This window comes from Flavobacterium sp. BFFFF1 (genome assembly GCF_002256285.1).
In the GTDB taxonomy this organism is placed as follows: Bacteria; Bacteroidota; Bacteroidia; order Flavobacteriales; family Flavobacteriaceae; genus Flavobacterium.
Genome location: NZ_NKJE01000002.1, coordinates 119,674 through 170,167, shown reverse-complemented (window position 1 = coordinate 170,167; position 50,494 = coordinate 119,674). Strand labels below are relative to the sequence as shown.

The 50,494-nt window shown below is 44.6% G+C and carries 49 protein-coding genes and 1 pseudogene; 18 read left to right on the top strand and 32 right to left on the bottom strand.

Annotation, left to right across the window (positions count from 1 at the left end; genetic code table 11):
- The 3 genes from bshC to CFE23_RS01865 form a co-directional block, all read left to right on the top strand.
- Positions 1 to 609 (top strand): bacillithiol biosynthesis BshC (gene bshC, locus CFE23_RS01875; RefSeq protein ID WP_291083181.1); only part of this gene is annotated, 609 nt, incomplete at its 5' end.
- A gap of 152 nt (positions 610 to 761) precedes the next feature.
- Positions 762 to 3,398: a T9SS type A sorting domain-containing protein gene (locus CFE23_RS01870; protein ID WP_291083178.1), complete on the top strand. Its 2,637-nt coding sequence runs from the start codon at positions 762 to 764 to the stop codon at positions 3,396 to 3,398.
- A 123-nt stretch (positions 3,399 to 3,521) separates the two neighbouring features.
- On the top strand, positions 3,522 to 3,941 hold the full coding sequence (locus tag CFE23_RS01865; RefSeq protein WP_291083175.1) for a nucleoside-diphosphate kinase: 420 nt from the start codon (positions 3,522 to 3,524) through the stop codon (positions 3,939 to 3,941).
- A gap of 87 nt (positions 3,942 to 4,028) precedes the next feature.
- Here CFE23_RS01865 and CFE23_RS01860 read toward each other — a convergent pair whose 3' ends face one another.
- Both CFE23_RS01860 and CFE23_RS01855 read right to left on the bottom strand, forming a co-directional pair.
- Entirely contained in the window at positions 4,029 to 4,325 is a 297-nt protein-coding gene (locus CFE23_RS01860) for a DUF721 domain-containing protein (RefSeq protein WP_291083172.1), read from the bottom strand.
- A complete protein-coding gene (locus tag CFE23_RS01855; protein ID WP_291083169.1) occupies positions 4,325 to 4,744 on the bottom strand; it encodes a hypothetical protein in 420 nt (139 codons plus the stop codon). Before CFE23_RS01855 ends, CFE23_RS01860 begins: the two co-directional genes overlap by 1 nt.
- 90 nt (positions 4,745 to 4,834) lie before the next feature.
- Between CFE23_RS01855 and CFE23_RS01850 the strand changes: the two genes are divergently transcribed.
- On the top strand, positions 4,835 to 5,902 hold the full coding sequence (locus CFE23_RS01850) for a serine hydrolase (protein WP_291083166.1): 1,068 nt from the start codon (positions 4,835 to 4,837) through the stop codon (positions 5,900 to 5,902).
- An 83-nt stretch (positions 5,903 to 5,985) separates the two neighbouring features.
- Here CFE23_RS01850 and CFE23_RS01845 read toward each other — a convergent pair whose 3' ends face one another.
- The 10 genes from CFE23_RS01845 to CFE23_RS01800 form a co-directional block, all read right to left on the bottom strand.
- Positions 5,986 to 7,239, bottom strand: a complete 1,254-nt coding sequence (locus CFE23_RS01845; protein ID WP_291083163.1) for a hypothetical protein — start codon at positions 7,237 to 7,239, stop codon at positions 5,986 to 5,988.
- A gap of 91 nt (positions 7,240 to 7,330) precedes the next feature.
- A complete protein-coding gene (gene ftsY / locus CFE23_RS01840; protein WP_291083160.1) occupies positions 7,331 to 8,284 on the bottom strand; it encodes a signal recognition particle-docking protein FtsY in 954 nt (317 codons plus the stop codon).
- Positions 8,285 to 8,612: 328 nt separating this feature from the next.
- Positions 8,613 to 8,765, bottom strand: a complete 153-nt coding sequence (locus tag CFE23_RS01835; protein WP_108370604.1) for a DUF4295 domain-containing protein — start codon at positions 8,763 to 8,765, stop codon at positions 8,613 to 8,615.
- 42 nt (positions 8,766 to 8,807) lie between these two features.
- On the bottom strand, positions 8,808 to 8,990 hold the full coding sequence (gene rpmG / locus CFE23_RS01830; protein ID WP_008253902.1) for a 50S ribosomal protein L33: 183 nt from the start codon (positions 8,988 to 8,990) through the stop codon (positions 8,808 to 8,810).
- Positions 8,991 to 9,016: 26 nt separating this feature from the next.
- Complete coding sequence (gene rpmB / locus CFE23_RS01825; RefSeq protein ID WP_291083157.1) at positions 9,017 to 9,253, bottom strand: 50S ribosomal protein L28; 237 nt, start codon at positions 9,251 to 9,253, stop codon at positions 9,017 to 9,019.
- A gap of 146 nt (positions 9,254 to 9,399) precedes the next feature.
- Entirely contained in the window at positions 9,400 to 10,665 is a 1,266-nt protein-coding gene (locus CFE23_RS01820; protein ID WP_291083154.1) for a CinA family nicotinamide mononucleotide deamidase-related protein, read from the bottom strand.
- A 266-nt stretch (positions 10,666 to 10,931) separates the two neighbouring features.
- Entirely contained in the window at positions 10,932 to 11,276 is a 345-nt protein-coding gene (locus CFE23_RS01815; RefSeq protein WP_291083151.1) for a histidine kinase, read from the bottom strand.
- Positions 11,276 to 11,887 carry a fumarylacetoacetate hydrolase family protein gene (locus CFE23_RS01810; protein ID WP_291083148.1) on the bottom strand — a complete coding sequence of 204 codons (612 nt, stop codon included), beginning with the start codon at positions 11,885 to 11,887 and terminating at the stop codon, positions 11,276 to 11,278. The genes CFE23_RS01815 and CFE23_RS01810 overlap by 1 nt, the downstream gene beginning before the upstream one ends.
- A 50-nt stretch (positions 11,888 to 11,937) precedes the next feature.
- A complete protein-coding gene (locus CFE23_RS01805; protein ID WP_291083145.1) occupies positions 11,938 to 12,312 on the bottom strand; it encodes a four helix bundle protein in 375 nt (124 codons plus the stop codon).
- A 65-nt stretch (positions 12,313 to 12,377) separates the two neighbouring features.
- Positions 12,378 to 13,154 (bottom strand): 3'-5' exonuclease, encoded by a 777-nt coding sequence (locus CFE23_RS01800; protein WP_291083141.1) that lies wholly within the window; start codon positions 13,152 to 13,154, stop codon positions 12,378 to 12,380.
- 668 nt (positions 13,155 to 13,822) lie between these two features.
- Here CFE23_RS01800 and CFE23_RS01795 point away from each other — a divergent pair.
- Entirely contained in the window at positions 13,823 to 14,197 is a 375-nt protein-coding gene (locus CFE23_RS01795; RefSeq protein WP_291083138.1) for a helix-turn-helix transcriptional regulator, read from the top strand.
- 80 nt (positions 14,198 to 14,277) lie between these two features.
- Here the strand turns inward: CFE23_RS01795 and CFE23_RS01790 are convergent, their stop codons facing one another.
- The 7 genes and pseudogenes from CFE23_RS01790 to CFE23_RS01760 all read right to left on the bottom strand — a co-directional run bounded on the left by CFE23_RS01790 (position 14,278) and on the right by CFE23_RS01760 (position 22,503).
- Positions 14,278 to 15,588 (bottom strand): dihydrolipoamide acetyltransferase family protein, encoded by a 1,311-nt coding sequence (locus CFE23_RS01790; RefSeq protein ID WP_291083135.1) that lies wholly within the window; start codon positions 15,586 to 15,588, stop codon positions 14,278 to 14,280.
- A 107-nt stretch (positions 15,589 to 15,695) separates the two neighbouring features.
- Complete coding sequence (locus tag CFE23_RS01785; protein ID WP_291083132.1) at positions 15,696 to 16,841, bottom strand: glycosyltransferase family 2 protein; 1,146 nt, start codon at positions 16,839 to 16,841, stop codon at positions 15,696 to 15,698.
- A 193-nt stretch (positions 16,842 to 17,034) separates the two neighbouring features.
- A complete protein-coding gene (locus CFE23_RS01780; protein WP_291083129.1) occupies positions 17,035 to 17,832 on the bottom strand; it encodes a DUF2490 domain-containing protein in 798 nt (265 codons plus the stop codon).
- A gap of 156 nt (positions 17,833 to 17,988) precedes the next feature.
- Positions 17,989 to 20,250, bottom strand: a complete 2,262-nt coding sequence (locus tag CFE23_RS01775; RefSeq protein WP_291083337.1) for a von Willebrand factor type A domain-containing protein — start codon at positions 20,248 to 20,250, stop codon at positions 17,989 to 17,991.
- A gap of 45 nt (positions 20,251 to 20,295) precedes the next feature.
- Positions 20,296 to 20,619: pseudogene (locus tag CFE23_RS01770) on the bottom strand (carboxypeptidase-like regulatory domain-containing protein); the annotation flags it as partial.
- Between the two features lie 434 nt (positions 20,620 to 21,053).
- Positions 21,054 to 21,554, bottom strand: a complete 501-nt coding sequence (locus tag CFE23_RS01765) for a sigma-70 family RNA polymerase sigma factor (RefSeq protein ID WP_291083126.1) — start codon at positions 21,552 to 21,554, stop codon at positions 21,054 to 21,056.
- Between the two features lie 118 nt (positions 21,555 to 21,672).
- Positions 21,673 to 22,503: a hypothetical protein gene (locus tag CFE23_RS01760; RefSeq protein WP_291083123.1), complete on the bottom strand. Its 831-nt coding sequence runs from the start codon at positions 22,501 to 22,503 to the stop codon at positions 21,673 to 21,675.
- Positions 22,504 to 22,655: 152 nt separating this feature from the next.
- Here CFE23_RS01760 and CFE23_RS01755 point away from each other — a divergent pair, with 152 nt between their 5' ends.
- Complete coding sequence (locus tag CFE23_RS01755; protein ID WP_291083120.1) at positions 22,656 to 23,534, top strand: PPK2 family polyphosphate kinase; 879 nt, start codon at positions 22,656 to 22,658, stop codon at positions 23,532 to 23,534.
- Between the two features lie 52 nt (positions 23,535 to 23,586).
- Here the strand turns inward: CFE23_RS01755 and CFE23_RS01750 are convergent, their stop codons facing one another.
- The gene (locus CFE23_RS01750) at positions 23,587 to 24,135 is read right to left on the bottom strand and encodes a hypothetical protein (protein ID WP_291083117.1); all 549 of its coding nucleotides are present in this window, start codon (positions 24,133 to 24,135) and stop codon (positions 23,587 to 23,589) included.
- A gap of 225 nt (positions 24,136 to 24,360) precedes the next feature.
- On the opposite strand from CFE23_RS01750, the gene CFE23_RS01745 reads away from it, so the two are divergent.
- From CFE23_RS01745 to CFE23_RS01725, 5 genes are all read left to right on the top strand, one after another.
- Positions 24,361 to 25,758 carry an MATE family efflux transporter gene (locus tag CFE23_RS01745; protein WP_291083114.1) on the top strand — a complete coding sequence of 466 codons (1,398 nt, stop codon included), beginning with the start codon at positions 24,361 to 24,363 and terminating at the stop codon, positions 25,756 to 25,758.
- 43 nt (positions 25,759 to 25,801) lie between these two features.
- Positions 25,802 to 26,032: a hypothetical protein gene (locus CFE23_RS01740; protein WP_291083111.1), complete on the top strand. Its 231-nt coding sequence runs from the start codon at positions 25,802 to 25,804 to the stop codon at positions 26,030 to 26,032.
- Between the two features lie 124 nt (positions 26,033 to 26,156).
- Positions 26,157 to 27,614 carry a hypothetical protein gene (locus CFE23_RS01735; RefSeq protein WP_291083108.1) on the top strand — a complete coding sequence of 486 codons (1,458 nt, stop codon included), beginning with the start codon at positions 26,157 to 26,159 and terminating at the stop codon, positions 27,612 to 27,614.
- Positions 27,607 to 28,257 carry an ATP-binding cassette domain-containing protein gene (locus CFE23_RS01730; RefSeq protein ID WP_291083105.1) on the top strand — a complete coding sequence of 217 codons (651 nt, stop codon included), beginning with the start codon at positions 27,607 to 27,609 and terminating at the stop codon, positions 28,255 to 28,257. Before CFE23_RS01735 ends, CFE23_RS01730 begins: the two co-directional genes overlap by 8 nt.
- The gene (locus CFE23_RS01725) at positions 28,257 to 29,411 is read left to right on the top strand and encodes a hypothetical protein (protein WP_291083102.1); all 1,155 of its coding nucleotides are present in this window, start codon (positions 28,257 to 28,259) and stop codon (positions 29,409 to 29,411) included. Before CFE23_RS01730 ends, CFE23_RS01725 begins: the two co-directional genes overlap by 1 nt.
- Here CFE23_RS01725 and meaB read toward each other — a convergent pair.
- Complete coding sequence (meaB, locus tag CFE23_RS01720; RefSeq protein WP_291083099.1) at positions 29,408 to 30,496, bottom strand: methylmalonyl Co-A mutase-associated GTPase MeaB; 1,089 nt, start codon at positions 30,494 to 30,496, stop codon at positions 29,408 to 29,410. The two genes, CFE23_RS01725 and meaB, sit on opposite strands and share 4 nt — an antisense overlap.
- A 78-nt stretch (positions 30,497 to 30,574) precedes the next feature.
- Here meaB and CFE23_RS01715 point away from each other — a divergent pair, with 78 nt between their 5' ends.
- The 4 genes from CFE23_RS01715 (at position 30,575) to CFE23_RS01700 (ending at position 34,407) form a co-directional block, all read left to right on the top strand.
- Positions 30,575 to 31,486, top strand: coding sequence for an AEC family transporter (locus tag CFE23_RS01715; protein ID WP_291083097.1), 912 nt, complete (start codon positions 30,575 to 30,577; stop codon positions 31,484 to 31,486).
- Positions 31,487 to 31,718: 232 nt separating this feature from the next.
- Positions 31,719 to 32,357, top strand: a complete 639-nt coding sequence (locus CFE23_RS01710; RefSeq protein WP_291083094.1) for a peroxiredoxin — start codon at positions 31,719 to 31,721, stop codon at positions 32,355 to 32,357.
- Between the two features lie 45 nt (positions 32,358 to 32,402).
- Complete coding sequence (locus CFE23_RS01705; protein ID WP_291083092.1) at positions 32,403 to 33,809, top strand: FAD-linked oxidase C-terminal domain-containing protein; 1,407 nt, start codon at positions 32,403 to 32,405, stop codon at positions 33,807 to 33,809.
- A 97-nt stretch (positions 33,810 to 33,906) separates the two neighbouring features.
- Positions 33,907 to 34,407 (top strand): hypothetical protein, encoded by a 501-nt coding sequence (locus tag CFE23_RS01700; RefSeq protein ID WP_291083089.1) that lies wholly within the window; start codon positions 33,907 to 33,909, stop codon positions 34,405 to 34,407.
- 215 nt (positions 34,408 to 34,622) lie between these two features.
- On the opposite strand, the gene CFE23_RS01695 is transcribed toward CFE23_RS01700, so the two are convergent.
- From CFE23_RS01695 to CFE23_RS01665, 7 genes are all read right to left on the bottom strand, one after another.
- Positions 34,623 to 35,195 carry a hypothetical protein gene (locus CFE23_RS01695; RefSeq protein WP_291083087.1) on the bottom strand — a complete coding sequence of 191 codons (573 nt, stop codon included), beginning with the start codon at positions 35,193 to 35,195 and terminating at the stop codon, positions 34,623 to 34,625.
- Positions 35,196 to 35,275: 80 nt separating this feature from the next.
- Entirely contained in the window at positions 35,276 to 35,866 is a 591-nt protein-coding gene (locus CFE23_RS01690; RefSeq protein WP_291083085.1) for an outer membrane beta-barrel protein, read from the bottom strand.
- A gap of 72 nt (positions 35,867 to 35,938) precedes the next feature.
- Positions 35,939 to 39,292: a preprotein translocase subunit SecA gene (gene secA / locus CFE23_RS01685; protein WP_291083081.1), complete on the bottom strand. Its 3,354-nt coding sequence runs from the start codon at positions 39,290 to 39,292 to the stop codon at positions 35,939 to 35,941.
- A 90-nt stretch (positions 39,293 to 39,382) separates the two neighbouring features.
- Complete coding sequence (locus CFE23_RS01680) at positions 39,383 to 39,604, bottom strand: DUF2795 domain-containing protein (RefSeq protein WP_022828503.1); 222 nt, start codon at positions 39,602 to 39,604, stop codon at positions 39,383 to 39,385.
- A gap of 143 nt (positions 39,605 to 39,747) precedes the next feature.
- Positions 39,748 to 40,317 carry a cob(I)yrinic acid a,c-diamide adenosyltransferase gene (locus tag CFE23_RS01675; protein ID WP_291083078.1) on the bottom strand — a complete coding sequence of 190 codons (570 nt, stop codon included), beginning with the start codon at positions 40,315 to 40,317 and terminating at the stop codon, positions 39,748 to 39,750.
- A gap of 69 nt (positions 40,318 to 40,386) precedes the next feature.
- Entirely contained in the window at positions 40,387 to 40,770 is a 384-nt protein-coding gene (locus CFE23_RS01670; protein ID WP_291083075.1) for a DUF3887 domain-containing protein, read from the bottom strand.
- Between the two features lie 17 nt (positions 40,771 to 40,787).
- Entirely contained in the window at positions 40,788 to 41,486 is a 699-nt protein-coding gene (locus tag CFE23_RS01665; protein ID WP_291083072.1) for an ABC transporter ATP-binding protein, read from the bottom strand.
- Positions 41,487 to 41,640: 154 nt separating this feature from the next.
- Between CFE23_RS01665 and CFE23_RS01660 the strand changes: the two genes are divergently transcribed.
- The gene (locus CFE23_RS01660) at positions 41,641 to 42,312 is read left to right on the top strand and encodes a hypothetical protein (protein ID WP_291083069.1); all 672 of its coding nucleotides are present in this window, start codon (positions 41,641 to 41,643) and stop codon (positions 42,310 to 42,312) included.
- An 80-nt stretch (positions 42,313 to 42,392) separates the two neighbouring features.
- Here the strand turns inward: CFE23_RS01660 and CFE23_RS01655 are convergent, their stop codons facing one another.
- The 3 genes from CFE23_RS01655 to CFE23_RS01645 all read right to left on the bottom strand — a co-directional run bounded on the left by CFE23_RS01655 (position 42,393) and on the right by CFE23_RS01645 (position 46,868).
- Positions 42,393 to 43,172, bottom strand: coding sequence for a class I SAM-dependent methyltransferase (locus CFE23_RS01655; protein WP_291083067.1), 780 nt, complete (start codon positions 43,170 to 43,172; stop codon positions 42,393 to 42,395).
- Positions 43,173 to 43,222: 50 nt separating this feature from the next.
- Positions 43,223 to 45,088 (bottom strand): ABC-F family ATP-binding cassette domain-containing protein, encoded by a 1,866-nt coding sequence (locus tag CFE23_RS01650; protein WP_291083064.1) that lies wholly within the window; start codon positions 45,086 to 45,088, stop codon positions 43,223 to 43,225.
- A 145-nt stretch (positions 45,089 to 45,233) separates the two neighbouring features.
- The gene (locus CFE23_RS01645; protein ID WP_291083061.1) at positions 45,234 to 46,868 is read right to left on the bottom strand and encodes an ABC-F family ATP-binding cassette domain-containing protein; all 1,635 of its coding nucleotides are present in this window, start codon (positions 46,866 to 46,868) and stop codon (positions 45,234 to 45,236) included.
- A gap of 134 nt (positions 46,869 to 47,002) precedes the next feature.
- On the opposite strand from CFE23_RS01645, the gene CFE23_RS01640 reads away from it, so the two are divergent.
- Together CFE23_RS01640 and CFE23_RS01635 are read left to right on the top strand one after the other, a co-directional pair.
- Positions 47,003 to 47,197 carry a hypothetical protein gene (locus CFE23_RS01640; protein WP_291083058.1) on the top strand — a complete coding sequence of 65 codons (195 nt, stop codon included), beginning with the start codon at positions 47,003 to 47,005 and terminating at the stop codon, positions 47,195 to 47,197.
- 420 nt (positions 47,198 to 47,617) lie between these two features.
- Positions 47,618 to 49,216: an ice-binding family protein gene (locus CFE23_RS01635; protein WP_291083055.1), complete on the top strand. Its 1,599-nt coding sequence runs from the start codon at positions 47,618 to 47,620 to the stop codon at positions 49,214 to 49,216.
- A 79-nt stretch (positions 49,217 to 49,295) separates the two neighbouring features.
- Here the strand turns inward: CFE23_RS01635 and CFE23_RS01630 are convergent, their stop codons facing one another.
- Positions 49,296 to 50,252 (bottom strand): hypothetical protein, encoded by a 957-nt coding sequence (locus CFE23_RS01630; protein WP_291083051.1) that lies wholly within the window; start codon positions 50,250 to 50,252, stop codon positions 49,296 to 49,298.
- Positions 50,253 to 50,494 lie beyond the last annotated feature (242 nt).

Genomic DNA, 50,494 nt, shown 5'->3' with positions numbered 1-50,494 from the left:
CCCCTTTACCAGGAAGTGATTTTACCCAACTTATGCTATATCGGTGGTGGTGGTGAGATTGCTTATTGGCTCGAACTAAAATCGTTTTTTGAAGCGGTCGGCGTTACCTTCCCGATTTTACTTATCCGAAATTCGGTGTTGTTAGCCACAGCAAAACAATCAGGAAAAGCTGATAAATTGCAGTTAACCTGGAAAGATTTATTTATGAAACAGCAGGCATTGGAAAATAAGAAAATCCATGAATTATCTGAATTTCCGATAGATTTTACACAACAAAAAGAATTTCTCGCAGCACAATTTGTCCACCTTGAGTCCATCGCAGAGTCCACGGATAAATCGTTCATGGGAGCTGTAAAAGCCCAGGCTGCTAAACAAACAAAAGGATTGGAAAATCTTGAAAAGCGTTTGCTAAAAGCGCAGAAAAAAGCATACCAAGACGAGTTAGACCGTATCAAGACACTACAAAACGAACTTTTCCCTTTCGGCGGGCTGCAGGAGCGAACCGCGAATTTCGCAGAATTTTATCTCGAATATGGCAATATTCTGATTAAAACACTGATGTCCAGACTTGAGCCATTGGAACAACGATTCGAGGTCATCATTTTTTAGGTTGGCATTGCTAATTTCATTTTTTATTGTCGTTAACTAAAAAAGTTATCAATACGCAAACGTTTTCGTATGTGTTTTTCTTTTTTATGGAGTATCCCCGTGTTAAATTTTAATTAAATTTAACGGATACTTTAACAAAACACAGCAAAAAAATGAAAAAAACTTTACTATTCCTTATTGCGATTTTGGCCTTCTCTTTAGGCAATGCGCAAAGCATCTCCATCGTCGGAGAAGCCGTTGGTGGATGGCCAGACAATGATCCAAACACGCCGGATACCCACATTATGTCTACCACAGACAACATTACGTATACGCTGTCGAATCTCTCAGTAACCACTGCGGTTCCGGGCGGAGGGTTAAAATTCAGGCAGGACGGTGCCTGGGCAATCAATTGGGGGAGTGCCGCCTTTCCATCTGGTATCGGAGCACTTAGTGGCGCAAATATCGTCACGGTCGCGGGTACCTACGATGTAACTTTTAACCGTGAAACGGGTGCGTATTCATTTACAAACGTTATTTCATTTCCAAACATCGGAATGATAGGGACAGCTGTAACTGCCGACGGATTTAATGGTCCTGACGTCGATATGGTGACGTTTGACGGAATCAATTATTCGGTAACGAATTACAACTTCCTTGGCGGAGAAATGAAATTTCGCCAGGATGATGCCTGGGAAATAAGTTGGGGAGGCAGTACATTTCCAGCGGGAACGGCCACGTTGAACAGCGGCAACATCTTTGTCCCAGAAGGCACCTATACTGTTAACTTCAATATCATAACTGGGGCTTATAGCTTTACGTTCCCCAGTGTAGGAATCATTGGTACTGCAGTTTCTGCCAATGGATTTAACGATCCTGACACCGATCTTTCAACGACCGACGGCATTCACTATGTCCTATACAACCATACCTTTACGGAGGGAGAGGCTAAGTTCCGGCAGGGCGACGCCTGGGAGGTAAACTGGGGAAGTGCAGACTTTCCAAGCGGAACCGGAACACAGGGAGGAGCAAACATTATGGTGACCGCTGGAGATTACAGTGTTCATTTCAACCGTGAAACTGGGGAATATTCTTTTGATGCACCAGTAATATTTACAAATATTGGCGTGCTGGGTACCGCTGTCAATTCCGATGGTTTCGCGGGTCCTGACACAAACATGTCCACAACAGATGGCGTTATTTATACCCTTTCGAATTACGTTTTCACTGATGGGGAACTAAAATTCCGCCAGGATGATGCGTGGGATATCAATTGGGGAGTAGATCTTTTTGGAAATACGTTCCCAGCAGGCACTGCCGTTTCTGGGGGATCCAACATCCCTGTGGTTGCAGGAACTTATACTTTGACGTTTAACATTCAGACCTTAGCGTATACCTTTGTAGGAACGCCGTTGTATCCAAGTATTGGAATCTTAGGTAGTGCCGTTTCCGCCGAAGGTTTTTCCGGTCCGGACACAAACCTTTCCACCACAGATGGAGAGACCTATACCCTTTCAAATTATACCTTTACTTCGGGAGAAGCGAAATTCCGTCAGGATGATGCCTGGACGATCAACTGGGGAAGCCCTGATTTTCCTTCCGGAACAGCTACACAGGGAGGAAATAATATTGTAGTTCCTGCCGGTACATACAATGTAACATTCAACAGATCTACGGGAGCTTATGCATTTGCAATCGTCGGCGAATTCCCTATGGTTGGTGTTTTAGGTACTGCCGTAGATGGAAATGGCTTTGACGGTCCTGACACAGATATGGCAACGACAGATGGGATCTTGTATACACTCGAAGGCTTTACTTTTACAGATGGAGAGGCAAAGTTCCGTCAGGATAATGCCTGGGACATCAATTGGGGAAATGCCGCATTCCCTTCCGGAACGGCGACTTTAGGAGGCGCGAATATTATTGTTGATGCAGGGACTTACGATGTAACATTCAACCGGATCACCGGTGACTATAACTTTATAAACCTCACAGCGTTTCAAAGTATTGGAATCCTTGGAGATGCCCTTACAGCAGACGGTTTTGCCGGCCCGGATGTTGACATGCAAACAACAGACGGAATCACATACACCCTTTGGGCATATACATTTACAGCGGGGGAGGCCAAATTCCGTCAGGGTGACGCATGGGATGTTAACTGGGGAAGTGCAGATTTCCCTGTAGGGACCGGAACACAGGGAGGAGCAAATATTCCAGTGACGCCCGGAACATACAACGTCACATTTAATATACTTACCGGTGCCTATTCATTTGACTTTGTGAGCATAGGCGTTTTAGGAACTGCCTTAAACGGATTTGATGTAGCGGATACCGATTTATCTACTACTGATGGTATTACTTATACACTTGAAAATATTACATTAACTGACGGCTTAATTAAATTCAGGCAGAATGACAGTTGGACGGTAAATTGGGGTGGAACGGAATTCCCAGGAGGCGTGTACACGCTCGATGGTCCGGACATACCAGTTGCGGCGGGTACTTACAATATCTCGTTTAACAGGCCAAGTGGAGAAGGGATGTTTACCGAAGTAGTTTTAGGCGTAAATAATCCATCACAGATAAAATTCACAGTGTCCCCGAATCCTTCTTCTACAACATGGAATTTCTCGGGCAACACTAACCTGACAGCAATTGAAATTATCGATGCAACAGGAAAAACAATTGTTCGTAAAAACCTCGCTGCAAATGAAACTTCAATTGACGGGTCGACACTTTCCGCAGGATTGTATTTTGCAAAAATTACCGCTGACAGCGGATCACAAACGATAAAGATTATTAAGAATTAGTAATTTAGAATTTGGGTTAATTTGAAAATCCCCGACTGGATACAGTTGGGGATTTTTTTTGGTTGTGATTTGATTTTCATATATGGTTTAAAAAAACTAATTTTGCACCAAATTTAAAAAACAATGGCAACAAACAGAACTTTTACAATGATTAAGCCTGATGCAGTAGCAAACGGCCATATTGGGAATATCCTGAAAATGATTACGGATGGTGGTTTTAAAATCGTCGCACTAAAACTGACACAATTGACTGTCGCTGATGCAAAGGCATTTTATGCCGTACACGCAGCACGTCCATTCTATGGCGAACTGGTGGAATTTATGTCAAGAGGTCCGATTGTAGCTGCAATTCTTGAAAAAGAAAATGCTGTGGAAGATTTCAGGACGTTGATTGGAGCTACAAATCCAGCTGAGGCTGCTGAAGGTACGATCAGAAAAGCTTATGCCACTTCAATTGGTGAAAACGCAGTCCATGGTTCTGACAGCGATGAAAATGCTGCTATCGAAAGTGCATTTCACTTTGCCGGAAGAGAAGAATTTTAATCTGGACAACACATCCACTTTACAAATCGATATCAAATCCCGTCTTTAAAAGCGGGATTTTTTATTTTTTGACGGTATAAAATGAATTTACCTGAGAATGACTTCCCGAACTACTTCCCTACCCATCTCTTCATTGAGCATCTTCATAATTTTTTCCTTGCCGTAAGCCAGTTCTTCACGAAGGACGGAAGAACTCAGTGACACATATAAAGTACTGCCCTTCAGGACAACTTCTTTAGTATAATTTTTGACACCATTCCCCATTAAAGAAGCCCAGGCGTTGCTTACTGAAATGGCGTCTATGCCTGGCTGAAGCTTATTCTGGATAATGATTTCCTTAAGGATATCGCCAATTACACTATCGTTGCTGATTCTCTTCGCCATTATTTTATAGAAAATTTCATCGGCCGTTTGTAATGATATTCCATTCCCTGTTCATTTTTCAACGCCAGCTCTTCATCTGAAAGGCTTATAATCTCATCTCTCCATTTTCCGTATGGTGTAGTATACACGAGATAGAAATGATCTTTTTGCTTTTGTAAGACAATTTCTTCCTTCTGATTGTTCACCGTATAATGCCCGTTAAATTGGGGCATTACTTTTTTTCGAAACCCTTTTCCATTCTTTAGTTCGAAATAATCAATTGTTTCATTTATTTTGAATTCCTTCGTTTCTCCCTTCATGGAAATGGTTTCGGAGATTTCCCAATAGCCATTTATATTTTTCAGGGAACTTTCTGTTACTGATTGCTCACAACCTGCAATCAGACCAATTGCGATAAAGAAAAAGAAGTGTTTTTTCATAATTTAAAAAAAATAAAAGTACTAAATAACGGGCAATAATTCCGGACTTAACAACATAAATTCCTAATTTAGATTGCTAAATTCTCTCACATGAAAAAGTCGATTATCATCTTGATTTCCATTTTATCATTTTCCTGTTCTGATGAAAAAAACACACAGGACGTGCCGGTGGAAAACATGTATTTTCCAGCAATCGGCAGTGATGCCTGGGACACTAAAACAATCTCCAGCCTGAACTGGCATGCTGATGCGGTGCAGCCTTTGTTAGACTACCTTGACACCAAGCATACTAAAAGCTTCATTATTCTGATCAATGGCAGAATCGCAATGGAAAACTATTTTAACGGACACTCCGCCTCAACACCCTGGTACTGGGCAAGCGCGGGAAAAACACTAACGTCGACCATGACCGGCATTGCAGAACAGCAGGGATTTTTAAGCGTCAACGACAAGGTTTCCGAATATTTGGGTGTAGGTTGGACAAGTGAAACTCCAGCCAAGGAAAGCCTCATCACCAATCGGCATTTGCTCACCATGACATCTGGCCTCGACGACGCGCTAGGCGATGACGTATCTTCAGCAAACCTGCAATACAAAGCAGATGCCGGAATGCGTTGGGCTTATCATAACGTGTATGTTAAGCTCCAGGATGTTGTGGCATCGGCTACTGGACAAAGTTGGAGTGCATACTTTAATGCGCAGCTGCGGGACAAAATTGGCATGACCGGAACATGGTTGTCGTCCGGTGAAGATTTAAGTGTGTATTGGAGCAACACCAGAAGCATGGCACGTTTCGGGTTGCTGATGCTGAATCACGGAAAATGGGAGCAAATCCAAATTCTAAATGAAAATTATTTCAACGCGGCCACCACAACCTCACAGGATATCAACATGGCCTACGGATATTTATGGTGGCTGAATGGCAAAACAAGCTACCATTTGCCGCAAAGCCAGCTCACGTTTCAGGGCAGTATCATTCCGTCAGCGCCGGGCGACATGTTTATGGCCTTAGGAAAGAATGACCAAAAAATATATATCGTTCAATCCAAAAAAATGGTCGTCATCCGTATGGGCGACGCTGCAGACAATGTAAATCTGGCATTATCAGATTTTGACGAAGTGCTTTGGGAGAAAATTAGTGCATTGACCGGTAATTAATAGCAAACATCAATGCGAAAAAAAGGTCCGTAAAACGGACATCAATGCTTCTCCTGCAGATTAGATTACAACAGCGAAACCGATTAGTTTAAGCGATACCTTAGCGTTAAGCCCAAAACAGTCAATTCTGAAGCATTTATCCCCACCCCTTCATTAAAAAAATTCTTTGGATAAATATCATAATCAACGTTTAGGGATATCTTTTGGTTAAACATATAGCCAACCCCTAATTTTGCATCAAATGCAGTTTCGGTATTGCCTTCAAAGCCAGAGATGTTCGCTATGCCCTGGGGGGTATACCTGTCTCTGGAGTATTTAATCGTACCATTGGCAAGGCAAACTCCGAATGCACCACTTAGAAAAATCCTGTTTTTCTCATTGACTATGAAATAATACCGCATACCTACATTAATATCAATTGGTGTTCCCTGCATTTCGATGTAATCTTTGATATACGTTACCGTGCTTCCCGTGGAAATGTCCTCTGAATAAACTTTGAAATCTATTTTCTCGACAACTGAATTTAAAAATAACTCTATGCGCTTGTTATTGAACGGCAGCAACACCGAAACTTCACCTCCAAAAATAAATGTGGAACCACTTCCCTTTTCGAAAACATTCTCGGTAGAAACCACCTTTAAAGTTGTCAGCCCGAGTCCTCCAATGATAGAATACTTCACTTCGCTTTTCCTTACCTTTTCTGAATAGACCTTACTTTCCACATTCATACAGGAATTGTATTTCTGAATGATGCCTGCAAGGGCCTGCTCCTGATAGGGCAGGGTTGTAAAATCCTGCAAGGAAAGTTTATCACATTTAAGCGCATCGAATAACTGATTCCGGTATAACGTGTTTCGTTTTTCGTGGAAGTCATTATCACTGTAAACCCTGTAGAACAATTGGCTGAAGCTGCCCGAATTATTCATCGAAAAAAAATATTTCGGTTCACTGAGGTAAACAATGGAACAAAGCGTCGCGGGTCCCTCGACCAACACTTTCAGAAAGAGTGTTTTCTTCTCGAAGCTTGGATTACCGTTAGTAGAGTTGTTTTCCTTGTGAATCTCTGTTCTCTTATTGTCAATATTAACTGTTTGCCGGATGTATTTGATATCCCGCCCAATGCAAAAAGATTTTACATCCTTAATTTCCAGCGTAACGAAATCAGCCTGGTCAGTTGCTTTAAAATGAATGGATGACGGCGAATTGTACCAATATTCATTCTCAATAAGCCCAGTTCTCGTTGTGCCGGTGTTATCGATATAATAGCCAGCTTCATAACTATTTTGTGCATTGCAAATTGTAGTAAAAAAAACCGCGAGGTAAAATATTGTTCTCATAATAATTGCTTTGGCGCAAAGAATATAAATTAATTTCAAATAACATAAAAAAAAACCGCATTAAGCAGTTTTTTTTTATTCATCCCAAAGATTACTTAAAAAACGAATCCACAAATTCAAATTTATTGAATACCTGCAGGTGCTCGATACCTTCACCCACGCCTATATATTTTACCGGAATGCGAAATTGATCCGAAATACCAATAACAACACCACCTTTTGCCGTACCGTCGAGTTTGGTGACCGCTAATGCCGTCACTTCCGTTGCCGCAGTGAATTGTTTGGCCTGTTCAAACGCATTCTGGCCTGTAGAACCATCAAGCACCAGCAATACTTCGTGCGGCGCGTCCGGAATGACCTTCTGCATCACCCGTTTTACCTTCGTTAGCTCGGACATGAGGTTCACTTTGTTGTGAAGACGGCCCGCCGTATCGATAATCACCACGTCAGCGTTCTGTGCTACTGCTGACTGAAGCGTATCGAATGCTACTGAAGCAGGGTCACTACCCATTTGTTGCTTTACCAAGGGTACGCCTACCCTATCCGCCCAAATCTGCAATTGGTCGATTGCAGCGGCGCGAAACGTATCAGCGGCACCAAGAACTACCTTATATCCTGCCTTTTTGAATTGGTGCGACAGTTTACCGATGGTGGTCGTCTTCCCTACACCATTCACGCCCACAACCATAATTACATGCGGCTTGCTGCCAGATGGTATCACAAACTCGGAAGCTTCTCCCAGATTGGTCTCGGACAGTAAGCCGGCGATTTCCTCACGAAGGATTCTATTGAGTTCGTCTGTACCCAGGTATTTATCTTCTGCGACACGTTTCTCGATGCGGGTAATGATTTTAAGTGTGGTATCCACTCCTACATCAGACGCGACAAGCACTTCCTCAAGATTATCGAGGACTTCGTCGTCGACCTTTGATTTACCCGCGACGGCCTTAGTCAGTTTTGAAAAGAAAGAGGTCTTTGATTTTTCGAGCCCTTCATCGAGGGTTTGTTTCTTTTCGGAGGAGAATATTTTTTTGAAAAAAGACATTGTAATTAGATAATTTAATAATTAGAAAATGAGATCATTGTATCATAGATATCAGAAATGACAGCACGTAGTTGTAACTTGACAATTTTCTGATTTTCTAATCCCCGCATTATCTCATTGCCTAGCCCGGATGGAAACGGAAAGCCCGGAGTCGTGAAGGCGCAGTTTTTGAAAATTACCGTGGCGACCAGAGGAAGCCGGCGGGGATTTTACAAAAACCGCCTGAAAGACGAGGACTTGCAGTGTACAGCCGGAACAGCTGAGCAAATATAAAATAAAAAAGCTACTTCCGGTGAGAAAGTAGCTGTTGTATATCATGTAATAATGATTATTTCTTTTTCAGAAATTCATCAACGGCTTCAGGAGCCATGATCGCTTCAACAAAAGTGTAAGCACCCGTTTTAGGAGACTTTACCATTTTGATAGCTTTAGACAATCTTTTTGATTGCGTCTGTAATGTTGCTACGGTTTTCTTTGCCATGACGAATAAGTGTATTATTTGAGATTTTAATAAAACCTCTAATTATTTAATTTCTTTATGTACGGTTACACGTTTCAGGATTGGGTTGAATTTTTTGATCTCCAACCTGTCCGGAGTGTTTTTCTTGTTTTTTGTCGTAATGTATCTTGAAGTACCTGGAACACCTGAAGTCTTGTGCTCAGTACATTCTAAGATTACCTGGATTCTGTTGCCTTTCTTTGCCATCGTGGTATATATTTATCGGGTGGGGATTATTTAATAAATCCTTCTGCCTGTGCTTTTTTCAAAACAGCAGTCAATCCGTTTTTGTTAATTGTTTTAATTGTAGAAGCAGCTACTCTCAAAGTTATCCACCTGTCTTCTTCAGCTAGGTAAAAACGTTTTTTCACTAAGTTCACAGAGAATTTTCTCTTCGTTTTATTCATAGCGTGGGAAACGTTATTTCCTACCATCGCTCTTTTGCCTGTAAGGTCACAAACTCTTGACATGATGCTTATCTTTTATCGTTATTCAAAATCAGGGTGCAAAGAAAGTAAAAATAAACCGATGCGCAAAATAATTATTCCACATTTTTATCTTTTTTTTAAATGATGGAAAAGAATGCCAATTTTACCCAAAAAACCATCATTCTAATTTACCTGCCGGCATTTCCTAAAATCGCTGCCTGCAACAATTCAAACGATTTATTGACTGCACGATCAATCACTTTCTCGCGAGGCTGACCGAAGTTAAACTCATACGAAACCACTGTATCATCCGGCAATGCGAACGCAATATAAACTACCCCCAAATTCTTGTCTGTTTTGTCTCTCGTAGGTCCCGCATTACCCGTCGTGGCTATCGCGTAGTCGGTATTCATTACACGCTTTACATTTAAAGCCATCTGTTCTGCCACTTCTTTGCTTACGACCGAAAACTGGCTGATGAGATGCTCCTCGATTGATAAAACATCGATTTTAACCTGCTCGCTGTAAGCGACGATGCTGCCCCGAAAGTAAGCCGAAGCACCCGGTACTGATGCCAGCATCTGGGCAATTTTCCCACCAGTGCAACTTTCAGCTGTGGAAACGGTGCATTTATTTTCTGTTAAAAGCTTCCCGAGCATCACTTCGATGGTTTCGTCTTCCTCGAACCCCACAATGATGTCTCCAATAATTTCAGTTAAACTACTGACATTTTGAGCAATGGCGGTTTCCAGCATTTCTTTATCTGTCCCGCGCGCAGAAAGCCTCAAACGTACTCTTCCAGGACTCGGCAAATAGGCCAGTTTAATGAATTCAGGCAGGTTGTTCTCCCAGTCTGCGATCTTATCAGCCACCATGCTTTCCCCCATCCCGTAGGTCATGATCGTTTTATGAATGATGTAGGGACGCCTGAATTCCATGACAATTTTCGGGATGATTTCATTTTCAATCAGTCTTTTCATCTCATAGGGTACACCTGGCATCGACACAAAAATGGTACTGCCCTTTTTTATCCAGATTCCGGGTGCTGTTCCATATTGATTGAACAACACGGTAGCTTTCGAAGGCACCAGCGCCTGGTCGATATTGGTCTGCAATAATGGGTTGGTGTTTCCAGTAAAATTGTGGATAAGCCTCGTGACGTGCTCAAGCACTCCCTGATCAATAACGAGCTCATCATCAAAGTATTCACAAAGGGTCTTCTTGGTGATGTCATCTTTCGTCGGGCCCAGGCCACCTGTAATCAGGACGATATCGCAACGGTCCTGAAATTCCCTGAAGGTATCCAGGATGTGTTGTTTATTATCCGAAATCGAGCGCATTTCTGCTACTTCAATTCCAATTTTATCGAGCGCTTTAGCTATAAACCCGGAGTTCGTATCAACGATTTGCCCGATAAGGATCTCGTCGCCGATGGTGATGATGGTGGCTTTCATATGTGAAATTAGAAAGTTGTAAGGTTAGAAAGTTTCAAAGTAGCAAAGTTAGAAAGTTTGCATTTCGAAATCGAATATTCATTGTTCATTATTCAACATTTTGAAGGTAGAACCGGTAATTAGCGAAGGAAGAATCTTTAACCATTCATTAACCCGATTTTTGAGGCAGATCGCCAGATTTACCTACAAAAAACTCTGCGACTCTATTACCGTCCGACTTCGTAACTTTGCCACTCTGAAACTTTGCAACTCTTCCACCTTAAACCTCAAAGACTAAAATCCTTCCTGATTTCCTTCACCGCCTTTTCCACGCGGTCTTCGAGGTCTTTGAAAGTATCTTTAATTTCCTTGCGTTTGCCTTCCCTTTTTGTCCAGTCCTCTACAACGAGAATTTCCTCAAAAGCGACAGTCATGCCAAGCAAGTCCAGCGTAGGCTTGATCTTATGAGCGAAACTGTACGCCTGTTTGTAATTTTTTTCTTCAATTCCTTCCTTGACAAACTGCAGGTCCGAAGGGACTTCTGAAACGAAGAGCGAAACGATCTGCAGGACGAAATCGGTGTCGTTTTCCGAAATCGCATAGACCTTTGCTAAGTTATAATTTAGGGCCATTATTTTACCTGTATTCTGAATAGTTTGTGTTGTTCAAGAAAACCCTCCAAAATGTCTCCGGGCTGAACAGCAGCAACGCCTTCAGGGGTTCCGGTGAAAATGACATCGCCTATTTTGAGCGTAAAAAACTGCGAGACGTACGATATCAATTCGTCAATTTTCCACAGCATGTGTGAACTATTCCCTTTTTGAACCGATTTTCCATTATTGGTTAATTCAAATGTAAGGTTTTCTGTGGATTCAAATTGTGTTTTTGGCAAAAATTCTCCAATCACCGCAGACCCATCAAAGGCCTTGGCCTTTTCCCATGGCAACCCTTTGTCTTTCAGCTTTTGCTGGAGATCACGCGCGGTAAAATCAATGCCCACACTGATTTCGTCATAGTATTTATGTGCAAATTTAGGCTCAATATATTTCCCAACCTTATTGATCCTGACGAGAATTTCAATCTCATGGTGGATGTCCTCAGAGAATTCCGGAATGACAAACGGGTGTTGTTTCAGCAAAATGGCAGAATCCGGCTTCATGAACACCACAGGCTCCTGCGGCCGTTCATTTTGAAGTTCCTCGATGTGTTTGGCGTAATTGCGGCCGATGCAGATGAGTTTCATTTTTTTTGAGTTACTGAGTTACTGAGTTACTGAGTTACTGAGTTACTGAGTTACTGAGTTGCTGAGTTATGGCCTGCAGAAATTTTCCTGTAGAATGACACTATCATAGCTTCCAGTTCACGGCTATCCTCATAGAGGTTCTTAAATTCTGTTTCATTTATGTAATTAATATTTTTTGCTATCTCAATCTGCGTTTGGAACTCAGATAAAGAGCCGGCAGCAATACTGATAAATCTTGAAAATTCTTTATTCGATGCACGTGCTGAACCCTCTGCAATATTTGAAGGAATTGAAACACTGCATCTTCTTAATTGCGAAGTCAGCCCAAAAATTTCCTCTTTCGGAAATGACTTCGTCGTCACGTAAGTTTTAGTTACTAAAATCATGGCTTTCTGCCAAATCTGCAATTCTTTAAAATTTTTCATAAGGCGTATAAAATAGTGTATGGCTTTTTTTTATTAAGAAACTCAGCAACTCAGTACCTCAGCAACTAATTCAACTTATTATTCAACTTCCTGAGCTTAATGGCCGTCAGGACTTTTTTCGTGTAAAGGGGGAAATCCGCATTTTGGATCCAGCTGAAATAACCCGGCTCCGTCTCCAGGATTTTCGCCACTTTAGCACCTTTGTGCTTGCCGAAAGTAAAGATTTCCTCATCGTCCTTATCAAAAGCGATCATGCCTGCAAAATCGGCGATCTTTTTACGGGTGGTAAACTCAGACAGCGATTTCATGTCGTTTTCCAATTCCGGATAACGGTCTAGCTGGGCTTTCAGGATTTCATACGTAGCCGTGGTATCGGCTTCGGCCGAGTGGGCATTTTCGAGTGCCTTTCCGCAATAGAATTTGAGTGCCGCACTGAGCGTACGCTCTTCCATCTTGTGGAAAATCGTCTGTACATCGACTGACACGCGGCTTTTCATATCAAAGTCAAGACCGGCACGAAGCAGTTCCTCGGCCAACAACGGAATGTCAAAACGATCCGAGTTATAGCCTGCGAGATCCGCATCTTTAATCAGGTTATAGACCTGGTGCGACAATTCCTCAAACGTAGGCTCGTTTGCGACCTTCTCATTGCTGATGCCATGCACCGCAGTGGATTGCGGCGGAATGGGCATTTCAGGATTCACGAGCCAGGTCTTGCTTTCGCGGTTGCCGTTTGGAAAGACCTTTAGTATGGATATTTCGACGATACGGTCTTTACAAATGTCGATTCCTGTGGTTTCGAGGTCGAAGAAACAGATGGGCCGGTGTAATTTGAGTTCCATTTTTGTTGAATTGAGATGCAAAGATAGGTTTTAGAATGAATAATGGATAATTAATAATTAACAATGACAGCAGTACTTTAATGTTGGTTCGTCTCAAAAAGACCTCACTTTTTGTGCGGGCTTTGGTTCTTATTTCATTTTTCATTGTCTTGACTAATGATAATCTTTCCCGTATGAAACAGTCAGAAAACAGATGCCTACAGATACAATTTCAGCCCATTTCCGGTCACGCGCATGGTCTCATTCCTGGATACATCCCGCAAATCAGCGGGATACCCAAAATATCAAGCAATTAATAAAACCCATCCGGGTCAAAACCCTTCCCATCACCCGCCAATTCACCGGAGAAGCGCGCCGGAAGGCCACAATTGCCTGAAATACCAGTGGAAATCCTTGAAAAAGGAAGACACTGCGCACTAAAAGTACTGTATAGCGTATTTATATAGCGGTATTACGAAATCGGTACGCTGTATTTCGTAACGGCACTGTTTTATTGCGTAACGGCGATTTATTATTGCGTAACGGCGATGTGCTATTGCGTAACGGCGACGCTCTATTTCGTAAACGGTACGTGCTATTACGTAAAGCGTACGTTATATTGCGTATAAATGATGCTATATTACGTATTTTTAGTATATTGCCTATTTAATTAGCTTAAAATCAATCGTATGTTCAGAAAAAAAAGAGGCAATCTCACGCCACGCCAAAGCAGCATCATCTTAGACCTGCACCCGATACTGAAAGCCAGGGACATCAGGTTCCCGACCGCTTTTCTGATCAAGGCAGGAATCAACAACCGTACCGTGACCAATATGATGAACGGGACCGCAGTGCAGCTCAACTTCAGGCAGCTTACCAACTTGTGCCTGAGCCTGAATTGTACCCCAAACGACCTTTTTACCGTACGCGACATGCAGCTCCCGGAAAACCATGCGCTTCATGCGCTGCCCGTATCCGGAGCCGACGATGACCTGCCCACCGTAGCAGAGTGGCTCGCCGGGAAAAGCGTCGAGGAAGTGAAGACCATCCTGAGGGGAAAATAAAGGCGGGCGACCGGATAAAGAAAAACCCTTTCCTGTTTTGAGGCGGGAAAGGGTTTGCATGCTATTTCGGTTAAAACTGATTAAAAATCCCTGTTCACATCAAATGCTTCAAGGTAATCCGCTACTTTTTTTACAAAGCTTCCTCCTAAAGCGCCGTCAACGACGCGGTGGTCATAAGAGTGTGACAGGAACATTTTCTGGCGGATGCCGATGAAGTCGCCTTCCGGCGTTTCGATAACGGCCGGCACTTTACGAATCGCTCCCAGGGCTAAAATTCCGACCTGCGGCTGGTTGATGATCGGTGTCCCGAACACGCTTCCGAAAGTCCCCACGTTCGTAACCGTATAGGTTCCGCCCTGTGTATCGTCCGGTTTGAGTTTTCCGGCTTTCGCACGGTTGCCCAAATCGTTTACGGCTTTCGCCATGCCGACGAGATTCAACTGGTCCGCATTTTTGATTACCGGAACGATCAGGTTGCCGTTTGGCAATGCCGCGGCCATACCCAGGTTGATGTTTTTCTTTTTGATGATGTAATCGCCATCCACGGAAATGTTCATGCCCGGGAAATCTTTCAACGCTTTGGCTACCGCTTCCATAAAAATCGGGGTGAACGTAAGCTTCTCACCTTCCCGCTTCTCAAACGCCGTTTTCACTTTGTCGCGCCATTTGACGATGTTGGTCACGTCCACCTCAATAAATGACTGCACGTGGGCCGACGTTTGTACCGATGCCACCATGTAGCCCGATATCAGCTTGCGCATGCGGTCCATTTCGATAATTTCGTCGCCTCCATTTACCGATACCGGTGCTGATTGTGCAGCAGGTGCTGGGTCCTGGGTTTTAGGTGTTGGTGTTGGTGCTACGGCAGGAGTTTTGGCCATAGACTTCCGACTTTCGACATATTTCAGGATATCATCTTTGGTGACACGGCCATCTTTACCGTGTCCGGCGATGGCTTCCAGTTCGGCGACAGATATTCCTTCTTCTTTGGCGATGTTTTTTACCAAAGGCGAATAAAATTTGTCGGACCCTGAAAAATCCTGCGGAGCGGCTGCGGCTTCTTTCGCAGTTTCAACGGTTTTTTCGACAGCTTCGACAGCTGCATCTTTTATGATGGCCGCTTCAGAAGGCGCGTCGACGGCCACACCACCCGATACTTCGATGATGGCGATGGTTTGCCCGACTTTTACCAAATCGTCTTTCTGGAATAATTTTTCCACCAGGACACCGCTGACCTCCGAAGGGACTTCAGAGTCTACCTTGTCTGTTGCGATTTCCAACACGGCTTCGTCGGCTTCAATCGTGTCGCCCATTTCCTTTAACCAATTTGTAATCGTCGCTTCCGCAACACTTTCTCCCATTTTTGGAAGTTTCAGTTCAAATCTTGCCATATTATTAACCTGAAAGGTGATTTTAGTTTTCTGCCTGCAAAATTAATGTTTTTTTTGAGTTCCAACTATGAATTATGTAAATTTCATTTCAGCCCAAATGGGTCGGATTAACAAATTAAGATTACTTCTCCCCGGTCGACACTGCTGTCGCTACCAATCAAATAATCAGTATTTTGCGCCAAGATACGAAAGACGATCTTGTCACTTTTAACAAGTTCAAATGCTTCAATGATTGATTTAAAATCCATTTCGCTGTTGTCAAAAATGAGGCAGGCGGACTCCTTTTCCGCAATCGTTTGCGCCGATGACAGGTACGCAATGCGGCATATCGGAACCTGCAATTTTGCCTGGATCATCTCCTTCAGGTTTTCGTTTTCTGACAACAGATAATAGGATTGCGGCCTGGATTTCAGTTTTTTCCGTCCCTCGAACATTTTGACAAATGAGAAAAAAACAATACCTGCTTTCATAAATGCAGAAAACAACAGGGAGCCTCCAAAGTGCTTTTTATAAAAGAAATTCATCGCCTCGCGAAAGCGCTTCATATATTTTTCGTCTTTAACCGTGCTTTCTCCTTTATAATGGATGACCGATGTTTCGTGGAAATAGAAATTGTCTTTCCCCTTTTTCAGCACGGTGTAGGACAAATCAATGTCATCTGAATACATAAAGCAGTGCTCATCGAAACCACCCACTTCAAGATATAACTCCCGTTTCATCAGCATAAAGGCACCAACCAGTATTTCAACTTTGCCCGTTTGTTCCGCTGACAAATGCGATGCGTAGTATTTCCCGAATATTCCAGGGAAAATTTTATAGAGCCCAGTGATTTTAGTGAATGCCGTAAAAGGATAAGGAATGCCGCGCTTGCTTTCCGGAAGGAAATTTCCCCTGCCGTCGATCAGCTTGACGCCTACAATCCCGAGGTTAGTTTTTTTTACGGCGAATGCCAGCGCTTTCGTAAAGGTATCTTCGGCCACTACGGTATCGGGATTCAGGATGCAGATGTATTCGCCTTTTGCCGCCGCTACCCCTATGTTGTTGCCTTTCGGAAATCCGGAATTCTCTTTGTTTTCAATTAATGTGACGGTGGGGAAATGCGTTTTAATCATGTCGCAACTGTCATCGGACGAGTTGTTATCCACCACAATAATCTCGGCGTCGATGCCCTGCAGCGCTTGTTGCACGCTGCATACGCAAAGCTGAAGAAAATAGCGTACGTTATAGTTCAGGATGACGACAGATAGCTGCATGGTTGTAAAAGTTGTAAAGTGGTAAAGTTACGAAGTTACATAGTTTCAGAGTAGCAAAGTTTCAGAGTTTCGAAGTCGCTAAGTTATGAAGTATGTTGGACTCGTTTGTAATGGACTATAGAGCGGGTTTCCCATTTCTGGACTTTTACCCTTTTACGCTGCAACTTAGTAACTCAGACACTCTGAAACTTTGCTACTCTACAACTTTGTCACTTTTCTTACTCAAATCAAAACTAAAAAGTGTATTGACCATCACGCCATTATTGTACTGGAAAACATTGTTGCCGTCAATCTCCCGTCCAAACTGCAGGATTTGGCTGATGTAACCGGCTTCAAGGCTGAAATTGCTATTAACCCGATACCCAAAAAGCAGGCCCAGGCGGTTTTGATCAAAAACATTTTCGGGCACATTCTTCCCGAAATTCACCATCAGTTCGTTGAAAAAAACCAGATAAGGGGTTTTGTCTACAACCCATTGTCCTTTCAGCGGCATTTGCAATCGGAACATGTACCTGAACCGGTTGCGAAACGGAAACTGGTCTTCCTTATCCAGATCGCCACTGGTGTATCGCCCAATCCAGCGCTGTTCGAGCATAAAACGGTGTGAAAGGCTCACGATACCGAGCTTGTCCGTAAGGGTCACCATTTCAAAAGCGCGGTGCTCATTGTAACTTTTGCCGTAACGGTTGATTGGGAGGTCTCCGTAAGCAAATGTCTTTGCCCAGGCATATCCGACACGGAACTGCAACCTTGGCTGTATTTGATAACTTCCGGAAATCCGCGATAAACTCTGCTGCCAATCGGTAATGATATGATTTCGGCGCCATTGGTATTCACTGACCATGCCCCACTTTTCACTGAGCTTGAAAGTTCCTGAAAACCCGTACCACCCCACTTCATTGTGGTCACTGATCCTTGTGTTTTGAGCAAAGCCATTAAACGTGAACATCAACAACACAACGGATAAAACAAGAAGATTTTTTTTACACATGTAATATTTTTCAGCGGTGCGAAGGTATTAAAATTCCGGCAGGCTTCAAATCATTTCCAATTTGCTGACAAAAAAACCCGACAGGATGCCGGGTTTGATCATCTCTAAAATTACAGTGGTACTTGCTATCGCTTTTTCACTACGGAATACCGGTGGTTATTTAACCGTTTCAGCAAGCCTAATGAATTCCGCACGATAGCCATCTGGATCATTTGACAACCCCTGTCTGGCCATTTTTACAATGTCGGCGGTCGACTTTTCAGAAACCAGTTTAGAGTCCCGCAACTTGAGCCCGAACCAGGCGACCGCGGTACAGAATTTAAAGTCTCCAGACGCATTTTTCAGCGGCACTGCTTTATTCTCAATGATTTGAATCATCTCGGTGCTGGTATCGCCATCCGGCTTTTTATAGCGAAACTTCACTGTCGCCAGTTCGTCATTATAGTTGCCTGACGTGCTTGCTGTCTGGGTGTATTTCAACGCAGGCTGTGCAGTAAAGTAATCGCTTTTTACGCCCTCAGGAACAATTTCGTACAACGCCGTGACAGTATGCCCTGAGCCCAATTCGCCGGCATCAATCGCATCATCGGCGAAGTCCTCAGTACGCAGTTTCCTCGTTTCGTATCCAATAAGGCGATACGCCTGTACATGTTTCGGATTGAACTCGATTTGGATTTTTACGTCCTTCGCAATGGTGAACATCGAGCCTTTGAACTCTTTACCCAAAAACCGGTTCGCTTCCTGGATGTTGTCAATGTAGGCGTGGTTTCCATTTCCTTTATCGGCAAGGATTTGCAGCTTGTCGTCCTTGTAATTGCCCATACCGTATCCCAGACAGGTGAGGAACACACCCGATTTGCGTTGCTCCTCAATCAGTGTCTGCATGTCGGTATTGGACGACGCACCGACGTTAAAGTCGCCGTCTGTTGCCAGGATTACCCTGTTGTTCCCATTCTTTACAAAGTGCTCCCGTGCTAATTTGTATGCCAATTCAATTCCGGCGCCACCTGCTGTACTCCCGCCAGCGCTAAGTTTGTCGAGTGCGGCGAAAATATCGGCTTTTTTATCCCCTGAAGTGGGCGGCAACACCATCCCCGCAGCCCCCGCATACACTACAATGGCTACTTTGTCATTTTCCCGCAGTTCGTTTACGAGTATTTTCATCGATTCTACCAATAACGGCAGCTTGTTCGGTTCATTCATGGAACCCGAGACATCGATCAGGAACACGAGGTTCGATGGGGGCAGGCTGTTTTGAGGAATGATTTTTCCCTGCAGGCCGATCCGGACCAGCTTGTGTTCTTTGTTCCACGGGCAATCGCTGTACTCGGTATTGATTGAAAATGGATGCTTATCCTTAGGCTGCGGGTATTCATATTTAAAGAAATTCATCATTTCCTCGATGCGTACCGCATCTTTGGGCACCGATTGCCCGTTGTTCAGGAAACGCCTGATGTTTGTGTAGGACGCATGATCAACATCGATAGAGAACGTGGATAATGGCTCGCTGATCGGGTTTTCGAATTTATTCTCCTCGAAGGCTTCGTAACTGTCGCCAGAAACTGAAATCGTTCCTTTCTCGGGAAATGTATGCTCCGGCCTTTCTGATAATTTGCCTTTAGCGCCTTTCCTGAGTTTGCGTTTAAACTCCCGGGCTTCCTTACGGGATAATTTCCCTGCGCCGGCTTTTGTTGTGATGATGATGACGCCGTTTGAACCCCGGCTGCCGTATAACGCAGTGGCAGCTCCGTCTTTCAGTATCTTAAAATTTTCAATGTCGTTGCTGTCCAGCTGCTGCAACGCATTTTCCATCGGTACGCCATCAACGACGATTAACGGCTGGGCCATTCCGTTAATGGAACCAATACCTCGAAGTACGATTTCTGGCATGCCACCGGGCGTTCCTGAGCCCGTTGAGATATTCACTCCGGCAATTTGTCCCTGTAGGTTTTGGATGGCGTTGGAGTTTGCGCGGTCTTCAATAGGCGTACTTGGAATCTGGCCGGGAACGTTTCGTGCTACGATACGTCCATTCGGTAATTTCTCGTACTGACTTGTTTGTAATTCATCGGGAACACCATTATAATCGATGTCGTATGTTCCTGCATTAGTCCGGACAGCCACACCAGGTTTGCTGTTAGGCTCAGTGTCGACGGGATCTGGAACGCCGTCCTTATCGGAATCAGGCTGGGAATTGCTTTTGTTGTAGACATTACCGCGGTAATAGTTGAAATCATTCGCTATGTCGTCGACCACAACATAACCCGTACTGTTTCCTCCACCGGAAACCGTTCCTGAAGTCCAGGTTGTAGTGCCGTTATTTGCACTTTGCTTATCGCCGTCCCGGATTTTGCCTTTTCGCGACTTTGCCCTTTTCCCGATTTCCTGAACCGAAACCGAAGCGATCGCAGAAGTCATCTTTTTTCTTGCCACAGTATTGTAACCGGTGTTAATTACTACCTCATCCAGCATATTTTCCTCGAGGGTGATGTCCAGCCTGTTATTATCCGAAACGATAGCCGTCTGGGGTTTCGTTCCCATAAAGTTGTATACCAATTGATCCCCTGTTTTAGCAACGATTTGATAATTACCATCAAAATCGCTTTGAACGGTTTTATTAGTCCCCTTAATGGCGACGGTAACCATGGGCAATGGCAGCCCATCTGTACCTATGACGGTTCCGGTGATTTTCTTCTCTACGGGACTTTTGCCGTGTATCACAGCTCCTGGATTGTTTGACGCCACAGCGTTGTCACCAGCTTGCGACGCAGAAGGTTCGTTTACCATCCTTTGTACGCTAGCAGCCGGTTTTTGATTGGTTTTTGGACTGTTGGCAATTCCAGTGTTTTTTGAGGCAGCTTTAGGCAGCATCACATCGGACGGTTTCCGTTCTTTTCCGTCAGTGGCTGCGGCCTTTTCCGGTTTTGCCTGCAACGAATCGTTTTTGTCGTCCTCTACAACTACATTGTTTTGCGGCCTGCTAACCGAAGGAACGTCTGATTTTGTGCCGTCGAAAATTTGGTACCCTATCGTAAAAAATAACAGCAGCGACGCCGCCACGGCCAGTTTTTTCCACAACACAATGGTCTTTTTGTCCTCTTTTTTGTCCAGTTTCTGCTCTACTTTTGACCATACTTTTTCCATGGCCGGGAAATCTTTCGTTTCTGCCTTATTTGAGGCTTCCTGAAATTGTTTGAATAATTTATCCTGATTGTCCATGATTATTTCGCTTTTTGATAATACAATTGATTTACCAACTCCCTTAGTTTCACCTTTGAGGCGTTCAGTTGGGATTTTGACGTGCCTTCCGATATACTGAGCATTTCTGCAATTTCCTTGTGGGCGTACCCTTCAATCACAAAAAGGTTGAAAATGGTGCGGCAGCCTTCGGGAATCAGCGTCAGGAGCTGCAACAGGTCCTCTTCTTCGAGGTCGGTGACTTCAGCTGCTGCTGGCTGTGACAGCGCTTTTACATCGTCGATATACATGTTGAAGTTTACATTCTTGCGGATGCTCAACAGGCATTGGTTGACAGTTATGGTGCGGCACCAGCCTTCGAAGGCCTTCGATTCCTTGAGCTGGTCGATTTTTGTGAAGATCGTATAGAATGCGTCGGCGAGTGCCTCTTCTACCTCTTCCTCTTTCTTCAGGTACCGTTTGCAGGTGCGGTACAATTTTGGAGCCATAAGCTCATACACCTGCCGCTGGGCGTCTCGGTGCATTTTTTTGCAGGCGGAAATTAAGTTTTCATTTATCACGATGGTTGGTCTTTACGACTAAAGAGAAAGATTCGGAAGGAAAGGTTGGGAACGTTTCTAAAAAAGATTTCGGCGTATCGTTTCAATACGCTGGTTTTGGAATGTTTAATGCATATATCACGGATTGTAAAGTATCGGAATCGCTGTCTTCACAGAGCAGGAATGTGATTTCAGTTTTATTTTCATGGAAGTAAGTGAGTCCTTCGAATTTATGCTGACGGGAAATCAATATTGTTTTTTCGATTTCAAAGGTTTCGGAATTCATAATGCCCAAAAGGCTTCCCAGGATTTCTCCATCAAGGTAAGTGGATGTCGTGTTTTCGGCGGCAGCGAGAAAGTAGATCGAGTTTCCCACCATGACAGCATCGGTAAATGAGGCCGGAACACCCTCAATTTCAGGAAGCGCGATCGGGATGAATTCAGGATTTGGATCGCTTTCGCTTTCGAACCTGAAAATCCCATTTTTGCCCGCTGCACCATTGCCGCGCTGGAACATCAGCCAGGCTTCCCCGATACTGATCACGCCTTCTATATTAAAGTCGGTTTCCGGAATTTCAGCTATACTGCGCAAACGGGAGTACCATGCAGACAGATCCCGGATTTCGGTTTGCTTTGATTGCAGGTCGTAAACCAGGCATCTGTTTCTCGCTGGTGTAGAGCCCGAACCGAACGCGTGCAGTTTTTGTGCTTTGAACACCAGCGATTCAAAATCGGGCTTTATGAATTTGGGGATGTTTTGGGACGCGCCGTGCCACAGGGCAATCCGCTTGCTTCGTTTGGTATGGACATCAAAACAGTGCAGAAACCCGCTGCTGTCGGAAATCAGGTACAGCATGCCCGCATGGAACACGAGGCCGGAGGCCGCACCGATATCGGGAATTTCTAACTGCTGCTTGAGCGTAAATGGGACCATGGCGTTCTAGCCCGGATGGGAGCAGCATCCTTTTTTCCTGTTTTTATTACAGGAAAAAAGATATCGCGGACAGCCGGAAATTGCTACAAATAAAAATTATACATAAAAGTTTCATCACTCTAAATATATACATTTATGGGAAAAGTATCATCATGGAAAAAATTAATGCCGACGATTACCGCATAAGCGCAAAAATATCCCTGAAAGACCGCCCTACTAAAGTCGACCTTCAGGCCACCGAAGCCCAGATTGAAAAGAAACTGGCCAAAGTCAGGGGAAAGCTCAGTGCGATGCAGGATGTGATGTATGCGTATAAAAAATACGCCGTCCTGACTTGCTTTCAGGGCATGGACACGTCGGGTAAGGACAGCCTGATCCGGGAAGTTTTTCGTGACTTTAACCCCAGGGGTGTTGTGGTACAAACCTTTAAAACACCTAATAGCGCAGAACTCGAGCATGATTACCTCTGGAGGCATTATGTGGCGCTTCCCGAACGGGGAAAATTTGCGGTTTTTAACCGGTCGCATTATGAAAATGTGCTGATCAGCCGGGTGCACCCTGAGTATGTGCTGCATGAAAACATTCCCGGCATTGAAGCGATTGAAGACATTCCGAAGAACTTCTGGAAAAAGCGACTGGAGGAAATCAACCATTTTGAAGAACATTTGGTCAATAACGGAACGATTGTACTTAAATTTTTCCTGCATCTTAGCAAGGAAGAACAACGCGAACGGCTGTTGCGTCGGCTCGAAGAGGAAAAGCACAACTGGAAGTTTTCCCCGGACGATTTGAAGGAACGAGAGTGCTGGGAGGCCTATCAGGAATTTTATGAAGAAGCCATCAATGCTACCTCAGGTCAAGAAACGCCCTGGTTTATTGTTCCCGCCGACGACAAAGCGACTGCAAGATTAATCGTCGTGAAAATCATCCGCCAGGAAATGAAAAAATACCATGACATCAAAGAGCCTGAACTCAGCGAGGAAATTCAGGAACGCATCCGGTTTTACAAAAAACAGCTTGAGGAGAAATAAAAAAACGCGCCTCAAAAAGGTGCGTTTCTTATACTTGTCTTAGTTTGTGATACTATAACCTGAAACCGTATGCAATGCGGAGTGCCAACTGCCCAACGCCTTTGTTGTTATTTACATCACGGAACTTGTCGTAATACTCATAACGCACGCTGAAATCGATATGCTCTGTGGCATATCCGATACTTGGCGCCAGGATTAAAGAAGTTTCATTGTAATCTGCTGTCACGGGAATTGCCGCTCCCACTTCGCCCTGAACATAAAAACTATCTCCAAAGATGAATCCTTTGAAACCTGCTTTTACCGGGATAAATCCGAGATCATCTCTATCGCCGTCCAGAAACAGGTGCGTATATCCTGTGGTCAGCGTGATCGAGTTCCTTTTTGATAAATCGTACTGAAGTCTAGCGTCAGCTCCGACTGCAGCCCCGAACGGGTCTTCGAATACATAGCCACCGCTCAATCCGAAACCGAGGCGGAATCCCTGGTCATAGTTGCCAGGATTGTCAGAAGCTGCCTGAGGTGTAGTCTGTGCCGTTGCGCTGTGGATCGCCAGCGCGAATAAAGCCGCTGTAAACAATCCTTTAAAATTTACTGTTTTCATGATGTTTAATTTTTAAAAGTTTGATTTTGAGTTTACGTTATTTGTATAGTATTATTCCTATCAAAACAACATGGCAAATATAGACCGAGTGTTTTTCGGACGGGTTACAGAATTACGTTGTATTGTTATAAAGTATCCAAGCGGGCATTTCCACATGTAAAATAATTCACAGCAGCATCTTTGGTCGTCGCTTTTCGGCTACCTTTGCCGGAAATTTTTTTTACGATGTTATCCGATTATACGAAAGAGTTCCGCTACAACATGAAACTTGCCTACCCGGTAATCTTGGGGATGGTAGGCCATACGATGATCCAGATTGTCGACAACATCATGGTCGGAAAACTGGGCAGTACAGAATTGGCCGCGGTCTCTCTGGGCAACAGTATGATTTTCGTTGCGATGTCACTTGGCATTGGTTTTTCGACGGCCATTACACCCATCGTCGCAGAGGGAGATGTGGAGCAAGATACGCTTAAGGTCAGGTCTGCCTTTCATCACGGCCTTTTCCTGACTACGATTTTGGGGATCCTGCTTTTTGTCACCGTGGTCGTAGCGAAACCCGTCATGGAATTGCTCCACCAGCCGGCAGAAGTGATCGCACTCGCAAAACCCTACCTGGACTGGGTCGCGTTTTCGTTGATTCCGCTGATCATTTACCAGGGCTATAAGCAGTTTGCCGATGGCCTTTCGATGACAAAATACTCCATGTATGCTATCGTAATGGCGAATATCGTACACGTTGGGATCAATTACTGCCTGATTTATGGCATCTGGATTTTTCCAAAAATGGGCATTACCGGTGCAGCCTTGGGAACGGTGATATCAAGAATCATGATGGTGATTTTCATGCATACCATCCTCTCAAGGCAGGAAAAACTAAAGCCTTATTTTAGTGGTTTTAGCTTCAGCCAAATCAAAAAAACCATGCTTCGTAAGATTATTGGCCTGGGGCTGCCGTCCGCCATGCAGATGATGTTTGAAGTAGTGCTGTTCACGGCGGCGATCTGGCTTTGCGGGAACATTGGGAAGACAAGCCAGGCCGCCAACCAGATTGCGTTGAGCCTTGCTTCGTTAACCTTCATGTTTGCCATGGGACTCAGTGTCGTCTCGATGATACGCGTCAGCAACCAGCGTGGGCTGCAGGACTATAAAAAACTGATTGTGGTGGCGCGCTCGATTTTCCTGCTGTCGATTATAATCGAAATTGTTTTTGCACTTTTGTTCATCATCTTTAATGAAAGCCTGCCGTATTTGTTCCTGAATATGGAAAACACCTTGCAGCTTTCAGACAATTCAGAAGTCATCGCGATTGCCTCCAAACTATTGCTTGTCGCGGCGGTATTCCAGATTTCAGATGGTATACAGGTGGTAGTACTTGGGGCCTTAAGGGGATTACAGGACGTAAAAATTCCAATGTACATCACTTTTGTCGCCTATTGGATTGTCGGTTTTCCCATCTCGTATTATCTTGGTGAAAAAACAGACCTGAAAGCGACGGGCGTATGGATCGGACTGCTGGCCGGACTAACAGTTGCAGCAATATTTTTGTATATTCGCTTCCACTATCTCACGAAAAATATGAATAAGGAACAGGCCATGAAAACTGCGTTGCCGGATTCCTGAATTTTAAACGTAATGCCTTTAATTTAAATAGATCAATTTACTTATGGACTTGCCTAAATTTGTTCTTGCAGACAACTCTGATTTCCCAGACGATATTTTCATCATCCACCTCGATTATCCGCGCTTTATCATCAACCTTAAAGATGACGAAGTGGAAATTATGGAAGAGGCGGAAGATCTTGACGAGGCCGAACTGAACGCCGAAATGGAAAGCCTGATCACACAGGCAAACGAGTTTTATGACCGCGAAATGGAACGTTACGAAAAAGAGTAACCGCATTTCCTTCAACAAATTGCCGGTGTTCCCGGCTTTTTATTTGTCAATAACTTTCGACAAGTGCATGGAGGCGATTCAGGAAAAAAATTATGTTTGTAAATAAATCAAAACCAATTATAACATGAAGAAAATTATTTATTCGTTTTTATTGTGCTCCGCTGCCCTGTTGGTTTCCTGTGGCAAAGATGACAGTGATGAGGCCATCTTAAATTATACGACAGACCAGACACTGGGCATCGTAAAAATTAACCTGGAACAATTGGATGGCAAATTGCCTAAGAAAGAAATGATGAACGATCAGTCAGGCAATTTTTCCAAAGAAGAGAAAGAAAAAATGGCGCTGCTGATGAATGCCAAAGACAACGGTATCGACATCGCCAAACCGGTTTACCTGGTCGCAGACCAGGAGAATAATGGCTTCGTGTTTTCTATGTTTTGCTGGCTGGACAACAGCTCGAAATTCGAATCTAATTTTTCTAAAATCACCGGTTCTAAAATCCGTATCGACAAAACGAAAAATCTGGTGTACGCCAATAATCAACTTGTAGGCAGCGTCAAGGATGAGATGCTTGTCATGAGCCGATTTATGTCAAATCCTTATGGCGGTTCCGTGCGTCCCGCTGGCGACGCCATGCCAGAGAAATTCTTTACGGATCTTTGGAACAGAAAATCACTCGCTAATGAAGGAAAAGTGGAGCAGATCACGAAATCGCTTGGCAATAAATCAGATGCAAGCATGTGGTTAAACCTGCACGGCATCATCTCAGTGGCTTCAAGAGGCTATATCGAAAGCCTTGCCATCAACAAATTATTGATTGATGCCGGAATTGGTTTTGATATGAATTTTGGCGAAGGGGACATCACGTTTAATTCAAACACATTCTTCAATAAAGACTTACAAAAAGAAATTACGAAATATTATAATGGCAAATCCGCTGACTACAGCATCGTAAAAAGCATCGACCTCGATAAAGCAAAAAGTTATGCTGTGGGTTATATGAGCTTTGAATTCATGCAATCCATGATGAAACAGGCGGGATTTGAAGCTATCGCCAATAATTATCTCGCCGATAGGAATATCACTATGGCAGACATCACGGCAGGTCTTAACGGATCTTATGCCTACGCTTCTTTGATGGAGGATAACACTGCAACGGACGAAATGGATCCTTATGCGTATAAAATGCCAAAAACAATTTTCGCTTTAGGAATTAATGGATCGAAAGCAGATAAATTGATCAACCTGATCAATTCAGAACCTATGTTGAACACCTATGCCAAAATGTATCATGACAAAAACGTCATGGTATTTGGCACAGACGAAAATGACCTTGCGCTTCTCAAAGCAGGTAAATCCGCGGCCAATACCACACTTCAGAAAAAGTCCGATGTGGTGGGATACAGCTGGGCAGGTGGCGATGACGTCAATGTCGCGCTAAATTCGCAAAACAGAAAAGTAAAAGTGGTGAACATGGAGTCAACTTATAAAGTAAAGGACGGGAATTTCACTTCTGAAACCACTGTGAAACTGGACAAAAAAGATAAAAACGCGATACACTACCTATTGGGATATGAATAGCATCACGCTTGAAGGGATTGCTCCGAAATATTTTACACCGAAGACGATGGCTACGGCAGCCACGATCTGGAATAAAAAAACAACTTTCGAAAAGGGGAATTACTACCTGGTAATTGCCCCTTCCGGAAGTGGTAAGTCAACGTTGGCTACGGCGATGCTGGGCAATCATTTTGAATACGATGGCAGCATCCGTTTTGGCGATGTGGAACTGAAGTCGCAGTCGATTGAAAAGGTCGTTGGATTCAGAAAAAATGGCATACAGCTGCTTTTTCAGGACGTCCGGCTCATTCCGGATCTGACCATCCGTGAAAACATCATGCTGCGCACTTTCGGTAAAAAAAATGCCGCGTATGAATCCACAATAGAATCCTACGCCAATACACTGGGCATTGTCTCCCTGCTGGAGAAAAAAGCCCGAAACTGTTCCTATGGTGAAAGACAGCGCTCCGCGATCCTGCGAAGCCTGATTAATCCCACGGATTTCCTCGTTTTTGACGAATGCTTCAGCCATCTCGACCTGAACAACAAGAAAATTGCGTACGACCTGATTATGGAAGTAGCGGCACAAAGTGGCAGCGCTGTCATCTTTTTTGAGCTGAACGAATTTCCGTTCCAGCATGATTGTCATATTTTAAACTTATAATGAAAAATTTCTCAAAATCGGTTTTCCTATACCTTGGACTGATGCTGGCATTTGCATTGGTATTAAGCTGCATCCAACTGTATGTCAACGCAAATGCGCTGTTCGGCAGGAAAAGCAGCGACGCCAATTATTGGATCACGATGTCCAAGGCGATTACACCGGATAACATTGGCCGGAAAGAGCTGATTGGATTCAACGACAGCGACATCAAAGACCTGAAGACCTGGAAGGAGGTCAAAGATATATTTCCTGTGGTTTCAAATGATTTTAAGGTATCGGCAGATGGAGGCGATTTTATCCCTTTTTATACCGATATGTACCTTGAGGCGGTCGACAAGGACGCGATTGACGTGGCAGACCTTTCTGAATTTAAGGTACGCGACAACGTCCTTCCGATAATCATCTCCCGTGAATACCTGAATTTGTACAACTATGGTTTCGCTTTAAACCAGGGGTTGCCGCAAATCACCGAAGATTTTGCCAAAAAGATTGAGGTCAATATCAACCTTACACTTAAGAAAGAAAAACTGAAATACACCGGAAAATTAGTGGGCTTTTCGGACAGGATCCATTCTGTTTTAGTGCCCAAGGAATTCCTCGATTCCATCAACAGCACGCAGGATTTCAACAAGGCGCATAAAAACATTTACACCCGTGTATTGGTAAAAGTAAATGACGCGTCAGACCAAAACCTGATTTCGAGAATGAAGAGCAAAGGCTATGAATCCAATCAGGAGTCGCTTCGTTCCGCAAAAATAAAAGGCAAATTGTTCTTGGTTTTACAGACGATTGCTTTCATTGGCGGTTTTATTTTCCTACTTTGTATATTCATCATCATCAATTTCATCAAGATGCAGTTCCTGGAACAGCAGGAAGCGGTTTCCATAAAATATGCATTGGGCTACTCGCCAAGGAAAATGGTAAGTGCTATCAGTAGGTTCTTTAGCATCAATGTTGGTATTGTACTGTTGATCTGCCTTGGATTGCTGTCGGTGGGACAATATTATCTTGGAACGTCTGACATCTCGAATGGCCTGCTTCCGATTTACATTTCTGTTTATCTATGGCCCTTGGTGATCATTATTCCACTTGCGGTTTACGTAGTCGTGAACTTGTTAATTTACAAATGGCTTATAAAATCCTGGAGGTTTTAATCCTTAAAATATCGTTGCAATAACAAACGGGCCGCTGCAAATGGAGATACCACTTCATCCTGCACGGCTTTTTTGTTTTCTTCGAGCAACCTGCTTACTTCAGGATGGTTGTAAAAATGTTGCTTGAGTTGGGAATCGATTGTTTCCATCATCCAATACTGGTTCTGTTCCAGGCGTTTTTGCCTGAAGAACCCATTAGATCCCGTGAGTTCGAGATACGCCATGATGGTTTCCCAAACTGCTGCGATGCCCTCTTTCGTCACAGCGCTGCAGGTTGCTACCGCTGGCTGCCAGCCCGAATCTTTCGCGGGAAAAAGGTGTAACGCCCTTCCAAACTCGGTTTTCGCAAGCCGTGCCCTTTTGATGTTGTCGCCATCGGCTTTATTGATCACAATCGCATCGGCCATCTCCATGATACCGCGTTTAATGCCCTGAAGCTCGTCGCCGGCTCCGGAAATCTTGAGCAACAGAAAAAAATCGGTCATGCTGTGGACTGCCGTTTCACTTTGTCCCACCCCTACGGTTTCAATAATGATGATTTCAAAGCCTGCCGCTTCACAAAGTACAATGGCTTCGCGGGTTTTTTGTGCGACACCACCCAGTGCTTCGCCCGATGCTGAAGGCCTGATATAAGCATTCTGGTCTTTGACTAATTCTTCCATTCGGGTTTTGTCCCCAAGGATACTGCCATGCGACAGCGTACTGCTTGGATCAACCGCCAACACGGCCACTTTTTTCCCAAGGCTGGTGAGGTGCGTGCCAAAAGCTTCAATGAAAGTACTTTTACCCACGCCGGGAACGCCTGTAATACCAATGCGGATTGACTTTCCGGCATGTGGCAGGCAGGCATTGATGACGTCGTTCGCTTTATCGCTATGAGCGGGATTTGTACTTTCTATTAATGTGATGGCACGGCTTAAGGCGGTTTTATTGCCTGAAAGTATCCCTGAAACAAGTTCCGCAGCAGTAGGTTGGATTTTTCGCGACTGACGGATCTGCTCCGCCGCAACAGGACTCACGGTTTCCGGGGGTTGAATACCATCCCTTTCGTGTAATGCTGTGGTCTTTTTATCCGAATGCGCCAAGATTTGCAATTTGATGAGTAAAAGTAAGCAAATCAAAAAGAGTTTCAAAAAATTCGGGGAAACCTGTACTTTTATCCCATGGAAAACATCCTGCTGATTTTTATCTGCCTCCTGCTTGGCGTCGCTTTACAGCGGGTCAAAGCATTTCCAACTCAGGGTTATAAAGCCTTCAACCAATTCATCATTTATATCTCTTTGCCGGCCCTGGCGTTGTACTATATCCCAAAGATTGCGTTAAACAGCAGCCTTTTTTATCCGCTCGCAGTAGCGTGGATCGGTTTCCTGTTTTCGTATCTTTTTTTCAGCATATTGGGAAAACGGCTGGGGTGGCCGAGAAGGCTTACGGGCTGCCTGATTATCGTTGCAGGTCTGGGCAATACCTCATTTGTCGGTTTTCCAATTATCCAGGCGCTTTATGGTGAAGAAGGTTTAAAATCTGCCATCATTGTGGACCAACCCGGATCGTTCGTTGTCATGGCTACGTTGGGGATAATCACTGCTACGGTATATTCCGGGAGCAAGCCTGATATACGCGAAATATCGTTTAAAATCATCAGCTTCCCTCCTTTCGTTGCATTTGTCCTGGCGGCACTTTTTAATATTATGCAACTCGATTTCCCGAATATTTTCCAGCTCGTATTTCAAAAATTGGGAAACACGGTGACGCCGATTGCTTTGGTATCGGTCGGGCTGCAGTTAAAGATTGATTTTAAAAGCAAACACTGGAGACTGCTGTCATTGGGCCTGTTTTTTAAGTTGTTTCTGACGCCGCTGTTGTTCTTTATATTGTACCGGATTGTTTTCGGAGCGACAGGCATTCCGATTGACGTTTCTATTATGGAAGCCGCTATGGCGCCAATGATTACCGGTGCGATCCTCGCGTCAAATTTTGGGCTGAAGCCGAAACTGAGCAGCATGATGATAGGGATTGGAATCCCCGTGTCATTCCTTTCGTTGTTGTTTTGGCATTGGATGTTGTCGGTAGCCTGAATTCGCGTTAGGGGTAGCAGCGGAAATCCTTTTTCATCGAGCGTATTCGACATGACAGCCTTCGTTCCTGAAAAAGATTGCAGCGCATAACCCGGGCCGGAGGCAACGCCATAAATAAAAACCAACACTACATCGTTTTCGGTATCGACTTTATTTCATTTTAACTTTTGTAATGACTTTCATTGCGAATATTTCAATAATTTTAAAGTCATAACCCAATAAAATTATACCCATGGCTACTTTAAGATTAGGCGATATGGCTCCCGATTTCACGGCGCAGACCACGGAAGGGCCGTTGCAGTTTCACGATTGGCTCGGCGATTCCTGGGGTGTATTGTTTTCGCATCCCGCTGACTTCACCCCTGTTTGTACTACGGAGCTTGGTACCGTTGCCCATTACCTGCCCGAGTTTACGAAAAGAAATACGAAAGTGATCGCCTTGAGCATCGATGGGCTTTCCTCGCACTACGAATGGATCAAAGACATCAATGAGACCCAGCACACCACGGTGAACTTTCCCATTATTGCTGATGAGGATAAGAAAATCGCGCTCCTGTATGACATGCTGCATCCCAATGCCAGCGAAAATTTCACGGTTAGGTCGGTTTTTGTGATCGGGCCAGACAAAAAAGTAAAGCTGACGCTGACGTATCCCGCATCGACCGGAAGGAACTTCGACGAGCTGCTGCGTGTGATTGACAGCCTGCAGCTCACCGCACAATACAGTGTCGCCACACCGGCAAACTGGAAAGACGGTGAACGTGTTGTGATTACGCCAGCCGTCAAGGATGAGGATATTGCTGCAAAATTTCCAAAGGGCTTTGAACGCATAAAACCTTACCTCCGCATGACACCGCAACCGAATAAATAGTATTTTTGAAGCGCCCCTGAAACGGGCGTTTTTTGAAATTACTACATGGAAAATAAATTAAATACAGCAGTGATTGCCCGACTCCAGGAAATTGTCGGGCAATCATTTGTTTTTTACGATGAAGCGACGCGCCGGGATTATGGCCATGATGAGACCGAGGATTATGTATTTCCTCCCGGTGCAGTCGTTAAACCTTCGTGTGCAGACGAAATTGCAGCGATCCTGCGCCTTGCAAACGAGCACCAGATTCCGGTCGTTCCTGTTGGAGGCCGGACAGGTCTTAGCGGCGGCGCTTTAAGTATTGATGGCGGCATTGCGTTGGCTATGGAACGTTTTAACAAGATCCTGAAAATTGACGAACAGAATCTGCAGGTGATTACGGAGCCGGGCGTGATCACTCAAGTCCTGCGTGAAGCGGCCGCCGCAAAGGGACTTTTCTATCCTGTAGACCCGAGCAGTCAGGGAAGTTGCTTTATTGGTGGAAATATTGCTGAAAATTCAGGGGGTGCGCGTGCTGTAAAATATGGTGTTACTAAAGATTATGTCTTAAACCTCGAAATCGTATTGCCCACAGGCGAAATTATCTGGACGGGTGCCAACACGCTTAAGAATTCCACCGGTTACAACCTGACACAGTTAATGGTGGGCAGCGAGGGCACGCTGGGCATTGTGACCAAGATTGTCTTAAAATTGATTCCGCTGCCGTCGAACAACGTATTGATGCTTGTCCCTTTTTACAATGCCGAAGAAGCTTGTGAGGCCGTTTCGGCGATATTCCGGGCGGGCATTACGCCCAGTGCCTTGGAATTTATGGAGCGCGATGCGATTGACTGGGCCCTGCGGTTTGTTGAAGGCCTAAGTGTCGTTGTAGAAGACAATGTGCAGGCTCATTTACTCATAGAAGTGGATGGAAATCATCCCGACATATTGTTTGCTGAAGCGGAAAAAATAATGGGTGTGGTGGAAAAGTTCCAAATCGACGAAGTCTTATTTGCCGACAGCGAAGACCAGAAGAACGCGTTGTGGAAAATGCGTCGCAGCATCGCTGAGGCCGTCAAATCAAATTCGGTATACAAGGAGGAGGACACCGTCGTTCCGCGTTATGAGCTTCCTAAATTGCTTCATGGGATTAAGGCTATCGGAAATAAATATGGCTTTAAGTCGGTATGTTATGGCCATGCCGGCGATGGAAACCTTCATGTGAATATCATAAAAAGCAATATGTCAGACGAACATTGGAAAACGGAAGTTCCAAAAGGCATCCGTGAGATATTCGAGCTGACCGTTTCATTAAAAGGCACTCTTTCCGGTGAACACGGCATCGGCTATGTGCAAAAAAACTACATGGATATTGCATTCAGCGAAACGCACCTGAACCTGATGCGGCATATTAAAAGTGTATTCGATCCCAATCACATCTTAAATCCCGGTAAGATTTTTCCAGACAGCTAAAACAAGCCAGCCCAAAATATACGTCGTTTTGCGTATTGTGGTGCGAAAAGCACAGGAGTATTTTTACAAAAAATTATTAACTAATCAATTTTTAAACATGAAAAAATTACTCTTAAGTGTGGCAGCCGTTTTGGCTTTCGGATTTGCAAGTGCGCAAGATTCAGATGGTGGATTCCAGGCAGGAATTCACGCAGGTATCCCAATGGGCGATGCCGGTGATGTTTATTCTGCAAATTTCGGTGCAGATTTAGCTTACATGTTCCCGATGGGAGATTCTTTCCAACTGGGTGTTACAACTGGCTACTCTTATTATTCCGGCAAATCCAATGATACTGGATTCGGTAAAGTAAAAGTGAACGGTGCTTTTATTCCCGTTGCGGCGGCAGCTCACTATTCTTTGAACACCAATTGGTTTTTAGGTGCTGACCTGGGTTATGCCGTTTACAGTGGAGATGGAGATGGAGATGGTGGCGTATACTATCAGCCAAAAGTAGGTTATCAGACCGAAACAATGGAATTATTCCTTGGCTACAAAGGGATTTCTGCTTCTGGAGGTGCTGTATCCTCTGTTGGCGTGGGAGCTGCCTACAAATTCTAGTATTTGTTTTAGTTTGTAAAAAAGCCATCAGTTTTGCTGATGGCTTTTTCGATTTAATCCCTTTTCGGGGTATTCTTTTTATCCCGTTTTTCGGCTTTTTTCTCCTTTGCGGTTTTTAACGGTTCCTTTTTCTCTGTTTTCTTAGCGTCGTGACTCTTTGCCATGATGTATATTTTTAAGGGTTAGCACTTGTAAATTTAGAAAATCGGCAGAAACTATAATCCTAAAGCAGTCTTAATTTTCTCATCAAAAATCATACTGAACAATTGTTCGTCATCATAGTTCACGAATGTCCATTCTTTTTTGGTAGTGTCGTCAGCCACAGCGATCATGACAGCAGGACCTTCAAGTAGAAAACTTTTACTGGCGGCGTCGTAGTCGATTCTTTTAAACTTTCCGGATCCTTCAAGTCCATCCTTCATTTGTGCAATCGTCGCTTCATCGTGCTCCCCTTTTAAAGTCATCTTCATGGCGTTGTTGTACCGGATTACATTGAATTTCTTCCCATCTACCTCTTTGATATCCGAGTAAGTAAACGCCGGATTTAAATTTGTAAACGTGACTTTCATAGTTTCATTATCGAAAACGCCCGCCATTGCCTTGGTCAGTGTTTCCCTGTCAACAATATCAAAAACTTTGGGATAGGTCAAGTCCATAATTGTTTCCATGTTAAGCTCCACAGACGCTTTGTACATTTTCTGTGTCTGTAACTTCAGGGTTTCCATAGTCTGTCCAAAGCCATTCATCCAGCATACCAGTAATAATAGCGCAAAGAATTTTGTTTTCATAAGTAGAAATGAGTGTTTATATTGTTATAAATATAATTAAAAATACCCAATTATCGGTAGTAAGGGCATTTTGTGGAGATCTATATCCTTATTCCCAAACCTAACTTGATGATTCCTGCATTTGTATGGTAACTGGTTGATGGAGTGCCGTCTTTTAATTGGGTCAATTTTATGAAATCATATCCGGCCTGAATATACATACGGCTAAGCAAATCATAGGATAAGCCTAAGTTTAAATTAATCCCCCATTCATTATTGCTTTCATCTGAAAAATAACCTGAATCAAAATTTGTTTTGAATAAGAAGAATGAATATCCTAATCCAATGGATGGATGCAGTTTTGTAATCCTTTTCAAATTAATTTCTGCGTAAACCCTAGGCTGTATAAGGTAAAGACTGGTCTTAAACCCAACGTACGCGTCAAGTGCAGGCGAATATCCACCTTCAATTCGATATTTGAGTAACGACGCGTTTACAGAAGCTCCAAGGTTAACCAAGGGCATCGTCGTAATTTTATATTTCACACCCAGATCCAAAACACCATTATAATCTTGCCCAATAAAATTCTGACCTGTAGTCAATGGGTAACTGGCTTCAACTGAAAATTTTGAGTGTTGCGCGTTAGCGAGTGAATAAAACACCAATAACAAAGATATAATTTTGTATTTCATCGAAAATGATTTTAAATAAAGTAAAAAATCCCCCGGAGTTGCCTCCGGGGGATTGTGAAATTTTTCGATCATTTATTCCTGGACAAGTACCCACTCACCTGAAGTCAAAAGGCCTTCAGCTTTCTTGTACTTCATGGTCTCGGTTTTACCGCTCATCACATGTTTTACCGTCACATTATCGTTGCGGTTAATCTTCGGCGCATCCCGCACAATCGTTTCCGTTACCTGGCGCTGTTGCGTCTGCCCTGCCTCATGGTTCACCGCCGAGGCCTGATCGCTGTTCGGAATCTCGTCTTTCGAAGTCTTATAATCCTCTTTTTGCCTTACTTCTTTAGCTTCCTGAATTTTCGGCGCCTGTTGCATCGGCAGGTCTCCCTTAAACAGGAAGGACACCACTTCTTTATTGACACCACTCAGCATTGCACTGAACAGGTTAAATGCTTCAAATTTATAAATCAGCAAAGGATCTTTTTGCTCGTGCACAGCCAATTGTACCGATTGCTTCAGCTCATCCATTTTGCGGAGGTGCTTTTTCCATGCTTCATCTACAATCGCAAGGGTAATGTTCTTCTCAAAGTCTGCAACAAGCTGTTTTCCCTGAGTGTCATAAGCCTTTTTAAGGTCTGTGACTACATTCAGCGTTTTAATACCATCGGTGAATGGCACCACGATACGCTCAAACTGATTGCCTTCGTTTTCGTATACGCCCGCGATAATCGGCATGGCTTCACGCGCACTGCGGTCCGTTTTTTCAGTATAATACTGCATGGCCGATTTGTACACCCTTCCGGTAAGCTCTGTTTCACCCGACTGGTTAAACTCGCTTTCCGTTACTGGAGACGTGATGGAGAAATAACGGATTAGCTCGAACTCAAAATTCTTATAATCTGAAGTGGCCTTATTATTTGAAACGATCAGCTCACAGGTGTCAAACATCATGTTTGCAATATCCACTTTCAGCCTTTCGCCGTGCAATGCATGACGTCTTCTCTTGTAGACTACTTCACGTTGTGCGTTCATGACGTCATCATACTCAAGCAGTCTTTTACGCACCCCAAAGTTATTTTCCTCAACTTTTTTCTGTGCGCGTTCGATAGACTTTGTCATCATCGAATGTTGAATGACTTCACCTTCTTTAAGGCCCATGCGGTCCATAATTTTGGCAACCCTTTCAGAACCGAATAAACGCATCAGGTTGTCCTCGAGGGACACATAGAATTGTGAACTTCCCGGGTCACCCTGACGCCCTGCACGACCACGCAACTGTCGGTCTACACGACGCGAATCATGGCGTTCTGTCCCGACAATCGCTAAACCACCGGCTGCTTTCACCTCAGGGGTTAGCTTGATATCGGTTCCACGACCAGCCATATTGGTTGCGATGGTTACAACGCCCGGTTTTCCGGCCTCTTCCACGATCTGCGCTTCCTGCTTGTGCATTTTGGCATTCAATACGTTGTGTGCTACACCACGCATTTTAAGCATACGGCTTAACAATTCTGAAATTTCAACCGAAGTCGTACCAATCAATACCGGCCTTCCGGCAGCGGACAGCTGTGTGACATCTTCAATAACGGCATTAAATTTCTCTCTTGTCGTTTTATAGATGAAATCTTCTTTATCTTTTCTGGCCATCGGCCTGTTGGTCGGAATTTCAACCACGTCAAGCTTGTAAATTTCCCATAACTCACCTGCTTCGGTAGTTGCAGTACCGGTCATACCGGCAAGTTTACTGTACATCCTGAAATAATTCTGCAACGTAACGGTAGCAAAAGTTTGCGTTGCCGCTTCGATTTTTACATTTTCCTTGGCTTCAATCGCCTGGTGCAGTCCGTCAGAATAACGTCGGCCGTCCATAATACGTCCTGTTTGCTCGTCCACGATCAGGATTTTATTATCCATAATGACGTACTCAACGTCTTTTTCAAATAAAGTATATGCTTTGAGCAATTGTGTTAACGTATGGATGCGTTCGCTTTTTACGCTGAAATCCTGGAATAGTTTTTCCTTTTCCTCTGCTTCAGCGTCTTTTTCAAGGCGTAATTTCTCGATACGTGCGATTTCAGTTCCAATATCCGGTAAAACGAAGAAATTCTCGTCGGTATCGCCCGAAAGGAATTTGATGCCGTTGTCTGTAAGCTCTACCTGGTTGTTTTTCTCTTCGATGACAAAATACAGGGCTTCGTCTACTTTTGGCATTTCCCGGTTGTTGTCCGCCATGTATTGGTTTTCCGTTTTCTGAAGCAATTGCTTAATCCCTTCCTCGCTGAGGAACTTGATTAACGCTTTGCTTTTAGGCAAACTCCTGTAGGCCCTTAACAAAGAAAAACCTCCATCTTTCGTGTTGCCTTCCTTAATTAACTTTTTAGCATCGGCAAGGAAACCATTGGCCAATTGCCTCTGGAGGTTGAAAAGGTTTTCTACTTTCGGCCTGAGTTCATTGAACTCATGGCGATCGCCTTGTGGCACAGGACCAGAAATGATCAGCGGTGTCCTGGCATCATCAATCAATACCGAATCGACCTCATCGACAATCGCAAAATTGTGCTTGCGCTGTACCAGATCTACCGGCGAGTGCGCCATATTGTCCCTTAGGTAATCGAAACCAAATTCATTATTGGTACCATAAGTGATATCGGCTTCATACGCTTTCCTTCTGGCGTCAGAATTCGGCTGGTGGTTGTCGATACAATCCACGGTAAGTCCGTGGAACTCAAACAAAGGCGCTTTCCAACTGCTGTCACGTTTGGCAAGGTAATCATTGACGGTTACGAGGTGTACACCATTTCCGGTTAACGCATTAAGATACAACGGAAGTGTTGCTACCAATGTCTTACCCTCACCCGTCTGCATCTCGGCAATTTTTCCCTGGTGCAATACCATACCACCGATCAACTGCACATCATAATGGATCATATCCCAGGTAATGGCCTTTCCGGCAGCATTCCAGGAATTTGCCCAGATGGCATTGTCTCCTTCAAGGGTGATGTAGGCTTTTTCGGCTGAAAGCTCGCGGTCTTTTGCAGTGGCTTTAACGGTAACCGAAGTATTTTCCTTAAATCGCTTTGCAGTTTCTTTGACCACTGCAAACGCTTCAGGAAGAATATCCATCAGCGCTTTTTCAGAAATATCATAAGCTTCTTTTTCAAGCACATCAATATCGGCGTATACATCTTCCCTGGCATCGATATCCTCAATACTCTCGACTTTTGCTTTTAGGTCAGCAATTTTCGCATCCTTATCCGCAAGGGCGTCTTTAATCCGCTGCTTAAACTCGGTCGTTTTTGCCCTCAGCTCATCGTGGGACAGCAATGCCAGGCTTCCTTCCAAAGCTTTTATTTTCGATAAATAAGGTTGCAGGGATTTAACGTCCTTCTCGGATTTATCCCCTACAAATACTTTGAGTATGCTGTTTATGAAACTCATAATTAATTAATTTCTGGTTGTAAAAATGTGTGCAAATTTAAGCAAAAAAAAAGCCCCTCAAGGAGACTTTTAGTTTGATTTATTATTTTTTTAATATTCGTCCTCGTTCCAAAGATAATCTTCGTCTGTAGGATAGTCCGGCCATATCTCTTCCATTGATTCGTAAATCTCGCCTTCGTCCTCAATAGATTGCAGATTCTCTACAACCTCAAGCGGCGCTCCTGCGCGGATAGCGTAATCGATCAGTTCATCTTTGGTTGCCGGCCACGGCGCATCGCTTAAATAAGATGCTAATTCTAATGTCCAATACATCTATAGTCGATTTAATATTTGATGCAAAAATAATTTTTTTACTGAAAAAGTCAAGTAAAATTCGATTTATTTTAAAAAAGTTAAGAACGTCGTTGCGAAATTCCAAATCATAAGAATTTTAAAGTGCCGGATATTCCTGAATTTTACTTCCTTGGAATCCATTTTACCTCCTCAGCGCGCAGGTCGGCTGTCAATTTCCGTGCCAGAACAAACAGGTAATCCGAAAGTCGGTTCATATATTTGATGGCAAGATCAGAAACCGGTTCGTCGTGGCTCAAATGCACTGCCAGTCTTTCCGCACGGCGGCAAACACAACGCGCAATATGACAATATGACACAGTGGTGTGGCCGCCAGGCAGTACAAAGTGCGTCATCTGCGGTAAAGCCGCCTCCATCGCATCAATTTCATTTTCAAGCAGCGTGATATCGCGTTCTTCAAGTCCAAGATTTTCCAGCCTTCGTGTACCGTTCTTCAGCACTTCTTTTGCTGGTGGCGTCGCAAGGATCGCTCCAATAGTAAACAGCCTGTCCTGGACTTCAATTAGCACTTCCTGGTAATGTGTGTCGATTTGCTGGTCGCGGATCAGCCCAATCCAGGAGTTCAATTCATCGACAGTGCCGTAACTTTCTATCCTGATGTGGTCTTTAGGGACGCGGTCTCCGCCGAAAAGCGCCGTGGTTCCCTGATCGCCGGTCTTTGTATATACTTTCATATTTCTTTTTTTGCTTAATTGCCCCGCCATTTCCGACAGAAATTCATTTATGTTCAAAGGGTAACGCGATTATAAAAAAATATCCCCTTTAAGAAAATACAGGCCGATAATCCTGTTTTCGCTGTCCGTGGAAATCCTGACGGTGAGGTTTCCACTTTCAAAATTCCCGTTGTACTCGCCGCGGGTCTTATGCGACGCCGTTTCCTTGTATTGCAACAATTCCAAAAGCGTCAGCCTCCCGTATTCCTGCTTCACTCTGGAGAAAAAACTGAGGTAATATTCTTTCGTATGCGCCTCACGCATTTTCGTCGAGAATGATTCGTAAATCCCATTGAAGTTATTTTCATTGTACCGAAGCAAAAAAACATCAACGGCATTTTTATGCACGGTACTTTGTGAAAATCCTTTTAAGCCCGAAGTTAAAAGAAACAGTAAAAGGAACCCTGTCTTCATTGCAAAATAATCTTTATTTAAAGATGTGTTGCACTCATGACGTCGCTCTCAATTATTCCGTCACGCAACCTGATCACCCGGTGTGCATAAGCCGCAATATCTTCTTCATGCGTCACTAAAATTACCGTGTTTCCCGCTTTATGGATATCGCCAAAGAGCTTCATAATCTCTACAGACGTCTTACTGTCCAGATTTCCGGTCGGTTCATCAGCGAGGATAATCGACGGCCGATTCACCAATGCCCTTGCAATGGCGACACGCTGCCGCTGACCCCCGGAAAGCTGGTTCGGCTGGTGGTCCATCCGGTCTGAAAGGTTCACCTGCGTCAGCACTTCCCGCGCCCGCTCCTGTCGTTCTGATTTCGACTTTCCTGCGTATACCATGGGCAGCGCCACGTTGTCTAACGCCGTCGTCCGTGGGAGCAGGTTAAAGGTCTGGAATACAAAACCAATTTCCTTGTTGCGGATTTCGGCCAATTCATTGTCAGACATATGGCTTACGTTCTTCCCGTTCAGCACATAAGTTCCGGACGTAGGTGTGTCGAGACATCCCAGGAGGTTCATCAATGTCGACTTTCCGGATCCTGATGGTCCCATCAATGCCACGTATTCTCCTTTGTTAATCTGGAGGTTAATCCCTTTAAGCACATATACGATCTCGTTGCCCAATACAAAATCCCGCCTGAGCCCTTTAATGTCAATCATTGGTTGTGCCATAATCTAAATTTGAGATAAAAGTAAGCATTTTGCCGTAAACTCGAATGCCATTTACAATCGTTGAAATGTTATAATATTTATCTGATTAATGGAAATGTTATTGGGAAGGCGCGGAACTACATTTGATACATATAAAAATCAAAACAATATATTTATGAAAACGAACTATTTATTGCTGGGAGTTGCCATCGTAGGCGCCAGCTTTACCTCATGCAAGAGTGAAGGCGAAAAACAGGCTGAAAAAACAGTTGACAGTTATGAAAAATACACTGATTCTGTTTCAACAGTAACCGTCATGGACGCCAAAGAAAACTGGGCTTCTATTGAAACAAGCTATAACGAGCGTACTGCAGCAGCCGAGGCAGCACTTGCTGAATTCAAGGACAAAGCGGCAGCCGAAGCAAGAATTGCCAAAGCGAAAGCAAAATATGAAGAACTGAAATCGAAGGTAGATCAGGAAGCGGCCAAAGAAGTTGTTCCTGTTGCCACGGACAGAAAACAAGTATTGCGCAATGCTTATTTCGGAGCCGGGAAAATCGGTGAGGACATGAAGTTTGACTGGGTGAATAAAGACAACATCCTGAAAGTTTACAACGACTTCTATAATGAATTTGATAAAAACAAGGATTCTTACTCCAGAGAGGATTTTGATGAAATTAAAGCCATGTATGAAGCTTTGGATGCACACAAGAACACCGTGGAAAAAGAAGGCCTTTCGTCTCGTGACAACCGCAAGATTGCAGAGCTGAAATTCAAGTTTGCTCCTAAATTCAAATGGGAACGAATGGGTGCTAAAGCTGAAGAAAACGCTGATGCAAAAAAATAAAACCGAACAGGTTTACGAAATGGCAGCCCGAAATGGCTGTCATTTTTGTTTTAACCCCACTTATAAATTACATGAAGCAATCAGACGCGGATTACAAAGTGTTCTTTTTGCTGCTCACGCCGAAAAAAAACAAAACCCCATTGGAACGTGTCGATGGTGACCGTAACTTCAGGGTGTTTTTTTATCGCTTCCCACGCGGCTTCCATATCCGCGGACCAATGGATGTCGTCAAATATCCATACCGAGTCATTTGCTGCGGTGTGCAGCAGACTTTCGAAATAGGACAATGTGGCGTTTTTGGTGTGGTTGCCGTCAAAATAAATCAATTGGTATGTCCTGCCGTGCCGCGGAAGTTCATTCAGGTAAGTCTCGAAGTCGGTGACGACTGCATTGATGTTTTGCAATCCAAATGCCTCAAATTGCTGCTTTGCAACCCTAGCGGTTTCAGGGCATCCTTCCAGCGTGGTGATGGCCGCAGCCGGATTCCCCAATGACAGCGCCGATGTTCCCAATCCCAACGATGTTCCCACCTCGAGCACGTCCGCGGGTTCAATGTACTTTACCACACGCAGCAACAACGCAGCCCGTTTTGGGCTTATGCCTGCTGTTTCGGCGATTTTCGAAACCTTTCTTTTGTTAGATTTAAAGACTTTGGAACCGGCACCGAAATCGGTCACCTCGATGAATTCCTGATTTCGCCTTAACGAATTCCGGAAGCGCGCCAATAAAGCGTATTCTGGAAGTTTATTTCTGTCATAAAAGCATTTGGTCACCAAACTGAATACAAACGGCGAATGTACGCCGTGCTCGTTTTTGGATTCCCAAAGAAACCTCATGTATGCTCTTAATTGAAATACCATCTTTTTGATGCCATAGCTATTGACTGAAAACCATGCTTGTGGAGTAGCCGCTACATTATTTTGGCCGATAGTTCAAACCAGCGTTCTTCCTTTGACTCAATCTTTTCAATGATTTGCTGCAATTCCTTTGCTTTTTTATCAATATCGGCGTCGGACAGGTTTCCTTCAGAAAAGAGTTGTTCTATTTTAGCCTTTTCGATTTCAAGATCTTTAATTTCGCGCTCGATCTTCTGGTATTCCTTTTGCTCATTGAAGCTCAGGCCTGCCGTCGTATTTTGCTGTTTCCAGCTGTTCTTTTCAGTAGAAACTGAGGTCAGTTCTTTTTTCGTAGGCTCGGCGCTGTCTTCATACGCCCTGAAATCAGAATAGTTGCCGGGGAAATCCTCAATTTCGCCCTGCCCGCGAAATACAAACAGGTGGTCTACAATTTTGTCCATGAAATAACGGTCGTGGGATACGACGATCAGGCAGCCCGGATAATCCAGCAGGAAACTCTCGAGGACATTCAGTGTTACGATATCCAGGTCGTTTGTCGGCTCATCGAGGATCAGGAAGTTCGGATTCTGGATCAGCACGGTACACAGGTACAGCCGTTTCAGCTCGCCGCCACTGAGTTTCTCCACATAATCGTGTTGTTTCTTCCTGTCAAACAGAAAGCGCTCGAGCAATTGCCCGGCAGAGATCGTCCGGCCTTTCATCAAAGGGATGTATTCACCGTATTCCTTGATGATGTCAATCACTTTCTGGCCCGGCTTCGGGTTGATGCCGCTTTGCGTATAGTACCCGATCTTTATGGTGTCGCCCACGACGACTTTCCCTGAATCCGCTGCGATAGTGCCTGTGAGCAGGTTTAGGAACGTTGATTTTCCCGTACCATTCTTCCCGATGATCCCAATGCGTTCGCCGCGCTGGAAGTCAAAACTGAAATTATCAACAATAACCTTGTCCTTAAACTTTTTTGTCAGCTTGTGCAGTTCGATGATCTTGCTGCCCATGCGTTCCATATTGATTTCAAGTTCCACGACGTTCTCACGGCGGCGGCTTTCGGCCTTTTCCTTAATCACGTAGAAGTCATCCTGCCGCGACTTCGATTTGGTGGTACGCGCCTTTGGCTGTCGGCGCATCCAGTCGAGTTCTTTCACAAACAGGTTCTGCGCTTTATCGATACTCGCATTTTCTGAGGCAATGCGCTGTTCTTTCTTTTCTAAATAGTACGAATAATTTCCTTTGTATTGGTACAATTTACCGTTGTCGAGCTCGATAATCTCGTTGCACACGCGCTCCAGGAAGAAGCGGTCGTGCGTGACCATAAACAAGGTGATGTTTTCTTTGGCGAAATAGCTTTCGAGCCATTCAATCATTTCCAGATCAAGGTGGTTTGTCGGTTCATCGAGTATCAACAGGTCCGGGCGGCTGATCAGGATAATCGCCAGCGACAGCCTTTTCTTCTGCCCTCCCGAGAGGCTTTTTACCTTGAGCTTAAAATCTTCGAGTTTCAGCTTGAACAGGATTTGCTTGAACTGCGTCTCAAAATCCCAGGCATTGTGCTGGTCCATTTTGTCAAATGCCTTTTGGTAGGCTTCTTCATCCTCTGGATTTTCCAGTGCTTTCTCGTACTCTTCGATTACCTTCAATACCGGGTTATCGGAGGCGAAGACACTTTCCTCAATGGTCAGTTCGTCCTGCAAATCGGGTACCTGCGACAGGAATGCCATCTTAATATCCTTCCTGATGACAATTTTACCGGTATCCGGTTCGTCTATACCATTGATGATGTTCATGATGGTCGTTTTCCCGGTGCCGTTCTTCGCGATGAATGCGATTTTCTGGTCTTTGTTGATGCCAAACGAGATGTTGTCGAACAATGTCCGTTCTCCAAATGACTTCGATATATTTTCTACTGATAAATAATTCACGCGTAATTGTTTTTACTTCATACCATGGCGGGCTAATGCCTCCGGTGCAAAAGTAGGTTATTAGTTTTAATGCAGAGGATTGCACGCGCAGCAAGTTTGCTGATACCAATTGGAAAAACCGGTATGCAGCGATGCTGTCGCGGTATTATTTCTCGATTTCCTTCAGGCTTTCCATCTTTTTGTGTGCGAGGAAGCCCTTGATGTCCTCAAAATGTTCTTTCACGCGCTTGTTCCCGAATTCAAAAACCTTTTGCGCCAGGCCATCGAGGAAATCTCGGTCGTGCGAAACGAGGATCAGCGTGCCGTCAAAATCCTTTAACGCATCTTTAATAATGTCCTTGGTTTTCATATCGAGGTGGTTCGTCGGCTCATCGAGAATCAGCACGTTGACCGGTTCCAACAGTAGTTTGATCATCGCGAGGCGCGTTTTCTCGCCACCGGAAAGCACTTTTACCTTTTTCTGTACGTCGTCTCCGCCAAACATAAACGCTCCAAGCAGGTTCTTGATCTGTGTGCGGATGTCCCCTTCAGCAATGCGGTCGATGGTTTCAAAAACGGTCAGGTCGCCGTCGAGCAGTGACGCCTGGTTCTGTGCAAAATAACCAATCTGCACGTTGTGCCCAATTTCGACTTTGCCCGCATCGGGGTTTATCTCTTTCATCAGCGCCTTGATCATTGTCGACTTTCCTTCACCGTTCTTCCCTACGAAGGCGACCTTCTCCCCTCTTTCGACCACGAGGTTGGCGTCCTTAAACACCACATGGTCATCGTATTTCTTCGAAAGCTCATTGACTACGACCGGATACTGGCCGCTTCTGGGTGAGGGTGGGAACTTCAGTTTCAGTGCCGAGTTGTCTACTTCGTCTACCTCCACCAAATCAAGCTTTTCGAGCATCTTGACACGGGATTGTACCTGCAATGTCTTCGAATAGGTTCCTTTGAAGCGTTCGATGAATTCCATGTTCTCTGCAATCATCTTTTGCTGTTCGTCATAGGCTTTTTGCTGGTGTACACGCCTGTCCTTGCGGAGTTCGAGGTAATGCGAATACTTGGCTTTATAATCGTAGATGCGGCCCATGGTGACCTCTATCGTACGGTTGGTGATGTTGTCTACGAATGCACGGTCGTGCGAGATCACGATGACTGCTTTCGCCGAATTGATCAGGAAGTCCTCGAGCCATTGGATGCTTTCGATATCCATGTGGTTTGTGGGCTCATCGAGCAGGATCAGGTCGGGTTTTTTGAGTAATATTTTGGCGAGTTCGATGCGCATGCGCCAGCCGCCGGAAAATTCCGAGGTGGGACGCGTGAAGTCCTCGCGTTCAAATCCGAGGCCTTTCAATACTTTTTCGACTTCGGCTTCGTAGTTCACTTCTTCAATCGAGTAGAACTTCTCGCTGAGTTCGGACACGCGCTCGATCAGTTTCATGTACGCATCGCTTTCATAATCGGTGCGGATCGTCAGTTGCTCGTTGATGTCATCGATTTCCGATTTCATCTGGAACACTTCGCTGAACGCTTTTGATGCTTCTTCGAATACGGTATTGTCGTCTTTGGTCAACAAGTGCTGCGGCAGGTACGCGATTACCGCTTCTTTTGGCGCAGAGATGCTCCCGGTAGACGGCTTGCTCTCGCCTGCAATGATCTTCAGCAGCGTGGATTTACCGGCGCCATTCTTTCCCATCAGCGCGATTTTGTCATTCTCATTGATTGCAAAAGAAACGTCGCTAAACAGCGTTGTGCCACCAAACTGTACTGAAATGTCATTAACCGTAATCATACCTTAAAAATTTAAAGCGGCAAAGATAAACAGAAGCGGCGATAAAGCAGGTATTGCAGAAAATATTTTGAAACCGTTTCACCGCATCCAAAAAATAGTATATTTGGAATATTGATGTTCTAGAAACAAAACGTATGGAAACCAAAACAAAAAAACCGGGCACCACGATCATCCTCATGGGTTCAATTATCATGACTGTTATTTTGACCCAAATGGATTTAGACAAGATGAAGCCGGCAAAAATCGGATTGTTGTGCTGTGTGGCGGTGTTTATTGGGTGTGGCTTTTATGCCAATTATGCGGCACGTAAAAAGGCAGGAAAGCAATAAAATTTAAATGACGGAGCACTACCCTAAGTATTTTTAACCATTAAGGAAATAAGAAAATTAAGCAGTATCCCTATTTGTGCCGTAATGAAACTTGATTTCTTAATGGTTTGATGCAATTGATTTACTGAAACTTTTCGTTTTATACTCTTAACGTCCCTTCAAAACGAAGGTTTTTTTGTTTTTGCCCTAATTCCCTGTTCCAACATTCCCTGCCAGCATTACAACATTCACCCCCTTAAAATCGCGGAGCGTCCCCGCTTCATCCTAAACTTTCGAGTGGTGGCCGATGCTGGCGGTGTTTCCGTGTTTTCAGTGGTGCGCCTGCGCGCGTGCATGAAACGTTAATGGAAAAATCTTCTCGCGTTTATAGCGCCACCTTTGCCGTGTCGCAGCAATCCTGCTGTGTGAAACACAACACTTATGAAAACAACATTACAGGTTATGGGGCTGGTCATCGCAGGTCTTTCCTTTTCACAGGCCGCCGCGCAGGCACCCGTTTTGGGCAGCAGCGCCACCTTTGCACTGTTCTCAACGAATGGGGCGGTCAGCAACACCGGTTTTTCGTTACTCACCGGAAATGTAGGGACCAACAACGGGTCCAGTACCAATTTCGGGAATGTCGATGGCGTCATGCACGACAGTGACGGTACGACGGCACTCGCGGCTGCCGACCTGACGATCGCATACAACCAACTCGAGGCTGCGGTACCCGATTTCTTCCCGGCTGCCCTGCTGGGTAATGGGCAGACGCTGGTTGCCGGCACCTACTTCATCGGAGAAAGTGCCTCGCTCAGCAATACACTGATCCTTGATGGTGAAAACGACCCGAATGCGGTGTTTATCTTTAAGATTCAGGGCGCTTTCTCGTCTGCGGCAGCGTCGCAGGTGCTGTTAACGAATGGCGCGCTGGCATGCAACGTGTTCTGGAAGATCGAGGGACTGGTGGATCTTGCGACCAACACCTCAATCAAAGGGACAATCATCGCCAACAATGCCGCGGTAATTTTGAATACGGGTGTAACGCTCGAGGGCCGGGCATTTTCTACGACCGGCGCCGTCACGGTATCGGGTGTGACAGTGACTACACCGCTGGGTTGTTCCACCCTGCCTTTGACGGGCCCGGTGCAGCCGGTACTGAATACGGTGGCCTGCTTTACGGTGTTTTCAGGCAACGGCGAAGTGGCCAATACGGGCATTACGTTTATTACCGGGGATGTGGGCACCAACGTAGGACTTACTACAGGGTTCCAGACGGAGAACGTGACCGGAACGATACACCCTAACCCGGATGTGGCCACAGCGCAATGTGCTGCGGACCTGAACACCGTTTATACCTATCTGCAAACGGTGCCCGTAGACATCCAATTGCTTTACCCGGCGCAGTTCGGGAATGACCTGGTGCTGACCCCGCATACTTATTTATTGTCCGGCGCTACGGTGTTGCCCACCGTGCTGCAGCTGAATGCGCAGGGCACTGCCGACGCGGTATTTGTGATCAAGATCAACGGGGCGTTTTCTACGGGTACGTACGCTGAAGTGGAATTGATCAACGGGGCGCAGGCGAAAAACGTGTTCTGGAAGGTGGATGGCGCCGTCAACCTCAACGATTACACCGCATTTGCCGGAACGCTGATTGGCAACAACGGCGCGATGATCCTGAATACGGGGGTCTCGATTGACGGCAGGGCACTTAGCACCAGCGGCGGCATCAGTACGTTTGGGATCAATGCGGTGTCGACTGGCGGCTGTACGTTCCTCGCCACGCCGGCTTTGGAAATTAAAAGCAAGGTAGAGGTGTACCCGAATCCCTTCCGTGACGTGATTAATGTCGAGTCGGAAGCGGTGCTTGCAGCCAATACGGTGATTGTTATTTACAATTCGACCGGTGCCGTTGTGGCTACGAACAAGCTGGGCGGCACGCTGTCCACGTTAGCCATAAGCTTGCCGAATGGCCTTTATTTCTATAAGATCATGACGGACGGGAAGATGGTGAAATCCGGAAAACTGATTGCGAAATAACCTTTTTTGCCCCTTATATGATAAAATCCCCTTCGTGATGAAGGGGATTTTTTTTTGGTTTCAATTAAAGAAACATACGCTAAACTTCAACTTCTACAGTATAATTACCGACCTCAGCCGCAGTATTCTGCACCAGCAATATAGTCCCATTCTCATTAAGTTCTGAGCCGGTGAGGGTTTGGTTCGCGCCTGCAGGAATCGAAGTGATAATGCCTTCGATGTTCCCCGATGAAGACAGACAGAACGACAGCGAGACGCTTCCCGTATTGGTGAATGTGAACACATTGTCCTCGTCATAGTCAATTTCAGCTATGGTGGCCGTATGCCCTGCTGCGACGCTGCCTTCAAAGGTCTGTATGCCTGAGCCGTTTTCTGATCCGGGCATGTAAACGAATTGCTTCTGTTTGGCATAATCATTGGCATAGACCAATTGCCCAGCGGCGTTGAGTGTTGCCATCCGTGCATAGCAGGTATTCAACACGGCGATACGGTCTTCGGTCAGCTTCGGGCGTTGTTTCTTGATTAATTTTTGTACCAGGTTCTTCGCCACCAGGTCTGCTCTTAAGGTAGCAATCGCTGCAATAGCCGTGGCGCTGTAACCCGCTGCGACGAGCTGTGTCTGGTATTTGATGGCAGCTTTGCTCAGTTCGTCAAGGAAATTGATCATTTTGGGAACACTCGTACGGACATCTGCATACCCATTCAACCCAAACTCATGCTGGGTGCCGGGACTGTTAGGGAATGTTTTGAGGACGTAGTATTTTACCTCACTGTACTTTGTTTTTGCATTTTCCATGGAGACCAACATGACTTCGGTAGACTGCTTCAGCTGTCCTACGATTGCGGAATCGTCCACAACCGTCTCTGCCGCGGTGATGGCCGCAAGATAGGCCGTTTGCGCTGCAGCGGTGATCGTACTGTCGAACGAAGTAAAACGCGCGAGGTCCGCATTGACCAGTCCGTGAATGAGACGTGCTTCCTGTACCATGAAAGCATCTGAGCCATTGTAAGCTCTTTTGAGTTCTTTTGGATTCATAATTTTGATTTATTGATTAATAATTAGGCAAATTTTTAAATAAAATTTTACACTTATTGTAAAATAAAACCTAAATATTTCTTAATGATATATTAATATTATTTTTCCGATAAATGCAACAAACCAGTAGATTTATGTAATTTGCCCGCTACATCGTGGCGGTGCCTGTTTGATCTCACACGTCTTCTGGTTGGTTACATACGCTGGCTGGTTGGTCTCTTACGTCGCCCGGTTGATTCCAT

Coding starts and splice junctions, on each gene's coding strand:
- CFE23_RS01870 (WP_291083178.1), top strand. CDS start 762: ATGAAAAAAACTTTACTATTCCTTATTGCGATTTTGGCCTTCTCTTTA.
- CFE23_RS01865 (WP_291083175.1), top strand. CDS start 3,522: ATGGCAACAAACAGAACTTTTACAATGATTAAGCCTGATGCAGTAGCA.
- CFE23_RS01860 (WP_291083172.1), bottom strand. CDS start 4,325: ATGGCGAAGAGAATCAGCAACGATAGTGTAATTGGCGATATCCTTAAG.
- CFE23_RS01855 (WP_291083169.1), bottom strand. CDS start 4,744: ATGAAAAAACACTTCTTTTTCTTTATCGCAATTGGTCTGATTGCAGGT.
- CFE23_RS01850 (WP_291083166.1), top strand. CDS start 4,835: ATGAAAAAGTCGATTATCATCTTGATTTCCATTTTATCATTTTCCTGT.
- CFE23_RS01845 (WP_291083163.1), bottom strand. CDS start 7,239: ATGAGAACAATATTTTACCTCGCGGTTTTTTTTACTACAATTTGCAAT.
- ftsY (WP_291083160.1), bottom strand. CDS start 8,284: ATGTCTTTTTTCAAAAAAATATTCTCCTCCGAAAAGAAACAAACCCTC.
- CFE23_RS01835 (WP_108370604.1), bottom strand. CDS start 8,765: ATGGCAAAGAAAACCGTAGCAACATTACAGACGCAATCAAAAAGATTG.
- rpmG (WP_008253902.1), bottom strand. CDS start 8,990: ATGGCAAAGAAAGGCAACAGAATCCAGGTAATCTTAGAATGTACTGAG.
- rpmB (WP_291083157.1), bottom strand. CDS start 9,253: ATGTCAAGAGTTTGTGACCTTACAGGCAAAAGAGCGATGGTAGGAAAT.
- CFE23_RS01820 (WP_291083154.1), bottom strand. CDS start 10,665: ATGAAAGCCACCATCATCACCATCGGCGACGAGATCCTTATCGGGCAA.
- CFE23_RS01815 (WP_291083151.1), bottom strand. CDS start 11,276: ATGGCCCTAAATTATAACTTAGCAAAGGTCTATGCGATTTCGGAAAAC.
- CFE23_RS01810 (WP_291083148.1), bottom strand. CDS start 11,887: ATGAAACTCATCTGCATCGGCCGCAATTACGCCAAACACATCGAGGAA.
- CFE23_RS01805 (WP_291083145.1), bottom strand. CDS start 12,312: ATGAAAAATTTTAAAGAATTGCAGATTTGGCAGAAAGCCATGATTTTA.
- CFE23_RS01800 (WP_291083141.1), bottom strand. CDS start 13,154: ATGGAACTCAAATTACACCGGCCCATCTGTTTCTTCGACCTCGAAACC.
- CFE23_RS01795 (WP_291083138.1), top strand. CDS start 13,823: ATGTTCAGAAAAAAAAGAGGCAATCTCACGCCACGCCAAAGCAGCATC.
- CFE23_RS01790 (WP_291083135.1), bottom strand. CDS start 15,588: ATGGCAAGATTTGAACTGAAACTTCCAAAAATGGGAGAAAGTGTTGCG.
- CFE23_RS01785 (WP_291083132.1), bottom strand. CDS start 16,841: ATGCAGCTATCTGTCGTCATCCTGAACTATAACGTACGCTATTTTCTT.
- CFE23_RS01780 (WP_291083129.1), bottom strand. CDS start 17,832: ATGTGTAAAAAAAATCTTCTTGTTTTATCCGTTGTGTTGTTGATGTTC.
- CFE23_RS01775 (WP_291083337.1), bottom strand. CDS start 20,250: ATGACTTCTGCGATCGCTTCGGTTTCGGTTCAGGAAATCGGGAAAAGG.
- CFE23_RS01765 (WP_291083126.1), bottom strand. CDS start 21,554: ATGCACCGAGACGCCCAGCGGCAGGTGTATGAGCTTATGGCTCCAAAA.
- CFE23_RS01760 (WP_291083123.1), bottom strand. CDS start 22,503: ATGGTCCCATTTACGCTCAAGCAGCAGTTAGAAATTCCCGATATCGGT.
- CFE23_RS01755 (WP_291083120.1), top strand. CDS start 22,656: ATGGAAAAAATTAATGCCGACGATTACCGCATAAGCGCAAAAATATCC.
- CFE23_RS01750 (WP_291083117.1), bottom strand. CDS start 24,135: ATGAAAACAGTAAATTTTAAAGGATTGTTTACAGCGGCTTTATTCGCG.
- CFE23_RS01745 (WP_291083114.1), top strand. CDS start 24,361: ATGTTATCCGATTATACGAAAGAGTTCCGCTACAACATGAAACTTGCC.
- CFE23_RS01740 (WP_291083111.1), top strand. CDS start 25,802: ATGGACTTGCCTAAATTTGTTCTTGCAGACAACTCTGATTTCCCAGAC.
- CFE23_RS01735 (WP_291083108.1), top strand. CDS start 26,157: ATGAAGAAAATTATTTATTCGTTTTTATTGTGCTCCGCTGCCCTGTTG.
- CFE23_RS01730 (WP_291083105.1), top strand. CDS start 27,607: ATGAATAGCATCACGCTTGAAGGGATTGCTCCGAAATATTTTACACCG.
- CFE23_RS01725 (WP_291083102.1), top strand. CDS start 28,257: ATGAAAAATTTCTCAAAATCGGTTTTCCTATACCTTGGACTGATGCTG.
- CFE23_RS01715 (WP_291083097.1), top strand. CDS start 30,575: ATGGAAAACATCCTGCTGATTTTTATCTGCCTCCTGCTTGGCGTCGCT.
- CFE23_RS01710 (WP_291083094.1), top strand. CDS start 31,719: ATGGCTACTTTAAGATTAGGCGATATGGCTCCCGATTTCACGGCGCAG.
- CFE23_RS01705 (WP_291083092.1), top strand. CDS start 32,403: ATGGAAAATAAATTAAATACAGCAGTGATTGCCCGACTCCAGGAAATT.
- CFE23_RS01700 (WP_291083089.1), top strand. CDS start 33,907: ATGAAAAAATTACTCTTAAGTGTGGCAGCCGTTTTGGCTTTCGGATTT.
- CFE23_RS01695 (WP_291083087.1), bottom strand. CDS start 35,195: ATGAAAACAAAATTCTTTGCGCTATTATTACTGGTATGCTGGATGAAT.
- CFE23_RS01690 (WP_291083085.1), bottom strand. CDS start 35,866: ATGAAATACAAAATTATATCTTTGTTATTGGTGTTTTATTCACTCGCT.
- secA (WP_291083081.1), bottom strand. CDS start 39,292: ATGAGTTTCATAAACAGCATACTCAAAGTATTTGTAGGGGATAAATCC.
- CFE23_RS01680 (WP_022828503.1), bottom strand. CDS start 39,604: ATGTATTGGACATTAGAATTAGCATCTTATTTAAGCGATGCGCCGTGG.
- CFE23_RS01675 (WP_291083078.1), bottom strand. CDS start 40,317: ATGAAAGTATATACAAAGACCGGCGATCAGGGAACCACGGCGCTTTTC.
- CFE23_RS01670 (WP_291083075.1), bottom strand. CDS start 40,770: ATGAAGACAGGGTTCCTTTTACTGTTTCTTTTAACTTCGGGCTTAAAA.
- CFE23_RS01665 (WP_291083072.1), bottom strand. CDS start 41,486: ATGGCACAACCAATGATTGACATTAAAGGGCTCAGGCGGGATTTTGTA.
- CFE23_RS01660 (WP_291083069.1), top strand. CDS start 41,641: ATGAAAACGAACTATTTATTGCTGGGAGTTGCCATCGTAGGCGCCAGC.
- CFE23_RS01655 (WP_291083067.1), bottom strand. CDS start 43,172: ATGGTATTTCAATTAAGAGCATACATGAGGTTTCTTTGGGAATCCAAA.
- CFE23_RS01645 (WP_291083061.1), bottom strand. CDS start 46,868: ATGATTACGGTTAATGACATTTCAGTACAGTTTGGTGGCACAACGCTG.
- CFE23_RS01640 (WP_291083058.1), top strand. CDS start 47,003: ATGGAAACCAAAACAAAAAAACCGGGCACCACGATCATCCTCATGGGT.
- CFE23_RS01635 (WP_291083055.1), top strand. CDS start 47,618: ATGAAAACAACATTACAGGTTATGGGGCTGGTCATCGCAGGTCTTTCC.
- CFE23_RS01630 (WP_291083051.1), bottom strand. CDS start 50,252: ATGAATCCAAAAGAACTCAAAAGAGCTTACAATGGCTCAGATGCTTTC.